Raw genomic sequence first — 55040 nt, 5'->3', positions numbered from 1 at the left:
GCTGCCCGGCGGCCGGAGCGGAAGTCATAGACAGGCCAATTGTTCTCCCGAGCATGGCGGCGCAGTCCGGCGTCGGGATTGATACACACCGGGTGACCCACCAAAGTGAGCAGCGGGATGTCGTTATGTGAATCGCTATACGCCCAGCAGCGGTTCAAATCCAGGCCTTCTTCGTCAGCCACGCGCTGCACGGCCACGGCTTTGGCTGGGCCGTGGAGGATTTCTCCTACGAGGCGGCCAGTGTAGGCGCCATCTTCAACCTCGCCCACCGTGCCCAATGCGCCGGTCAGTCCAAGCCGCGTGGAAATGACGGTGGCGACTTCGATGGGCGTAGCAGTGACCAGCCAGACCTTCCGGCCAACACGCAGATGCTGTTCCGCCAAGGCCTTGGTACCCGGCCAGATCCGGGACTCGATCATTTCGTCGTAGACCTCTTCGCCCAGCTCCTTGATGTCGGACACTTTGATGCCTGCCGCGAGGACCAGGGCGGAATCCCGGACGGAATGGACGTCCTCCATGTTTTCGCCGCGCAGGACAAACTTGAACTGTTTCCAGGCGAAGCCTGCGGCTTGGGACAGAGTGAACGCTTTGCGTTCGTACATCTTCCGGGCGACGTGGAAGAGGCTGGCACCCTTCATCAGGGTGTTGTCGACGTCGAAGAATGCGGCTTCGCCGTGTTGCTGCGTTGCAGCCGGCGCTGTGGCCACAACGGCGTTCTTCTCGACGGGCATGCCATGAGTCTAGTCAATCGCCCGGCCCCGTGCCGTTCGCGGGGATGCTACGGCGTTCCGCGTCGGGGGTTCTTTGAGCTGAGCGACGTCGGGTTGCGGGCTGCTTTCAGGCTGTGTCGACGCTTGCGCGACGACTGTGTCGACCCTGTGTCGACGCCACCGCAGGGGCGGGGCTACCGTTGAACCATGCCGAATCCCGACGTCGTACTCCTCACCAAAGCTGACTGCCACCTGTGCGCCGCGGCGCGTGACGCCGTCGAACGCGTGACCTCAAGCCTGGGCCTTGCGTGGACTGAGCAGTCGATCGATACAGACCCGGCACTGCGCGAACGCTACGCCGAGGAGATCCCCGTGGTATTCGTGGACGGAATCCAGCGGGATTTCTGGAAAATCGATGAGGTGAGGCTGGTGCGGGTCCTGAAGAAGGCCTTAGCCGCCTGAACATGCGTCCAGTGCTTTGTTGGCAATAGAGTGGGACAACAAAGCGACGCAATGGAGAAGAACGTGACTGCGCTGGAACCGTCCGCCGAAGCTGCACCAGGGGACGCTGTACCCGAGGACAAGGACGCTGCCGCGAAGCAGATCCCGCCCGCGGCCGTGGCCCGGATGACGCTTTACTTGCGCGCGCTGAATTCCCTGTTGGGCGAAGGCGTGGAACGGGTTTCTTCCGAGGCGTTGGCCGAGGCGTCGGGAGTCAGCTCCTCCACCTTGCGCAAGGACCTCTCCTACGTTGGCTCCTACGGAACGCGCGGTGTCGGATATGAAGTCCAGTATCTGAGCCGGCACATTGCTGCAGCGCTGGGCCTGACCCACGACTGGAAAGTGGCGATTGTGGGCGCAGGCAACCTGGGCAAAGCCTTGGCACGGTACGGCGGATTCGAGTCGCGGGGTTTCGACGTGGTGGCCATCCTCGACGCCGATCCCATGGTGATAGGTAACGAAGTCGGTTGGCTGCGGGTCAGCGACGCCGCGAACCTTGAAATGGTCCTGCACCGGACCGGCACCAATATGGTGGTGTTGGCCCTCCCGGCTGCGGTAGCCCAGGACGTCTGCGACCGCGTGATCAGCGCGGGGATCCGCAGCATCCTCAGCTTCGCGCCCGTACTCCTCCAGGTTCCGCCGCACGTGAATCTGCGCAAGGTGGATATGGCCACCGAGTTGCAGATCCTTGCGTATCACGCACAACGGGCACAGACCCCGGGCCAGGCCCTTTAGGCCAAGCCGGGCCTGCGCCCGTTAGTGTTTGCTGAGCCGTGCGCCTACAGGACGAAGAGCCTCAGGCCTAGCGGCCGTACGGCGCCTGGTTGTAGGGGTTCGCGAATGGCTGGGCCTTCCGGAAATACGGGGCCGAGCCCGGCAAGTACAGCAGCACGATCGCGGCGATGCCCAAGAGGATGGTGACGGTGCCCAAACCGATCTGGGTCAGGCCCAACAGGGAAATTGCGGCAAAGACGGTACCCAGGATGCGGGCCCAGTTCTTGCCTTTGCGGACATTGAATGCAACCAGAGCGTAGAGTCCCGCGAAGATCACCGAGAAAACAACCGTGATGGTGACCACGAGGCTGATGACACTGTTGGTGTCCATGCCTGAAGCGTTGGCTCCCTGTGCAGACAAGGCCTGATCGATCATGCTCTTGCCAGCGGGAGAATTCAGCGTCGCAATGGCAAACGGAATCCCGATCAAGGTCAGAACGCCAGCGGCGACGATGAGCCAGAAAGAGATGTTGACCAGTTGCGGGACACCTGACGTCGAAGCAGGCTGCTGGCTCGGCCACGTGACGGGTCCACTCTGTCCGTACTGCGGGACGGAGGGCTGACCATATTGCGGCTGCTGGGGGGCCTGCTGGCCGTACTGCGGGGCCTGCTGACCGTATTGCGGCTGCTGGGGGGCCTGCTGGCCATACTGCGGGACGGAGGGCTGACCATATTGCGGCTGCTGGGGGGCCTGCTGGCCATACTGCGGTGCTTGCTGGCCATACTGAGGCTGCTGGCCCTGTTGCGGTGCCTGCTGGCCCTGTTGCGGTGCCTGCTGGCCCTGTTGGGGTGCCTGCTGGCCGTATTTGGGTGGCTCAGGTGTGGGATCTTCGCCTGGAGTGGATGGCGGGTACGGAGGGGTGCTCATGGCATTCCTTTGCGTGTCGACTGCAGATACGGCTGCCGGGTGCAACGTGCCTCTGCCCCCAGCTTGGCTTAATTCCACCGTACCCCGGCAGAACAACGCTCGGGATGATTCAGGCGAAGAATTCTCCCTGAAGGAGCTTCGGCAATTCCTTGGATGGTTCCGGGGACAAAGGGAAGGCCGCGGGGTCCCCAGAAGGTCCTGCCGCGGCCTTCAGCTTGAAAGTCCGCTTGGAACGTTGGAGCTAGACGCTGCTCTTCGCTGACTTGAACCACGCCTGGGAATTGGGCAGCCACATCAAGACGGTTGCCACAAGGCTGATGACAAAGCTGAACCAGTTGTTGCTCTGTCCGCTGGCCATCGCTCCTCCCACGATCGAGAGAATCAGGGAAATACCCGCAATGACGGTCAGTGCGAGCCGGGCCCACTCCTTGCCTTCCTTCATCTTCATCGCGAAGACGATCTGGGCGGCCGCGACAACCAGCGCCACCAGTACCAAAAGGAGGACGACGACGGCGAGTCCCGGCGCGAGCGCGAAAAGCACCATGGACCCAAAGAGCCCGAGCAGGCCGCCCAGGAGGCCCAAGAGCCCGCCGATAAGCCAGATCCAGTACGAGACCTTCAGCTCGATGGGCATTCCGGTGACCTTGAACATGCCGGAAAAGCCACCCTTGGGCAGGACGTCGTTGAAGTTCTTGGGAGCGTCGGTGGGCATCTCGAAGTGGAATCCTTCGGCATGCCCGGGTTGGCCCGTTTGGGGGCCGCCGGGGGCTGGCTGCTGGTAACCGGGGGCTGGCTGTTGGTAGGACGGGGGTGCTGGGTATCCCTGCGGAGGCTGGTAACCCGCAGGAGGGACGGTTCCGGGCTGCTGAGGCTGGGCTCCGGGCTGCGGTGGCTGAGCACCGGGCTGCTGAGGCTGAGGAGCTTCGTTTGGGTTACTCATGGCATCACTGTAGACCTGAGGTTTAAGGATTCATAGGAAATTCTTGGCCAATTCGCCGCTAAGTATCGGCTTTTGGCCGAACAATGGGCGGGTGACACCGCAAGTAACGAAATGGCGCCTCCGGGGCTGCACGATGGATCGCGCGCAGCCCCGAGGGCGCCATTCAGACGAGGAGGCAGGCAGCCTAGGCGGCAGGTGCGATGAATGCCAGCTCGAGGTTGATGACAACCTTGTCGCTGACCAGCACGCCGCCGGCCTCGAGCACTGCGTTCCAGGTCAGGCCGAACTCCTTGCGGCTGATGGTGGTCTCACCGGAGACGCCTGCCCGGGTGTTGCCGAACGGGTCAACGGCCACGCCGTTGAACTCGGTCTCGATGGTCACCTCTTTGGTGACGCCCTTGATGCTCAGATCGCCCACGAGGTCGAAGCTGTCTCCGTTGGCCTTGACGTGGCGGGAGACGAAAGTGATTTCCGGGAACTTCTCCACGTCGAAGAAGTCCTCGCCTTTGACGTGGCCGTCGCGGTTTGCGTCGCCCGAGTCGAAGCTGGCGGTCTGGATGGTGGCGGCAACCTTGGAGTCAGACAGGCCGCTGCCGAGTTCCAGGGTGGCCTCGGCTTCCGTGAACTGGCCGCGGACCTTGCTGATGCCTGCGTGGCGGACGGTGAAGCCGATCTCGCTGTGGGAGTTGTCGAGGGTCCAAATGCCGGTGGTGACGTTGGCGGGAAGTGTCATGGCGTTCTCCTTGGGAAGGTTGGGTCGTAGCTTCGTCGGACGTTCGGCGACACTTAGTTGAAGTGTCAACCGAACCTTGTGTCAAGTATAAACATGCAAATGCATCTTTTATTCCACCTTCAGGGAACATTCTGGAGAAAGTTTCAGTTCTACGAAACGTAGAAGATTTCAGATCGCCCGCCTTCTTTGAGAAACTGGTAAACATGCCCCAAGCAACTGTCCATCTGCTCCGCCATGGCGAGGTCTACAATCCCGACCGTATTCTGTACGGCAGGTTGCCCGAATTCCACCTCTCCGAACGCGGCCGCGAGATGGCAAAGATGCTCGCGGACCACTTCGCTGCCCGCGTCGCGCAAGGGGCGAACATCGTCTACCTTGTCTCCTCGCCGTTGACCCGTGCGCAGGAAACCGCCCTTCCCACTTCCCAAGCGTTGGAACTTCAGATCCACACAGAACCACGGATCATTGAGGCCGAGAACCACTTCGAAGGGCTCAAGGCCAGCGTCTCCGAGTTCATCAAGCCCAAGCACTGGTTCGAGTACCGCAACCCGCTGCGTCCGTCCTGGGGCGAGTCCTACAAGGACCAGGTCACCCGGATGCGTGCCGCCGTCGAGGACGCCCGTCTGAAGGCGATCGGGCTCGGCGGCGACCGCGCGGAGGCCATCCTCGTCAGCCACCAACTTCCCATCTACGCCACGCGCCTCAGCGCGGAGGGGCGACGCTTGTGGCACGATCCCCGCAAACGCGAGTGCACGCTGACGTCACTCACGTCGCTGGTGTTCGACGACGACGGCAAGGTTGCGCGGGTGGAGTACAGCGAACCCGCCGCCGTGCTGCTGCCCGGAGCCGCGAGCACCTCCGGAGCATGAGAATGGACCGCAATACCCCCGGCCCCGAGACCACCAGGGCAACTCTGACCTCCCGCCGCACCATCCTCGCCGCGGGGGGAGTGGCGCTGACCGCACTGACCATGGGCCTGTCCGCCTGTGCCCAGGAAGACGCACTCGCGAAGCAGGCTAAAGCCGGCGACAACAAGAACTACGTCGCCGGAGACGGCTCGGTGACGGAATTCGCCAAAACGGACCGCAAGGCCGCCGTCGGAATCAAGGGCACTTTGTTTGACGGAACTGCCATAGCTCCGCAGGACTTGCTCGGCAAGGTGACTGTCCTCAACTTCTGGTTCGCAGCGTGCGCGCCGTGCCGCGTGGAGGCGCCGATCCTTGAAGAGCTGCACCAGGAGTTCAAGAGCAAGGGCGTCCAGTTCTACGGCGTGAATCTCCGGGACGAGAAGGCCACGGCCGATGCGTTCGACCAGACCTTCAAGCTCACCTACCCCAGCTTCAATGACAAGGACGGCGCCGTGCTGCTGTCCGTCTCCGGCATTGTGCCTCCGGGAGCAGTCCCCACCACCTTGGTCCTGGACAAAGAAGGCAAGGTTGCCTCCCGAGTCCTGGGTGAAATCGAGAAGAGCACCCTCAAAGCACTCATTACGTCCGCGGTTGCGGAGTAGGTGACACTGACAGCGTGAACAGCCCCTTCGCCGAGACCATCCTGAGTGGTTCCTTGCTGCTGGCCATTCCCGTGGCCTTGCTGGCCGGACTCGTGTCCTTCCTGTCGCCATGCGTCTTGCCCCTGGTCCCTGGCTACCTTGGCTACGTGACCGGGCTGACCGGCGTCGACCTCCAAAAGCAGAAGCGCGGGCGCATGCTCGCGGGAATCGGCCTGTTCGTCCTTGGCTTCTCCGTGATTTTTGTCCTGCTCGGCGGTGCCTTTGGCCAGTTGGGGACCCTCATCACCGGCCCGCAGAATGCGTGGATCACGCAATTGCTGGGCGCACTGGTGATCATCATGGGCGTCGTCTTCCTGGGCGGCTTTGGCTGGTTGCAGCGCGACGCCAAAATCCATGCCAAGCCTCCTGCCGGGCTGTGGGGTGCGCCGTTGTTGGGCATCACCTTCGGGCTGGGCTGGGCGCCGTGTATCGGCCCGACCTATTCCGCCGTCCAGCTGCTGAGCCTCTCCGGGGGATCGTCCGCGGCGAAGGGGGCACTCCTGGCGTTTGTCTATAGTCTTGGCCTGGGTATCCCCTTCCTGCTGATCGCCCTCGCAGTCCGCCGGGGCATCGGTGTGATGTCCTTCTTCCGCAAACACCGCCTGGCCATCCAGCGGATGGGCGGGGGCATTCTGATCCTCCTCGGCATCCTGATGGCCACGGGAGTATGGGGCGCCTGGGTTACCGGGCTGCAGTACTGGTTCCAAACCGATGTGAAGTTGCCGATCTGATGAGCGAGCCCGTGCAAGGTAAAAAGAAGTCCAACAAGTCCGCCAGCGAATCCGCGAAAGCTGGCAACGCGGGTGACAAGGCGATCGACAAGGCAGTTGACAGGGCTAAAGCCCAGGCAGCACTGCCGGTCCTGGGGATCGTCGGCATGCTGCGTTGGGCCTGGACCCAGCTGACCAGCATGCGTACCGCGCTGTTCCTGCTGTTGCTCTTGGCCGTCGCGGCGGTCCCGGGCTCGTTGTTCCCGCAGCGCCCGGCGAACCCTTCAATCGTGACGCAGTACATCAAGGACCACCCGGATTACGGCAAGATCCTTGACTCGGTGCAGCTCTACGACGTGTACTCCTCGGCCTGGTTCTCGGCCATCTACATTCTGCTGTTCATCTCGCTCATTGGTTGCGTCACGCCGCGGGCCATCGCCCACTACAAGGCGATGCGCTCGCAACCGCCGCGGACGCCCAAACGTCTGTCCCGACTGCCGGAGTACGGCACACTGGTGCTGCCCGCCGACGCCGGGATCCCGGCGTCGAAGGCTATTTCGGATGCCGCTGCGGTGCTGAAGAAGCGCGGCTACCGCGTGGAGGTGCGCGACGTCGACGGCGCCATGCCTTCCTTGGGTGCCGAGCGCGGCTTCCTCAAGGAAGTGGGGAACCTGGTGTTCCATGCCTCGTTGATCGGGGTACTGGTTTCCGTTGCCGTCGGCGGGCTGTTCGGCTACAGCGGGCAGCGCATCTTGGTGGAAGGCGATACCTTCGTGAACACCTTGGTGGGCTATGACCAATTCAGCCCGGGCACCAACTTCCAGAGCAGTTGGCTGCAGCCGTACTCCATCCAGCTGGACAAGTTCGACGCCAAGTTCGATCGGGAATCGCCAGCGCACTTCGGTCAGCCCATCGACTTCACGGCGGACGTTACCACCAAGGACACACCGGACGCGCCCGCCAAGAAGCAGGTTCTCAAGGTCAACGACCCCGTGATGCTTGGCGACACCAGCATCTACCTGACGGGCAACGGCTACGCTCCCGTGGTCACTGTGCGGGACCGTGCCGGCAACATCGCTATGCAGGGACCCGTGGTGGCCAAGCTGCAAGGTGACAACTACTACTCCTCAGTGGTCATCAAGGTTCCCGATGCCAAGCCCGATCAGCTCGGCTTCGCGGGCTTCTTCCTCCCCACCGCAATGGTCACGGACAAGGGTGTCGCCTTCAGTGGGGATCCCGAGCTCATCAACCCGCAATTGAACCTCAACTCGTACTATGGTGATCTCGGCCTGAACAAGGGGGCCCCGCAGAACGTCTTCGAACTTGACGTAGCGAAGCTGACTCCGCTCAATGGCCGGGGCATGGCTGACAAGGCCATCGCGCTCGCCCCGGGGGGCACCTACACCCTTCCGAACGGCAAGGGCAGCATCACTTTCGACGGCGTCAAGAAGTACGTTGGCGTTGACATTCACCACAATCCGGGCCAGGCCACCGCACTCATCTTTGCGCTTCTGGCGGTTGCCGGTTTGATTCTCTCGCTCTACCTGAACCGGCGCCGCGTCTGGGTCCGGACCGGAACCCACGACGACGGGCGCACAATGGTGGAGTACGGTCTCCTTGCCCGGGGCGAGGACCACAGGCTGGCCGGCGAAGCCGCCGCGATCCGTGAACTGCTGCACCGCGAATGGTTGCTCCCCGCGGAGCAACCTACCGACACCGTTTCTTCCTCAACCTCGAAGGACCAGTAATGTTCCCCATCAACGAAACCATGGGCCAATACAGCGAGCTTTTCATGCTGCTCGCAGCCGGCACCTACACGGTGGCGTTCGTCGCTTTCGCGTGGGACCTCGCCAAGAGCAGCAAGACGCTGCGGGCGGTGGACCTGAAAGCAGCTTCCGCGGTGGCCGCCGAGGCCAAGGTTCCGGTTGCTGCCGGCCGCGCTGGGGGGAACGACGTCGGGGGACCTGCCGGACGCATTGAGCGCCCGACGTCGGCGGTCACCTCCGTCAGCCAGACCGCCGGCGGCGACATGAAGTACGCCGCCGAGCGCCGCATTCCCGCTCGTGTTGCCGTCGCGGTCGCCATTATCGGTGTCGCAATCCACGGTGCCGGCGTGATCACCCGCGCGATCGGCGCAGGCCGCGTGCCGTGGGGCAACATGTACGAGTTCCTCACCACCGGCGCGTTCCTGGTTGTGGTCGTCTTCCTGTTGTCGCTCATCCGTCGCGACCTGCGCTTCCTGGGCACGTTTGTCCTTGGCCTGGCAGTGATCATGCTGGTGGCCGCCTCCGTGGCGTACTGGACCCCCGTGGGCCACTTGGTTCCGGCACTGCAGAGCTACTGGCTGGTCATCCACGTCTCCATCGCCGTGATGTCAGCGTCCCTGTTCACCTTGACCTTCGCCATGTCCGCGCTGCAATTGGTGCAATCGCACCGGCAGAAGGTCTTGATGGCCGGCGGCTTGGACAAGTTGGGCTTCATGCGCCTGGTTCCTAATGCCTTGAGCCTGGAGAACCTGTCCTACCGCATCAACACGGTGGCATTCGTGGGCTGGACCTTCACCCTCATGTTCGGCGCCATCTGGGCCGAGAAGGCTTGGGGTCGTTTCTGGGGCTGGGACACCAAGGAAGTCTGGACCTTTGTCATCTGGGTGGTCTACGCCGGCTACCTGCACGCCCGCGCCACCCGTGGCTGGACCGGGACCCGTGCTGCTTGGCTGTCGATCGTGGGCTACCTGTGCGTGATCTTCAACTTCACCATCGTGAACCAGTTCTTCAACGGGCTGCACTCTTACTCGGGTCTCGCGCAGTAAGGTTTTGGCCCGCGGGCTGGTTCCGCGCCCTTCCTACCCTTGATGAATTAACGACGACGGCGACACTCCGCACAAGCGGGCGTGTCGCCGTCGTTCGCGTTTCAAGAGAGGTCAGGAAGGAAGGGTGCCATGAGCGGTCAGGTGTTGACGTCGCCACTGTCTTCGGCGTTGGATCCGCCCTTGAGTTTGCGTTCCTTGGCTTCGAGTTCGGCCTTGAGCTTCTTGAGGCGTTCGGCTTCGGCTTGGTTGCGACGGCGGATCTCCAGGTTCCGGAGAAAGTCGGGGTCGTCGTCGGGAGCTGTGGGGTGGCTCGCGGGCTGCGGCGTGGGGCGGCTGTTGTAGGGCCGGCCCAGGATGAACCAGAGAATGGCTCCGAGGATCGGCAGCAATAGCACGACGATGATCCAGGCGGGTTTGGAAATTCCCCGGGTAGAGCGGCGGTCCGTGCGGATGACGTCCACCAGCCCATAGACGTACACGAGCAGGACGAGGACAACTGCAACAACGCGGAGCATACCGTCAAGTCTAGTCGCCGCCGGGTCCGGTGAAAGCTGTGCGATCAGGGTGCAATCAGGCTGTGAGGCTAAACTTGATTCGTGGCTTTCCTCAAATACTCCTTGATCCGCATGGCGCTCTTCGTTCCGCTGTTCGTCCTGTTCGTCTTCCTGCAGACGGGTTGGTTGCTGGCGGTGATTTTCGCAGGCCTCATCGCATTCGCGATTAGCTACCTGTTCTTCCAGAAGCAGCGCGACGCCGCCACTGCCGCCATGCGCGAACGTTTCACAGGCCGCGCCAAGCCCATCCGCTCCGCACTGGAGATCGAAGACGCCGAGGTCGAGGACCGTTTGGTGGATGAAAATCCCGCGGTAAAAGTCGAAAACGATCTGCGCCCCAAGGAATTCTAGAAGCTCAAAGCTGCAGGAGGCTCGGCCCAAACCGGCTTAAAAGTGAGCGAGGATCGGCGGGGGAGACGCTCGCTCACATATCCGGCCTTACGAGCCAACGCTCGCTCACAAAGATCGAGCCTTAGAAGCCGTGGCTCAGCACAAGGCCCAGCGAGAACAGCACGCTGTAGCCAAGGTTGATCATCCCGGTCTGCTTCAGCACCGGGATGAGGCTCTTGCGCTTCCGGCCGTTGACCATGAGCCAGGCCGGCATGAGGCATGCCGGGATCAGCAGCAGCACTATCAGCATCCACGGTTTGGTGGGCGCCAGCACCACAACCAACAGGATGGCGACGGCCAACATCAGGACGTAGCTCTCGCGGGCATGACGGTCGCCCAGCCGCACTGCAAGTGTCCGCTTGCCTGCCACCATGTCCGTCGGAATGTCCCGCACATTGTTGGCCATCAGCAGGGCGCAGGCGATCAATCCCGTGCCAATTGCTCCAATAACCGCCGGAAGGCTCACCTGCCCGGCCTGCGTATAGGTGGTGCCCAGCGTCGCCACCAACCCGAAGAAAACAAACACGAACAGGTCGCCCAGGCCCATGTAGCCATACGGGTTCTTGCCACCGGTATATCCCCAAGCAGCGAGAACGCAGCCAAGTCCCACCAAGATCAGCCACCAGCTCTGCGTGATGATCACCAGGACCAAGCCGAACACCATGGCCAGGCCGAAGGCGCCGAAAGCGGCCCATTTGACGTGGTCCGGGCGCGCCACGCCGGAACCGACCAACCGGAGGGGACCCACGCGGTCCTCGTCAGTGCCCCGGATGCCGTCCGAATAGTCGTTGGCATAGTTGACCCCGATCTGGAGCAGCAGGGCCACGAGGGCAGCGAGGACGGCATTCACGACTCGGAAAGACTGCAGCTCGTAGGCGGCCGCGGTGCCGATCAGCACCGGTGCGATCGCCGCCGGCAGGGTGCGCAGGCGGGCGCCTTGAATCCATTGTGAAGCTGTTGCCACGTTCAGTACCTCGTGTTGTTTCGCGTTGGGGGAAGGCAGATGACGGTCGGGGAGAACGTGTCTATTCTCCCTGATGCACCTCGGTGAGCAGCTCGATCATCGCCAAGCGGTCCGGTTTGCCGTTGGGGAGCATGATGAGCCCGTCGGTCGTAAGCACCGTTTTGGGAGCGAGGGCCCCGAGCTTTTCCTGGCAGCGTGCTTTGTAGTCCTCGATGCCTTCCGGGGAGCTGTCCTCGACAGCCACATAGGCTGCCACTGCCTGGCCCCATTCACGGGAAGGTACCCCGGCCACGAAGGCCGCCGTGACGCCGTCGAACTTTTCAAGCTCCGCCTGGATGAACGCGGCGGAGGCTTTGACGCCGCCGGTGATGATGACGTCGTCGGCGCGGCCCAGCACCGTGAGGGTGCCGTCGGCGGCGAGCTCGCCGAGATCGTTGGTGCGGTACCAGCGGGTGCCGTCTTCCTCGAAGAACGCCTGGGCACTCGCCTCGGCGGCGTCTAGGTAACCGGAAGCCACGGTGTCGCCGCCCAGCAGGACACGGCCGTCGTCGTCGAGCATCACCCTGACGCCCTCCAGCGGCCTTCCGTCGTACACGCAACCGCCGCACGTCTCAGCCGAGCCATAGGTGGTCACGACCTTCAGTCCGGCCTCCCTGGCGGCGACCAGCAACCCTGCAGGGGCTGGCGCTCCGCCCAGGAGGATGGCGTTGAAGCGGCGAAGGACCGCAAGGGTCTGCGGCGAGGGCGCGTCCAGGAGCCGTTGCAGCTGCGTCGGCACCAAGGAGGTGAAGCGGATCGTGTCCGTCAGCTCTTCGGCAGCGGCGGTGAAGGCCTCCGGAGTGAAGCCGTTGGACAGGTCGATGGCCCACGGACGCGTGCCCGCGAAAAGCGAGCGGACCAGCACCTGGACCCCGGCGACGTACTGCAGCGGCAGCGCCAGGAGCCACTGTCCCTCGCCCCGAAGCGCGATGGCCGTGGCCATGGAGGAAGCTGCAAGCTCATCGACCGTGAGTACCGTGGCCTTCGGCGTGCCGGTGGAACCCGACGTGCGGACCACTACGGCAGCGTCTTCGAAACCGGGCGTTTCAACGGGGACCGCCACCGGGGCGCCACCCTCCGAGACGGTGATTTCGACGGCGGGACCCTCGCCGTGGAGGGCAGCGGCCAGGGCCTTGAGGACGGGATCGATGTTCACGGGCGAGTCCTAGAAGTAGTAAGGGAAGTTGGACCAGTCCGGATCGCGCTTCTCGAGGAAAGCTTCCTTGCCCTCCACGGCTTCGTCCGTCATATAGGCCAGGCGCGTGGCCTCCCCGGCGAAGACCTGCTGGCCGGCCAGGCCGTCGTCGGCGAGGTTGAAGGCGAACTTGAGCATGCGGATGGCCTGCGGGGACTGGCGCGCGATGTCAGCCGCATACTCCAAGGCAACTTCTTCGAGGCGCTCATGGTCCACGGCTTCGTTGACGGCGCCCATGCGCACCATGTCCTCGGCGGAATACTCACGTGCCAGGAAAAAGATCTCGCGGGCGGCCTTCTGCCCGATCTGGCGGGCCAGCAGCGCAGAGCCGTATCCGGCGTCGAAACTTCCCACGGTGGCGTCAGTCTGCTTGAACTTGCCGTACTCGCGGGAGGCGATGGTGAGGTCCGAGACAACGTGCAGCGAGTGCCCGCCGCCAGCGGCCCAGCCGTTCACGACCGCGATGACCACCTTGGGCATGGTCCGCATGAGCCGCTGGACTTCCAGAATGTGCAAGCGGCCGGCGCGGGCGGGGTCGATGCTCTCCTGCGTCTCGCCGTCGGCGTACCGGTAGCCGTCGCGGCCGCGGATCCGCTGGTCGCCGCCGGAGCAGAAGGAATGGCCGCCATCCTTGGGGGAGGGGCCGTTGCCGGTGAGCAGGACCGTGGCAACGTCAGGAGTCATCCGGGCGTGGTCCATGGCGCGGTAAAGCTCGTCAACGGTGCCGGGACGGAAGGCGTTCCGAACCTCCGGACGGTTGAAAGCAATCCGGACGGTGGGAAGGTCCCTCGTCACCTTTCCGTCTGCGTCCCGCTCGACCTGCCGGTGGTAGGTCATGTCCTGGAAATCGTCGAAACCGGACACGGTGCGCCAGCGCGACGGGTCAAAGACGTCGGATACCTTGGCGGGGAAGTCGTTGCTCACCCTCCGAGTCTAGTAATCCGCTTAGCTGATGCAGAACTCGTTGCCTTCGGGGTCGGCCATGGTGTGCCATTCGTGCGGCCCTTGCTTGGCTGTCCAGAGGTACTTCGCGCCCCGTGCTTCCAAGGTGGCGCGGACCTCGTCCTTATCCTTTCCATTGAGGCGCACGTCCCAGTGGACGCGGTTCTTGACGGTCTTGTCCTCCGGAACGGTCTGGAAGAGGAAACGCCTGCGGGTGTCCTTGTCCTGGTCTTCCGCCGGGCCGATGGCCGCGCCGTCCTTCCACACGAGCTTGCCGTTGTGCGTGGTGGTCTCGGCCTCTGTGGCGAAGCCTTGATCCACCATGGACCGGATGAACGCCTCGTCCTGGGGTTCCACGACCCAGTCGAGCGTCTCGGCCCACCAGTCGGCGAGGATATGCGGATTCCTGCAATCGACTACTACCTGAAAGTTCAGTGCCATGGACTGAACCTACGACGACGGCGCGTGGCCGGGGAAGTGCCTAGCGGACAGTTTCAGTCCGGGTTACCCAACTAACTCGCATTTGTTGTCGCTTAGCCGCCTGAAAACGACATCTACTGCGAGCTAGTTGGGTGGGCTAGGCGGGTTGGGAGGGTTACCCGCCGAGGAGTTGCGGGGGGATCGCGTAGATGAGCAGGAGGGCCAACAGGTTCTTGGCGGCGTGGACGAAGTAGGAGAACATGACGTTCTTGCCCGTCCAGACATACACGGCCACCAACACGGCGCCCATTCCGAGGTACGGCGCCAGGGCGGGAAGTACCAACCCTTCACGCCCCACCACATGGATGGCGGCGAAACAGAGCCCGGACAAGACGCAACAGACCCAAATGTTGACATGGCGGGACAGCTTGCCGATCAGCAGGTGCCGGAACAGGTATTCCTCCACGAAGGGACCCAGTATCACCAGCAAGGGCACCACAACCCAAACCGGCAGTTGCTGGACCAGTGACTGGAGGCCCAGTTGGTTCTGCGATTCCTTGACGGAGCCAGTAGCTGTCACCAGGACGGTGGTGATCACCAACATGGCCACGATGGAAAGCGGAATCATGGCCAGCGTGAACCATGGGCGCGTTGCCAGAATCAGGAGGTCGCGGGCCATGACGCGCCACGCAGCCGCAGCCGCGAAGAGGCCGACCGAAGCGTAGAAAGCAAGGTTGACTGCATAGACGGCGGTGGCCGGGTCCGGGAACATCTGCTGTACGAAGGCTGTCGCCGGGGCTGCGGCGAGGCTCAGAACGGTCGCCAAGGACGCATAGAGTCCGGCGGCCGCAGCGTCCAAGCCCGTGAAACGGTACAGCCTGCCGGCCGGCGGAATGGTGCCCATGTGTCCAGCGTAGCGCCCACTTTGTTGCCCGCGTCACGCTCCGCCGGAATCACCGGGTAAGATGGTTTTGCCGGATTTACCTTCGACGCTTCTGCGTTTTCGCTACTGATTCGACTCGCCAACAGGCCGAAAGTTCGAATTGCTTGTACCGATACGTCTGGAGCCAGGCCCCCGGCATATCCTCAACCCACAAGGAACAGCTGTGCCTCAAAACACCACAACCGACCTTTTGCGCGAGCCGGGAACCCCGGTAGCGCCCAGCACCACTACAACTTCCGAAAACCTCAGCGCCGAGGGCTACAAGAAGACCCTGAGCCGCCGGCACGTCACCATGATCGCGATGGGCGGCGCGATCGGCGTCGGCCTGTTCATGGGCGCCGGCGGACGCCTGGCCTCCACCGGGCCGGCCCTGATTTTCTCCTACGCCATCGCCGGCGTCATCGCCTACCTGCTCATGCGGGCCCTCGGCGAATTGATCATGTACCGCCAGACCTCCGGCTCCTTCGTCAGCTACGCCGGTGAGATGTTCGGCAAGAAGGGCGCCTTCCTTTCCGGTTGGATGTACTTCATCAACTGGGCCATGACGGGCATCGCCGAACTCATTGCCATTGGCTTGTACTTCCAGTTCTTCTTCCCCAACGTCCCCGTTGAACTGTCCGCCATCGCCGCCCTGGTACTGCTGGTGGCCGTGAACCTGTTCAGCGTCAAGGCATTCGGCGAGTTCGAATTCTGGGCTTCCTGCCTCAAGGTCGCCGCGATCCTCATCTTCCTGGCCGTGGGCACCTTCATGGTGATCACCAACGCGCAGGTCGGCACCGGCCACGCTTCCGTGGGCAACCTTTTCGCTGCCGACGGCGGCATGTTCCCCAAGGGCGGCCTGGTGATGATCCTGGTCCTCAACGCCGTGATCTTCGCTTACAACGCCATCGAACTGGTTGGCATTACCGCCGGCGAGATGCAGAACCCGGAACGCGAAGTGCCCAAGGCGATCCGCGCCGTCGTGATCCGCATTGTGGTCTTCTACGTCGGTTCCGTCACGCTCCTGGCGATGCTCCTGCCCTCGGACCAGTACCACGCGGGCACCTCCCCGTTCGTCACGGTGTTCGGCCAGATGGGGCTGCCGTGGATGGGTGACGTCATGAACATGATCGTCATCACCGCCGCGCTGTCCTCGTGCAACTCGGGCCTGTACTCGATCGGCCGGATCTTCCGCACCATGGCCAACAACGGACATGCCCCCAAGTGGCTTACCAAGATGTCCACGCGCCACGTGCCGTACGCGGCCATCTTGGCGATCGGCGCCGTCTACCTGGTGGGCATCCTGCTCAACATCTGGTTGGGTGGTTCGCACGCCTTCGACCTCGCACTGAACACCGCATCGATCGGTGTCATCTTCACCTGGGGCTCGATCTTCGCCAGCCAGATTGCGCTGCGCAAGAAGAAGGGCAACGTCTCCAGCCTGCCGATGCCGGGTTCCCCCTGGACCAGCTGGGTGGGGCTCATTGCCCTCCTGGCCATCACCGTACTGATCGGCATGGACACCATGACCGACAAGGCCACGGGTGAGGTCTTCCTCCTGGGCCTCTGGACCTTGGCCACCATCCCGTTCTTCGCCTTGATCCTGTGGCTCGGCTGGCAGAAGGTCAAGAACAACGAACCGAAGAGCGAGCTGTTCAGCTAGCCCACCCCTTAGCAGCCCGACGACGGCGGGCGCCTCCCGCTCAGGGGGCGCCCGTCGTCGTACTTTTTTCAGCCCTTCAGGTGCGTCGCGAAGTAGTCCTCGATGCGTTGCCACGCCTCCGGTGCAGCAACAGGGTCGGGCTTGATACCCATCACCCGCATCAACGGCCTCAGCGCCCGAGGCCCAACTGGCGCGTCGTTCAAAAAGGCGTGGCCCGCAGTCGGGAATTCCTTGACGTCGTGCTCGATTCCGAGGTTCGTGAGCGCGGCTTCCAGCTTGGCGGCCGCTCCCTGCAAGGTCCGGTCCTGGCCTCCGTAATTGGCCACCACCGGGCAAGCGCCTTCCAGGGCCTGCTCCAGGTTCCGCGGCAATTGGCCATAGTTCACGGAGGCGGCGTCGAAGTCGTCATGGGCCGCGAGCAAGGCGAAGGCGCCACCCATGCAGAAGCCGATGACCCCCACCTTTCCTGTGCATCGGGCATCGCTGCGGAGCCAGGAACGCGCCGTCGATATGTCTGTGAACGCCCGGCCCGTACCGGAGCCCAGGGACCGCATGGTCGCCACGAGACAGCGCCTCGCGCCGCCGTCGCTGTAGAGGTCGACGGCGAGCGTCAAGTACCCCGCGGCAGCGAGCCTGTCCGCGTGGCGGCGCATCACGTCGTCGAGTCCGAAGGCCTCATGAACAAGCACGACGCCGGGAAAGGGCCCCTCGCCGTCGGGCTCCGCCAGGTACCCCTGCAGTGTGCGGGAGCCTCCCGCCGCCCCACTCTCCGTGCTCAAATCGATGTGCACCATGGTGCAATCCTGCCAGACCGCGCAAGTGCCTTGTCGGCTGTTTTTGTCTGCGGTCGCAGTTAGGCTCGATGCATGGACCACAGCACCACTCTCAGCCAGCACGTCAACGCCTCCCGGGAGAAAGTCTGGACCGTCATCTCTGACATTCCGGGCTCGGCAAGGACCCTTTCCGCCGTCAAATCCATCCAGATGCTCAGCGAGGGACCCTATGGTGAGGGCACGCGCTGGAAGGAAACCCGCGCCATGATGGGCAGGGAGGAAACCGTGGAAATGCAGGTTTCCCAGAGCGAACCGCCGGGCAGCACCACCGTCAAGGCGCGGCAAGGCGGCACGGACTACACCACGCGTTTCACCTTGGAGGAGCGCGACGGCGGGACCGAACTGACGGTGTTCTTCGGCGCCGAGGTCCTCAATCCGACATTCCTCAGCAAGCTGGGGATGACCGTGTTCGGAAAGCTCGGGATGGGGGTCATACGCAAGGCGCTCGCAAAGGATCTTGCCGAGATCGCCACGAAAGCGGAGTCGCTCTAGTGGCGGCGGTCGGAAAGGTCACGGCACCCCGGATTTCCCCGATCAGGCTCGACGAGCTCCGCGACGATCCCGCCCCGGATTTCCAGCGCGGCGAACGGTACGACGGCGTCCGTCTCACCCGTGCCGTGGCTGACAGGGCCGAGTTGAGCGGAGCGGACTTCATCGAATGCGAATTCAACGGAGTCTCCTTCAACGAGGCACAGCTGCGTGGTGCGACCTTTCGCGACTGCATCCTGAATGAGCCCTACGCACCAGTGTTCACCGCTGCGCGGACTTCGTGGCGTGAAGTCGAGATCAGCAACCCGCGCTGGGGCTCCGCGGAGATGTACGAGGGCGCTTGGCATTCAGTGAAGATCGACGGCGGCAAGCTGGACTTCCTCAATTTGCGTGGATCCAAACTGACGGATGTGGTGATCACGGGCTGCATCATCAACGAACTCGACCTCGGGGCCTGTACGGCGACGCGGATGGTGCTCARGGATTGCACCATTGGGACGTTGGATGTCGCCGGGGCCAAACTCAAGGACGTGGACCTGCGTGGCTCGGATTTCCGCATGATCAATGGACTTTCCGGATTGTCCGGCGTGGTCATCGATGACTACCAGCTCAGCCTGCTTGCACCCCTTTTGGCCGGGCACCTTGGTATCCGGGTGATTTGAGTGGAGAACGGTGCAGCGGCGGGGTCAACCGCGCAGTTGACCTGGCTGCACTTGACTAGGTGACAGTTGACCCCGGGGCGGCGCCGTGTAATCTTTATAGAACGAACGGTCGGTAAATTATTCGCCGACCCCGCTCCCTTCGCGAAGGATGTTCTCATGGTCGAGGCTTTTCTTGTTGGCGGTGCCCGCACCCCTGTAGGCCGGTATGGCGGCGCTCTTTCTGCGGTCCGGCCTGATGACTTGGCAGCCCTCGTGATCCGGGAAGCCGTAGCACGTGCCGGCGTCGACCCCGATGCCATTGACGAAGTCATCCTAGGCAACGCCAACGGCGCCGGCGAGGAAAACCGCAACGTTGCCCGCATGGCCACGCTCTTGGCGGGACTTCCCCTCCACATCCCCGGCATCACGGTCAACCGCCTTTGTGCCTCGGGCATGAGCGCTATCATCATGGCCAGCCATATGATCAAGGCTGGTGCGGCGGACATCGTGGTGGCGGGTGGCGTCGAATCCATGAGCCGGGCCCCTTGGGTGCAGGAGAAACCCTCCACGGCTTTCGCCAAACCGGGCCAAATCTTCGACACCTCCATCGGCTGGCGCTTCGCCAACCCCCTTTTCACCAAGGGCGAGCTCTCCCGCGGCGGAAAGATGACGTACTCCATGCCGGAAACCGCCGAGGAAGTGGCCCGGGTGGACGGCATCTCCCGCGAGGACGCCGACGCATTCGCTGTCCGCTCGCACGAACGTGCCCTCGCTGCCATTGCCGGCGGTCGCTTCAAGGAAGAGATCGTTCCGGTCACCGTGAAGACCCGCAAGGGCGAAACCTTGGTGGACACCGATGAAGGTCCCCGCGAAGGAACCACCATGGAGGTCCTTGCCGGTCTACGCCCGGTGGTTGCCGGCGGCTCCGTTGTTACAGCCGGTAACTCCTCCTCGCTCAACGATGGTGCGTCCGCCATTATTGTTGCTTCGGAGGCGGCCATCGCGAAGTTCGGCCTCACCCCGCGGGCCCGCATCATCGACGGCGGCTCGGCCGGTTGCGAACCGGAAATCATGGGCATAGGCCCGGTCCCCGCGACGCAGAAGATCCTGGGCCGTTCTGGGCTCACGGTCGGTGACCTTGGCGCCGTCGAACTCAATGAAGCATTCGCGACGCAATCGCTCGCGAGCATGCGGCGTCTGGGCTTGGATCCTGACATCGTRAACCTCGACGGCGGTGCGATCTCCCTGGGGCACCCGCTCGGTTCCAGCGGCTCGCGTATCGCGATCACCCTGCTGGGCCGCATGGAACGCGAGCTGGGCACCGCCGGCCGGAAGATCGGCCTCGCGACGATGTGCATCGGCGTCGGGCAGGGCGCCGCCATCCTTCTGGAAGGCATGTAATGGCATTGAACCCGCAGGAATTCGGAACGTTGCTCGTCGAAGAACGCGAGGACCGGGTCACGGTGCTCCTGAACCGGCCCGAGGTGCGCAACGCGATCGACCAGCAGATGGTGGACGAACTCCATCAGGTGTGTGAGTACCTTGAACGCGAGCCGAAAATCCTGATCATTGCCGGCGTCGAAGGCGTCTTTGCGTCAGGTGCTGATATCGGCCAGCTGAGGGAACGCCGCCGCGACGACGCGCTTCGCGGGATCAACTCCACCATCTTCGTGCGGATCGCGAAGCTGCCCATGCCGGTGATTGCGGCTCTGGACGGCTATTGCCTGGGTGGAGGGGCCGAGCTCGCCTACGCCGCGGACTTCCGGATTGGCACGCCCAGTGTGCGGATCGGCAACCCGGAAACCGGGCTGGGCATCATGGCGGCAGCCGGTGCCACATGGCGCCTCAAGGAGCTCGTGGGGGAGCCGATCGCCAAGGAAATCCTCTTGGCGGGCACAGTCCTCCGCGCCGAGGAAGCCCTGCGGATCAACCTCATCACCCAGATCCATGAAGCTCCCGTGCTGATGGAAGCTGCCCACAACCTTGCTGACAGAATCGGCCGCCAGGACCCCCTCGCCGTGAGGATCACCAAGTCGGTCTTCCACGCTCCGGCCGAAGCGCACCCCGTGATCGACACCCTGGCGCAGGGCATGCTCTTCGAATCGCAAGCCAAGTTCGACCGCATGCAGGCGTTCCTCGACAAGAAGAGCAGCGACAAAGACAAGCAGTCCAGCGACAACCCAGACAGGACCCGAAAATGACAGCAACGCCCGCTATCCCGCATGTTGTCGGTGTCCTCGGCGGAGGCCGCATGGGTGCCGGTATCGCCCACGCCTTCTTGACGAAGGGCGCCACGGTGATCGTCGTAGAGCGGGACCATGAATCCGCCGCTGGTGCGCAAGGTCGCGTTGCTGAGGCCGTGGCAAAGTCCGCTGCGCGTGGCACCTTGACGGAGACCGCCGACGAAGCGTTGTCCCGGTTCAGCACGTCCACCGACTACGACTCTTTCGTCCACTGCGGGCTCGTGGTGGAAGCAGTGCCCGAGGATTACGAGCTCAAGGTTGCAGCCCTCAAGGCTGTGGAGGAGCACCTCTCAGCGGACGCCTTCCTGGCCTCCAACACCTCGTCCCTTTCCGTGACGGGCCTCGCTTCGCAACTCCGCCGGCCCGCCAATTTCGTGGGCCTGCACTTCTTCAACCCCGTCCCGGCGTCCACACTCATCGAGGTGGTCCTGGCTAAGGAAACCTCGCCGGAGCTGGCCGCAGCGGCGAAAAGCTGGACAGAGGCACTCGGCAAGACCGCCGTCGTCGTCAACGACGCTCCCGGCTTTGCTTCCTCGCGGCTGGGCGTCGCGATCGCCCTGGAGGCGATGCGCATGGTGGAAGAAGGCGTGGCCTCCGCGGAGGACATCGACGCCGCCATGGTGCTGGGCTACAAGCACCCCACCGGACCACTCAAGACCACGGACATCGTGGGCCTGGACGTGCGCCTCGGCATCGCCGAATACCTGCATTCGACGCTGGGGGAGCGCTTCGCGCCGCCGCAGATCTTGCGCGACAAGGTCGCCCGCGGCGAACTGGGACGCAAGACCGGAAAGGGATTCTTCGACTGGACCGACTGAGCGCCTACCCAACTGACTCGCAGTTGTTGTCATTATCAGCCGTTTTAGCGACAACAAGTGCCAGTCATTTGGGTCGGTTAGGCTGGCGGGGTGACTCTCATAGGACCCGTGACGTTGGATGGCCGTTTTGTAACGCTGGAACCCCTCAGTCCCGAGCACCACGACGGCCTCGTGGACGCGGCCAAGGACGGCGAGTTGTGGAAGCTCTGGTATACCTCTGTCCCCACGCCCGAGGGCATGGCGGCCGAGATCGAGCGCAGGCTCGCGCTACAGGAACGCGGATCCATGGTGCCGTTCGCGACCCGGCTCAAGGCGAGCGAAAAAATAATCGGCATGACCACGTATATGAACATCGATTCTGCCACTCCGCGTGTCGAGATCGGCTCCACATGGAACGCTGCGTCGGCACACGGCAGCGGAAGCAATCCTGACTCCAAGCTGCTGCTTCTTCGCCATGCGTTCGAGACGCTCGGCTGCCCCGCCGTCGAATTTCGAACCCACTGGCTCAATCACCAATCCCGCGAGGCGATTGCCCGGCTTGGCGCCAAGCAGGACGGCGTGCTCCGCAACCATTCGCGAACGTCGGATGGTGTCCTCCGTGACACGGTGGTGTTTTCCATCCTCGAACACGAATGGCCGGCCATCCGCAACGGCCTCGAGTTCCGGCTGGCCTCCCGCCTCCCGAGCTGACCAGAACGGCAGCACGCCCCTGAGGCTTTCCTTCGACGCCGGCTGGCGCCAATCGTGCCCCAGGGTGCCCAACTGGCTGGCAATTGTTGTCGGTATGCGGCGTCTTAACGACAACAAATGCGAGCTACTTGGGGAACCACCCGCGGGCCAGGAGCGCGGAGCGGACCTTCGTGAGCGCGGACCACGAGCGGTTCTGCATATGGCGTTTGGAGATACGGACGATAAACCAGCCTGCGTTGCTGAAATCTTCCTCGCGCTCGATATCCCGCACGATCTGGGCAGGGTCCGAGTGGACCTCGCCGTCGTACTCAACTGCGACACGGTACTCGGGATACGAAAGATCCGGTTGGCGTACGACGCCGGAGCCCAGTTCCGTGGCGACGTTCAGTTGGGGTTCGGGCAGTCCGCCGCGCTCAAGTAGCAGCCGAAGTCGCGTTTCCGGGGCGGAATCGGAACCGACGCGGGCTTGCTCGAGCGCTAAACGGGCCTTTCGAATACCAGGAGTGCCCTTGTGGCGGTCAATCATTTCCCCTAAGTCTTCCAGCGTTGCGAACGGATCCTTCCTGTCCTCGAACCCGGGCCTTGGTATCCGCAGGAGGTGGTCCGCCACAACCGTTAGCTCGTCGATGCTCATTTTCCGCGATACGTCTAACCACGTCCGGACCCTGCTGGTAATCAACAGCCCGTCGAGACTCGTGATCTCGTCCTCGAAGAACTGCCCGACGTGGCCAGCAACACCTCGCCGGCGCGGAATTGCCATAGTGTCCGGACGTGAGATGTGGATGCACGGATCGTCGTACCCCGCAAGGAGACCTGGAAACCCCCACAATCGGAAAGCTGTGGCATGGGAAGCGGCCGAGAACTCCGTCACTACCGTGAAGGGCCTGATGTGCTGGGGCACATTTGGGTCGAGAGGGCTTTGGCGGACCGGGGTCTGGCCCGGAATTCTTATCCCTCGGCTCGGCGCGGACAGCGCACGGTGCCTCAGCCGCCCAAGCGTGACACCGGCGTTGACCGCTTCTTGGAAGGTGAATGGCGCATAATCCAGTGGCGTCGGCAGGGGCTGCGGGCGTCTCATTACCCCATCGTTGCAAATTCCGCCCCGTCATTTTGAGTTATCCACAGGCTTGCGTCCCGCAAACCCAACTGACTGGCAATAGATGTCGTGAAAACGGCTGAGAACAGCATCTAATGCGAGTCAGTTGGGGGTCGCGAAGCGGGAGGTGAGGGCCGCCCGGACCGAGCCCCAGGACTTCAAGACTTCCAGCACGGCCGGATCCCGTTCCGTCAGAACGGCCTGTGAGTAGGATTCCTCCAAGAGCGCGTCTAACGAGATCCGGGTGCCGGTGGAGGCGCTGAGCATGGCCGCTTCCACCATGGCCAAGCTCATGATGTTCTGGTGAACCTGCCCCATGGGGGAGCTTCCAGTGCGAAGGGCAGCGACGAAGTCACGCAGTGAACCGGCGATCTCCTGCCCGGGATCGCTGCATTTCCCCTCGGCCGGAAGTCGGGTGGAATCCACGAGCGGATCATTGTCCCCGTCCCACAAGACCGTGCCGTGTTCGCCGCTGATCCGCCATGCCGCGTTCCACGAGGTCTCCTGGCCAGGGCTGCACCAGCTGCCGGTGAACACGAAGCGCTCCCCACCGGTCATCTCGAAGATGGCAGTGGCTCCTGCATCTCCGCGATACCAACTCCAGGACGGGTTGTATTCCTCGCAGAATACCGAGACAGGATCTGCGTCGAGCAGGAACCGGGCCATGTCGAACTGGTGGATAGCCATGTCCAGTAGCAGCGGGTGGTCCATCGTGTCGCGGAAGCCGCCGAAATGCGGGGCCTTGAAGAACTCGGCGGACACGATGCCCACCGTGCCGAGCGAAGAGGCCAGCCGCTTGGCCTCGAACAGGTGGCGGTTGTAGCGGCGGGACTGGCTCACCATGAACAACTGGCCGCTCAGCTCCGACGCAGCCGCCAGGGACAGCCCTTGCGCCACAGTGGAAGCTACTGGCTTTTCACCTAGCACGGGGAGCCCGGCAGCCAGTGCTTCGGTAGTCACCGGGTGGTGGGCGGCAGGAACGGTGACGTTGATGACTGCTTGGGCGCCGACGTCGGAGGCCAATGCGGCCGTTCCGGCACCAACCGGTAGGTCAGGACGCCCAATGGCCGCCGCAGCGGCGCGGGCAGCCTCGAGGTCCAGGTCAACGATCCCCGCGAGCTCCACAAGTGGCGACTCCTGCACGGTCCGAAGCCACGCGCGGCCCATGCCCCCGGCGCCGACGACGACGACGCGAAGGGGACTGCCGTCGTCCGGAATGGTTGCGAAAGGGGTGATCATGCGTTGGCTCCCTGGTAGCTCTTGCCGTTGAAGAAATCGTTGGTCTCGTAGCGGAGCAGCTCCGGGTGGGCGCGTTCCGGCCGGTTCGTGACTGCCCATTCGACGGCGTTGGAGATGACCCGGCGGACATCCTTGTGGTGGTAGACCGGGTAATCCTGGTCGCCGGGGCTGAAGAAGAAGATTTTGCCGTGTCCGCGGCGGAAGGTGCATCCCGAGCGGAAGACTTCGCCGCCGCTGAAGGAACTGATGAAGACGAGTTCCTCGGGGGTGGGGATGTCGAAGAATTCGCCGTACATTTCCTGCTGTTCGATCACGATGGGGTGCGGCACGCCCTTGGCGATCGGGTGTGTGGGGTCGACCGTCCAGACCAGCTCGCGGTCCTGCTCGCTGCGCCAGCGAAGCGTGCACGAGGTGCCCATGAGCTTCGTGAAGATCTTGGACCAGTGCCCGGAATGCAGCACGATGAGACCCATGCCCGACAAGACGTGACGGTGCACGCGCTCCACGATCCCGTCGTCGACGTCGCCGTGGGACATGTGCCCCCACCAGGTGAGGACGTCCGTGTTGGCGAGGACTTGTTCGGTGAGGCCGTGCTCGGGCTCGTCGAGGGTGGCGGTGCGGACGCTGACGTTGGCTCCGAGATTCTCCTCGATGCCGGCCTTCACGGCCCCGTGCATGCCTTCGGGGTAGAGACGGGCGACTAGTTCGTCGCGCTTTTCGTGCCGGTTTTCGCTCCAGACAGTGACCCGGATCGGTTCAGACATAGTTTCTCCTTATTGATGAGTTTGGTGTCGCGGTCGGTGCCCGACGGCGGTGCGGTGCCCGACGGCGGTGCGGTGCCGCGGGCGGTTAGTGCCGCGGTCGGCGCGCTGGGTCCCGGTGGCGGGTCCCGCCGTCGTGGGCTGGCTACTGCACTACTTGACGGCGCCGCCCGTTGTCCCCGCGGCGATGTACTTCTGCGCCGCGACCAGCAGGATGATGGCCGGGATGGAGGCGAGCACGGCTGTGGCCATGACCGAGCTCCAGTCGTTGACGTAGGCCCCGATGTACTGGAAAATTCCCAGCGTCACGGGCCGCACGGCCTCGGTGGTGGTCAGGGTGAGGGCGAACAGGAAGTCGCTCCACGTGAACAAGAAGGTGAAGAGCCCCGCGGTAATGAGCGAGTTCCTGCTCAGGGGCACCACGATGGACCAAAAGGCCCTCAGATGCCCGGCGCCATCCACTCGCGCTGCCTCGATCACAGACGCTGGCATGCCGTTCATGAAGGCCCTGATGATGAGGATCGCGAACGGGATGCCATGGGCGGAATCTGCGAGGATCAGGCCCGGGACGGAATTGAGCAGGCCGAGATCGTTGTAGGCCGTGTACAGCGCGTTGGCCACCACGATTCCGGGGATCATTTGGCTGATCAAGATCGCGAAGAGGACCACACCGGCGCCTTTGACCTTGAAATAGGCCAAGGCGTAGGCCGCCGGCGCTGCGATGGCCAAGCTGAGGACCACGCTGCCCAACGAGATCACCAAGCTGGTGACCAGGTTCCCACCCTGTTCGCTGACAGCCGTGGCGTAGCCCGTGAAGTCCGGCTTCAGCGGCAGCCACGAGGTTTCCAGCGTGGTGCCGTTGGGCTGCAGCGAAGCGTTGATCATCCAGTACACGGGGAACAGCATGATGGCCAGGAAGAAGATGGCCAGGACCGTATAGCCCCACTTTTTGCGCTCGGGTCCGGGGCCTTTGCGTCTGGGCCCATTGAGGGCACGTCCGCTGCCGCTGGTAGCCGTCGCCGAACGGCGGATGGTGATTTTCGTCGTCGTCATGGTTTCCTCACTCATCGACGGACCGCCGGCTGGCCCGTAGGTACAGGACCGCGAAGACGAGGGAAATGACCACCAGGACGTTGCCCAGCGCCGCGCCCTCACCGAATTTGAACTCGTGGAAGGACAGATCATAGGACTGGGTGGCGATGGTCTGGGTCGAGTTCGCGGGGCCGCCGTTGGTCAGGCCCAGGATGATGTCCAACACCTTGAGGGTGTAGACGACGCCGAGCACCAGGACCACGCTCACCACCGGTCGAAGCATGGGCCAAGTGATGTGGTGGAACGCCTTCCAGCCCGTGGCCCCGTCTAAGGAACCGGCCTCGTAGAGCTCATCAGGGATTTCCTGGAGGCCGCCGTAAAGGATGGTCAAGTTGAACGGGATGCCGATCCAGATGTTCACCCCGACGACGGCGATCAGCGCCAGCGAGGTGCTGGTGAGCCACGGAATGCCCGTGTCCACGATGTGCAACTCGCCCAGGAACCGGTTCAAGGCTCCACTGTCCTTGTCCAGGATCCACCGCCATACCGCGCTGGACACGATGAGCGGCAGCAGCCAGGGGAGCAGGAGCAGCGACCGAAGGATTCCGCTGAGCGGGAACTTGCGCTGGAAGAAGATCGCCAGCGCCAGCCCGATCACGAACTGGCCAGCTATCGAGCCGAGGGTGAACAGCGCGGTGTTCACCAACGACGTTGAAAACAACGACGACGACAGCACCTTTGCGTAGTTCGCCAACCCCACCCAGGGGGCCTCACCCGTGAAGAAGGTGGCCGTGGTGTAGTCCTGGAAGCTCATCACGATGTTCTTGACCACTGGGTAGCCGAAGAACAGCGCCATGTAGATCACGGCGGGAACCAGGAACAGCCATTGGTAGATGCGCTCGCGGTGTTTGCGGCTGCGGCTGCGCGGCGATGGGCTTTCCTCCCCGGCCGGGGTGGTTTCCGACCCGGATTTTGCCCGTGCTTTGGCGCGTATGTTGGCGCGCGACTTGGCCTGCGCTAAATCAGTTGTGAGGGACATGTCCAACTGCTTACTGGCCTTGGGCTTGCTTCAGGGCGTCGGCAGGGGAGGCTTTGCCAGTCAGCGCAGTCTGGATGGCGGTGTAGATCTTGGTAGCCTGTGCCGGCCAACCTTCTCCGAGCTCGCCGGTTCGGGCCCGGGCGGTCTTGATGAGATCGGTGAACGTGGCGAGCTTGGGGTTGTCGGTGGCGAACTTCGCTGCCAACGAGGTCTTGGAGGGGATGGTGTTGCGGACTTTGGCCATGCCCAGTTGGTTCTCGTCGCTGTTCATGCAAGCCACTACTTCAGCGGCCTTGGCCTGTCGGGCTTTGCTCCCTGTCTGCGGAACTGTCCATACCTCGCCGCCAAGCGGGGCGACTGCCGCCTGGCTGGAGTCGCGGACCGGAATCTTCACGACGCCATACTGCAGCGTGGTCTTCTTGTCGAGGGCCGGAATCTGCCACGGTCCATTGACCATCATGGCTGCCTTGCCGGCCATGAACTGGTCCTTGACGTCTGCTTGGGTCCAGTTCAGGGCGGAGGAGGATACGGATCCGTCCTTGACCAGGTCGGTCCAGAGCTGAAGGGCCTGGGCGGTCTCGGGGGTATCGATGTTCTTCTCGTCGCCACCGTTGGACCACATGACCGGAAGGAACTGCCATGTGCCTTCATAGGTGGGGTTGGCGTTGAAGGCCAGGCCGTATTGTTCACCCGAGGTGAGCTTGGTGGCTGCGGCCTTCAGCTCGTCCCAGGTGGTGGGCGGTGTGACTCCGGCCTTGGCCAGGATGTCCTTGTTGTAGAAGAGTGCGATGGTGTTAACGGTGGGGGCCAGCCCGTACACCTTGTCCTTGTAGGTGCCGGCGCTCAGCACTCCCGGCGCGAAATCGGCGGTGCTGATGTTGAAATCGCTCAGGGGTGCCAGGGCTCCCGTGGCGGCGATCTGCTGCAGGTCCGGATTGTCGAGCATGAGCACGTCCGGGAGCGTCTTGGACGAGGACTGCTGGAGCACCTTGGAAATCAACGATTTGCCCGGCACGGTTTCGCGCTTGATGGTGACGCCTGCCTTGGTGCCGCACGCGGTCAGGGCGTCGCCGATGAAGGATTTGTCCGGCTCGTTGTTGTAGTAGTCCATCACGGAGATTTCCTTCACGGCTTCCGCGGAGGAGGTGGAGGCGGTGGTGCCGCAGCCGGAGATGGCAAGCGGGACGCCGACCAATGCTGCCACGGCCAGGGCGAGCGGGCGGCGTGTCCTGATAGCTGACTTCATTGTCTGTTCCTTTGTTGGTGGAAGAACGGAATATTGGGTTTGCGAATATTATCGATGCGTATCGACGATGGTGAAACGAAAGGTCTGTGAAACGAAAGGTCTGTGAAACGAACTGTGAAACGAAAGGAGTTCGGGTGATTGGCCGGTGGTTTGCTTACGCGCCGTGGGGTGGGCGGAGCGTGCTGGAACGGTGCGTGATGACCGTGGGCACCAACTCCAGGGATTCGTGTGGTCCCTGGGAGTCAGCTTCGAGGAGTTGGCACATGATTTTGACGGCGCGGCGGGATACTTCCCCTGGCCGCAGATCGATGGTGGAAAGCGGAATGGGCTGGAGCTCGGSAAGGGTGGGGGAGGCGCTTCCGATAACGGAAACATCCAGGCCGGGGGTCAAGCCGCGGCTGCTCAGGATGCGGCGCAGGACATCCTGGACCGTGCCGTCGGGGGCAATGAATGCGGGTACTCCGGTGGTCTGGGCCAGTCCCTTGTCCACGGAATCCGCGAGGATCTCTCGGTTTGTTCCGCCGGGGAGGTGCAGGACTTTGACCCCGAGTTCAGTGGCTGCGACATCCGTGCCATGCATGAAGCGGTCGACGTAGTTCACATGCCGGTCCACCACTTCTTGTTGCCAGTCGATCACAGTGACCACGGAATGCCCTGCCGCGGCGAGATCCCGGACGCACTGCTCGCCGGCCATTTCGAAGTCGGCGTCGATGCAGACCAACCCGGACGGATCGCGGGGGATGCCGATCAGGACCACCGGGACCTTGAGGCTGCGGGCTACCGGTAGGCGCTCGTCTTCGCCTTCGACCTGCATGAGGATCAGCCCGTCGCAGATCTGCTGGCCCACAACGCGCTGGAGCCCCGCGGCGCCTTCGTCCTCGGTGACCAACAGGATGTCATGGTCATATTGCCGGGCTGTGCTGGCGATGACGGAAACAAACTCCATGATCGATGCCATGTGGAGCTCGGGGATGAACGGGATGACCAGGCCGATGACCCGGGTTTTGCGGCTTGCCAAGGCTCTGGCCCCGGCGTTTGGCTGGTAGGTGAGTTGCTCGATGGCGGCCTCGACCTTTTTCCGGGTCTTCTCGGAAATCGGCCGCTTGCCGCTGAGCACATACGAAACAGTGCTTTGGGCTACGCCAGCCGCCTGGGCGACATCCTTGCTGGTGGGCACGTTCCAGGCCTCCTCGCCGGGTCCGGTGTTCTTGGTCGGATGTACGGTTCTGTCTCATCGATACGCATCGTCGATGCGTATCGAGAAAAAGTATGACATAGGTCACGTCAGGGGCGCAAGACCCGACCCTCACTCACATATGTCGGCTTTCTGACCGACGCTCACTCACATCATCTGCAGGAGCGTCGACCGGGGAGTGCCCAATATCTGCAGGAGCATTTGGGAGAAGCGGACTCTCCCGATCCTCGCTCGGATATGGCGGCTTTTCTCCCGACCCTCACTCGCATATGTCGGCTTTCTGACCGAGGCTCACTCACATATCCCGACCGCAAGTGTGGTTAGCTGTCCCGTATGGATGGGATCACAACCACTTCCACGCAGTCCGCTCATTGGGACGGCGCGGTGAACGCCTGGCGCCTCGCCGGGAGTGTGTACCGGATGGGCCGGCGGGAATGGCTCACCGAAGCTGGTTGGCAGCAAATGTACGACGCCGGCATCCGCACGGTGATCGACTTGCGGACCTCGCGTGAGCAGCAGCCACGGGAACTCGACCCCGAGGTATCCGGGGAAGCGACCTCGCGCTTCGACATCGTCCATTGCCCTACTGAAGATCCGTCAAACGAAGATTTCACCGCGATCTTCGGCCCCTACCTCAAAGACCCTGCGCACTACGCCGACTATCTGCGGCTCTTCTCGGACAACATCGCCGCGGTCTTCAAGGCCATCGCCGCAGCAAGGGGCGGGGTGGTGTTGCATTGCGCGGCAGGGCGGGACCGCAGCGGAGTCATCGCCGTGATGCTGCAGAACCTGGCCGGGGCCAGCGACGAGGAAATCGTCCGCGGTTACCAGCAGGGGATGCGCGGAATCAATGAACGCCACCGCTACCACCGGGCCCCTCATGCCCACGACGCATATCTGGAAAAGGATGCGCTTGAAGCGATGCTGGCGTCCCGCAGCGTGAGCCTTCTCGAGTTCGCTCATTCCCTGGAACCGCGGCTTTCCTGGCCGCGAACGGCGTCTCCGAGGCGGAAGTCGCCGCCATCTGTACCAAGCTCGGGAGTCGGGCGGACTAACGGACGTGGCCACGCGCCGTCGTGACCTTCTTTCATTTCGGAAAGCGCTTGCGACACGGCGAGTCGCAACTCCAGGGCGTCAAACCCGTCAAAGACGGTCAGGAAGGGCGCAGCCCGGGGAGACATCTAGTGTGCAGATCCGGGCTCTCATGTATTCTGGGAATATTACCGAACGGCCGGTCAGTAATTTGCGGCCGTTCAGTCCATTTCGTGCCCGTGCCTTGGAAGGACCCGTCGACGATGACCAGTACCGCAGTCGCTCCGGAAGCCACAGCTGTTGAAACCGTGCCCAGTTTCGTCCAGGGCGAGTGGTGGACCCCCAGCGCCAACGCCTCCGCGGGCGTGCCCGTCCGCGACGCCAGCACAGGCGAGATCCTCGCAACGGTCAACACCGACGGACTGGACCTTGCCGGCGTCGTGAACTACGGCCGCACGGTGGGCCAGCGCGAGCTCGGCAAGCTCACCTTCCACCAACGCGCCCTCAAGCTCAAAGAACTGGCCCAGTACCTCAACGGCCGCCGCGAGGAGTTCTACACTTCGTCGTTCAAAACCGGCGCTACCAAGATCGACTCGATGGTGGACATCGACGGCGGCATCGGCGTGCTCTTCACCTTCGGTTCCAAGGGCCGCCGCGAACTGCCGAACTCGCAGGTTGTAGTGGACGGGCCCATGGAAATCCTTTCCAGGGACGGTTCCTTCGCAGGCGAGCACATCTACACCCGCATTCCGGGCGTCGCCGCGCAGATCAACGCCTTCAACTTCCCCGTGTGGGGCATGCTCGAGAAATTCGCGCCCGCGTTCATCGCCGGCGTCCCCACCATCGTCAAGCCGGCCACCCCCACTGGTTACGTTGCCGCCGTCGTGGTTAAGGCAATTGTGGAGTCGGGCATCCTGCCGGAAGGCTCGCTGCAGCTCATCTCGGGATCCGCCCGCAACCTGCTGGACCACCTCGACTACCGCGACATTCTCGCCTTCACCGGATCCGCCTCCACCGCCAACTCGCTGAAGTCGCACATCAACGTGGTCCAGGGCGGCGTCCGCTTCACCTCGGAAACCGACTCACTCAACGCCGCCATCCTCGGGCCCGACGCCATGCCCGGCACGCCCGAGTTCGACGCTTTCATCAAATCGGTCGTCACCGAAATGACGGTCAAGGCCGGGCAAAAGTGCACCTCGATCCGCCGCACCATCGTGCCGCAAAGCTTGGTGTCCGACGTCGTCTCCGCCATCGGCGCGCGGGTGGACGAGCGCGTTGTGCTGGGCGACCCCCGCGCCGAGGGCGTCACCATGGGCGCCCTCGCGTCGCTTGAACAGTTGGCCGACGTCCGCGCGGCAGTGCAGTCCATGCTCGACGCCGGTGGCGAGCTCGCGTACGGGACGCTTGATTCGCCGTCGGTCACCTCGCTCGACGGCACGGTTGGCGTCGTGGAGGACGGCGCCTTCATGTCGCCCGTCGTCCTGAGCTGGGCCGACGTGGACTCGGAAGCCGTCCACTCACTCGAGGCCTTCGGCCCGGTATCGTCCGTAATCGGGTACTCGGATCTCGACGACGCCGTCCGCCTCGCCGCCCGCGGTGGCGGCTCCCTCGTGGCCTCCGTATGCACCAACGATCCTGCTGTTGCCCGGGAATTAGTGACCGGAATCGCCGCGCACCACGGCCGTGTCCTGATGCTCAACCGCGAGGATGCCCGGTCCTCAACCGGGCATGGTTCGCCTGTTCCGCACTTGGTCCACGGCGGACCGGGCCGCGCCGGTGGTGGCGAGGAACTCGGTGGAATCCGCTCGGTGATGCACCACATGCAGCGCACCGCCATCCAAGGTTCGCCGAACATGCTCACTGCCGTGACCGGCGTCTGGCACACTGGCGCGGACCGCGACTTCACGGTGGAGACGGAAGGAACGCACCCGTTCCGGAAGTCGCTTGCTGCTCTGCGGATCGGCGACGCCGTGCGGTCCGAACTGCGGCAGGTCACCCTGGACGACATCACCGCTTTCGCCAACTCCACCGGCGACACCTTCTACGCCCACACCAACCAGGAAGCGGCCGAAGCCAACCCGTTCTTCCCGGGAATCGTGGCGCACGGGTACTTGTTGCTGAGCTGGGCCGCCGGGCTGTTCGTCTCGCCCGAGCCCGGACCAGTCCTCGCGAACTACGGCCTGGAGAACCTGCGCTTCATCACTCCCGTGGCCGCAGGGGATTCGATCCGCGTCACGCTCACGGCCAAGAAGATCACGCCGCGCGAGACCGACGAATACGGCGAAGTAGCCTGGGACGCCGTGCTGACCAACCAGAACGACGAGATCGTAGCCACCTACGACGTCCTGACCCTCGTGGAGAAATAACCCTCGCCCTTCTCTCCCTTCCGACGCTCGCTCACTTATGTCGGTGTTTGGCCGGACGCTCGCTCAGATCTGACGCCCTTTCCATCGACGCTCGCTCACAAGGTCTTTCCCACGCCGCCCGGCGTAAGATTTTCTGCGTAGGAGGTGGCGAAGTGAACCTAGCACTCAGAACAGCCACAACCGTCTTGCCCGTCGACGACGTAGATCGAGCCCGCAGCTTTTATGCGGAGAAACTCGGCCTCCCGCATCGCGGCATGACATGGGATGGAAATGATTTGTTTGGCATCGACGGTGGCCCCATGCTGCAGTTGATGCCTATCAAGGACGGCATGCACTCATCGCACACTGCCCTTTCCTTTGAAGTCAGTGACATTGAGCGGACAGTCGAGGAAATGGAGGCGAGCGGCGTCGAATTCCGGGATTACGACCTCCCGGATCTCAAGACCGAACACCACATTTGTACGACTGACGCCGATAGGTGCGCCTGGTTCATGGACTCGGAAAACAACGTCCTCTGCGTCCACGAAAGCTTGGGCATCCAGGCCGAATATCAGCTCTGAATAGCTGAACCACCAACAAGCACAACGCAGAATGCTCCTTCACTTTAGTGAAGGAGCATTCTGCCATTCGGCCACATAAGTGAGCGAGCGTTTCTAAAAACACCCATATATGTGAGCGAGCGTCGGGGGGACGAAGGGGACGAAGGGGACGAAGGGGACGAAGGGGACGAAGGGGACGAAGGGGACAAGAGCGACAAAGGGGACAAGGGCGACAAAGGGGGAGCGGCCGGGAACGAGTAAAAACGGTCCTACGCCGGGGCGTGCAGTCCGTCGAAAGCCATGGTGATGACGTCGTCGGCGAGGCGCTGCGGGGAGAGCGAGCCGCCCGGTTTGTACCACTCCACGATCGAGTTGATAGTGCCGAACAGCAGCCGGGTTACGGTGCGGGGGTCGATGTCCTGGCGCAGCGTGCCTTCTTCGCGGGCGGCGGAAATCAGCGCAGCCACCTTGTGGTCGAAAGCACGACGCCGTTCCAGGGCATCGCGCTCGATGTCCGTATTGCCGCGCAGCCGTAGGAGCAGCGTGACGAACGGCAGCCGGTCCACCAGCACGGCGATGGTCTGCCGCAGCACGAATTCCAGGCGCGCGTCGGCTGCCCCGGTAACAGCCTGGGGCTGTTCCAGGATGGCCTCGAGCCCACCCAGCGCGTGCTCTAGGGCGAGCTTCAGGAGATCGCCCTTGGACGGTACGTGGTGGTAGATGGCCGACTTTGAGATCCCGAGGTTTTCGGCCAGGATGCCCATGGACGTGGCGTCGTAGCCATGGCGGTTGAAGACGTCGACGGCGATGAGCAGCACTGATTGCTGGTCGTATCCGGGGCGTCCCCGCTTGGTTGCTGTTTCGCTAGGCATGCTGGCCATTTTCTCATGAACGGTCGGTTGATTCGTGCACGCGCCGGGTCAGGTTACCTCTTGGGTCGCATGTCGTAGACGCGGCGCAGCTTGCCGTTGGAACGCTCGAGCGAACCCGGCTCGACGACGTCCACGACGCACGAAGAACCCACGTGGATCTTGATCTGCTCGCGCAAGGCGTGTGCCGCCGTCGTACCCGCCTCGAGGGAAACGTTCTCGCGGCGCTCAATCTTGACCGTCAGCGAGTCCATGCGCTTGCCCTCAGGGCGGGTGAGTTCGAGCTGGAAATGCGGGCTGAGCTCGGGGATGCGCAGGGCGATTTCCTCGATCTGCGAGGGGAAGAGGTTCACGCCGCGCAGGATGATCATGTCGTCGCTGCGGCCGGTAATGCGGCCCATGCGGCGGTGGGCGGGGCGGGCCGTGCCGGGCAGCAGGCGGGTGAGGTCCTTGGTGCGGTACCGGATGATCGGCAGCGCTTCCTTGGTCAGTGAGGTGAAGACGAGTTCGCCCGGCTCGCCGTCGGCCAGTACGGCGCTTACCCCGCGGGAGGGGTCGAACGGATCGATGATCTCCGGGCGGAAGTGGTCCTCCCAGATGTGGCAGCCGTCCTGGGTCTCCACGGCCTCGCCCGCAACGCCCGGGCCCATGACCTCGGAGAGCCCGTAGATGTCACACGCTTTGATGTTCATGGTGGTTTCGAGCTCGTGGCGCATTTCCTCGGTCCACGGTTCGGCTCCGAGTACCGCGTACTTGAGCGAGGTCGACGCCGGATCGACACCCATGTGCGCCATCGCGTCAGCGATGGTGAGCAGGTAAGTGGGAGTTGCCAGGATGGCGTCCGGCTGGAAGTCCTGGATCAGCTGGATCTGGCGTTCGGTCTGGCCGCCGGACATCGGGATGACAGTGCACCCCAATGCTTCGGCACCCGCGTGGGCGCCCAGGCCGCCGGTGAAAAGGCCGTAGCCGTAGGCGTTGTGGACCTTCATGCCCGGGCGGACTCCGGAGGCGCGCAGCGAACGCGCCACCAAGGTTGCCCAGTTGGCGAGGTCGTTTTTGGTGTACCCGACGACGGTCGGCCGTCCTGTGGTGCCGGAGCTGGCGTGAACGCGGGCTACTTCGTTCTGCGGCACGGCGAACATGCCGAAGGGGTATTCCTGGCGAAGGTCTTCCTTGGTGGTGTACGGGAACTTGCCAAGATCGGACAGCTCGCGGAGATCGGTGGGGTGGACGCCGGCGTCGTCGAACTTGCGCTTGTAGAGCGGCACCCGATCGTAGGCGTAGGCCACGGTGTGCTGGAGGCGGCTGAGCTGCAAGGCCTCGAGCTCGTCGCGGGAGATGGTTTCTTCGCGATCTAGCTGTGCGGTGTTAAGCGGTGCGTCGGGAGCGGCGACGGTGTTCTGTGTCATGGTCTTCCTACTTCTTGGAGATGGTGCGGCTGCGGCCACGGAACTCGGCGATGAGCTCGCCGTAGCTGCCGGGATCCTTGGGCGACGCGGTGGCAAGCTCGCTCGGGTCCGCAGCGAAGATCTGGATGTCGTACAGGCCGCTGCGGCCGTTGTTGGCACGGCGGTTTGCGACGGCGGTGATCACCTGGCCCTGGTAGGCCGGCTTGAGGAAGTTGATGTCGACGCCGGCAGCGACAGTGATGGTGTCAGCCTCCGACGGCGACGGGACGGCCGGGTTGCAAGCGAGGGCAAACGCCGAATCCGCGAAGGCGAAGATCATTCCGCCGTGGGCCATTCCGAAGCCGTTGAGCATTTCCTGGCGGAGCTTCATCCGGACGGTGGCGTGGCCGTCGTCGATCTTGAGCACCTCTAGGCCCATCCACTCGGAGGCGTAGTCGTTCTTGAGGATCTGGTGCTGCGCTGCGCCAGAAAGGGTGGTCTCAACCATGCGTCATTGCCTCCAGCTTTATTTACCGAATGTTCATTAGGTAATCCCAGTTTGCTTGAACTGTCAAGAGGCGCCCGCCCGACGGGACGGATTCGGGGCGTTCGCCGGGCTCCATCCGATGGACGCGCCGGAACGCACCGGACCCACGTAGTAGCCTCGAGGCATGCCGCTCATCGAACTTCCCATCCGGACTCCGAGGCTCGTGCTTCGCCGATTCGAGGCCACGGATCTGGAACGATTCCATGCCTACCAGTCCTTGCCGGAGACCGCGCGATTCCTGCTCCGGCAGGAATTGACCCTGACGCAGTCCATGGAAGCACTGGGCCGCTACGCCAACTTCACTTTCGAGCAGGAAGGCGATTGGGTGTGCCTGGCCATAGAGCGCCCGGACTCGCCGGGGCTGCTCGGCGAAGTGGTGCTCAAATGGCTGCCGGGCACGGGGCAGGCCGAGATTGGCTGGATATTGGCTCCGGAAAGCCGGGGACATGGCTACGCGGCCGAGGCGGCCGAGGCCGTGCTCCGCCTTGGGTTTGAGACGCTCATGTTCCACAGGATCGACGCCAAGCTCGATGCCCTGAACACCTCGTCGTCGGGCTTGTGCGAGCGGCTCGGCATGCGTCGCGAGGCAGTCCTTGTGGACAACTGGCACTACAAGGGCCAATGGTCCACCGAAGTCATCTACGCCATGCTCGATTCCGAATGGCGGGCACGGAAATAGCGCCCGGCAGCCCATGGATTCAAGAGCCAAGTGTGACTTACGTTGAAACGAGTGGAGATACCAGAGCTGGCTGGTGTTAAGGTGGGCAAAGCATGGGAGATCGGGGGGTCGTGAAATGAGCGCACCTGGCGTAGCTGTAGTAATCGAGGATGACGATGACATCCGCGAGGTGGTCCACGCCGTCCTCGAAGCCTCAGGCCTGGAAGTTTACGCGGCAGGGAATGGTCTTGATGGCGTGGATGCGGTCCGCCGTCACAACCCGGACGTGATTACCTTGGACCTGGGCCTGCCGGACATCGATGGCATAGAGGTCACCCGCCGTGTACGGGAGTTCAGCGACGCCTACATCATCATGCTCACGGCCCGTGCTCGCGAGGTGGACACACTGCAAGGTTTGGCCGTCGGCGCGGACGATTTTGTCACCAAGCCCTTCCGCCCCCGCGAACTTCTGGCCCGGGTTGAAACGCTCCTCCGCAGGCCCCGCGGCAGCAAGCTGTCGGGCGGCACCTCCGGAGGGATCACGGCGGCGGAGCTGCCGCCAGCGAAGGGGACACCGGCGGCTACAGCGCCGAATTCGTCAGCAACGGCGGTGCTCCGCGAATCGCACGAAACAACCAGCCCACGAGAGCCGGACCGTACCGGGCTGGAACACAACGGCCTCTACTTGGACGTGGCCACCCGGACAACACGGGTCGATGCCGAAGAAGTGCAATTGACCCGTACCGAGTTCGACCTTCTCCAGGCACTCATGGAGGCCGGACGGGTGGTCCGAAGTACCTCGGGGCTGGCCCGCTGGCTACATGCCCGGGAGTACGAAACCGGAGCCTACGTCAGCGAGTCCGAAGAGCGGGCCATCCAGGTTCACATCGCCAATCTGCGCCGGAAGCTGGGTGATTCCGCACAGTCGCCGCGTTGGGTGGAGACCGTGCGTGGCGTTGGATACCGCCTCGCCGCAAAGACTACGGAAAACTGATCCGATCTTAAGGAAACCTTTAACGAGGCTCCTTACGCTGGAAAGGTCCCCTTCGGATTTCCAACGGCTCTAAGGAGCAGTGCATGAAAAAATTCGCCGCAACACTTCTCATGACGGGCCTGCTGGCCGTTGGCGGATTTGTCACTCCTGCCAACGCCGCCCCGAAGACCACGCACGACACCACAATCACCACGGTTATCACCGTTCCCGTCGTGACTGACCCGGTGAACTACACGCAAGTCGGTTGGTGGCCTAACTAGGGCTGATCGCGCGGCTCACGCCTGCCCGTCCTGACCCTGTTTGGCGCGTTCGAGCCCCGAAAAGACGCGACTCGCCGTGTCGTAAGCGCTTTCCCACTTCAAAGAAGGTCGGGACGGCGCGCGGGTGGCCCCTGCCAGGCTGCCAAGCCGTCCTAGCTTCCGGTATCCAGCGGGAGCCGGACCGAGACAGTGGTTCCCACGCCGAGGCCGGACTCGATGTCGAGCTTGCCGGAGTGGCGCTCCACAATGTCGTGGGCTATCGCCAGGCCCAGCCCGCTGCCGGGGATGGCCGCGGTGGAGGCATTGGAAGCGCGGAAGAATCGCGTAAACACTTGGTCGATTTCAGTTTCGGGGATCCCGACGCCGGTATCTTCCACGCGCACCACCACGCTGGGAACCGTTCCTGGATCGGAGGTGATCCCGCTGCTGACGGCGACGTGGCCGCCGTCAGGGGTGAACTTGATGGCGTTGCTGATGATGTTGGCGAATACCTGCTCCAGCTTGGCTTCATCGGCCTGGATAGTCACGGTTCCTGGCGCGTGCGTCACGGTGAGGGATAGCGAACGGGAGTCCGCAAGGGGCTGCAACGTTGAGACGACGAGCCTGAGCAAGGTGCCCACGTTGACCCGGCTCAGTTGGAGATCGCCTGAAGTGCCTTGGTGTGAGACGGTGAGCATGTCCTCGATCAGGCGTCGGAGGCGCTCGGCATTTCGTGAAATGACGTCCACCATCCGCGCCACCCCCGGAGGAATCGTCCCGCCGGCGCCGCTGCGGATCATGTCCAGATAAGCCGTGATGGACGTCAACGGGGTTCGGAGTTCGTGGTTCACCGTGGTGAGGAAGTCAGTCTTGGCCTGGTCGAGTTCCTGGAGTTTGTACATCACTTGCTGTTGAGCGCCAATCAAGTGGCTCTGCATGAGGCCGTATGACAAGTTTCCCGAAACGTGCTGAATTAGGCCGATTTCAGCTCGTGTCCATTCCTGCGCCGTGTCCGGTCGCGCGATCCAGATGACCCCCAAGACAAGATCTCCCTCGCCTACGGGCACCACAACAGAGGCCGACGGCGCACCCACACCACCGTTCCGGTCCTCGCCACCGGGGTGCCCCGGGAGAGCCCGGTCCTCGCCACCGGGGTGCCCCGGCTGAGTTCCCTTCGGCAGCGGCTTCACGTCTGCTTCGGCCCATAAGCGTTCCGCCAGTTCGAATGCGGCGATTTCGTCTGCTAGTTCGGGAGGCAGGATTCCTGGTGCCAGCCCGGGGGCGTTCCATTCGGCGCTGACCTGCGGCACGCGTACGTCCGGGAAGGTAGTGAACCAGACGTGTTCCGCACCGAGGGCCTCGCCGATTCCATCCACCAGGTGCCGGGCAATCCGTCCGGGATCGATGGTTGAGCGGATCGCCGCGGACACCTTTCGCAGGCTCTCCCGCAATAATTCGGCTTCCGAGCGGCGGCGCATCCGTTCAGCGGCGCGGGCGATGAGGACCAAGGCCCTGTACGCGCGAATGTCCGGAGCTTGGCCCTTGTAGATAAAATCCGCAATTCGCCAGGCCTCCAGGGCTGCGACATCCAGCTTGTCCTCGGGATCCAGCATGAGCAGAACAGGGGCGCCGTTCCGGGGAAGGAACTCGCGGAGCGCGTTGTCCAAGACCACCACGTCGCTCGGACCGGTTTCCAGCGCGGCCGCGAGCGAACCGGCGTCGGACGCTGTACGGACCAAGAATCCCGCAGAGGTGAGGGCCGCAACCGTCTCTTCGAGACGTACGGGGTCAGGGTCGGCCACCAAGGCACGGTTAGGTGCCGATGCATCGTTCGTCACGGGACTCTCCACTGCGCTCCTACTGTACGATTAGGCCCCCACCGGAAGATTAGCTCGCTAGGGAGAACCTTACTTGAGCCCCGCGCCAGGCAGCAGGTCAACTGCTCCCAGCGAATCAGCCACGAAGGCATAGTCCCACGCGCGCYCACGCCATTGAACGTACCGTCCCGAGGCTCCGCCGTGTCCACCCTCCATCTCGATCTTCATGACGATTGGCGCCGTGCCGGTGGTCTCGGAACGCAGGACCTGGACCCACTTCGCGGGCTCTACGTAGAACACTCGGGTGTCGTTGAAGGACGTCACTGCCGCGATCTTCGGATAGGAGACGGCACGGATGTTCTCGTACGGCGTGTAGGACTTCATGTACTGATACACCTCGGGATCGGTGATGGGGTTGCCCCATTCCTCCCACTCGAGCGCGGAAAGCGGTAGTTCCGGGTCCAGGATGGTGTTCAACGCATCCACGAATGGCACGGCTGCCACGATCGCCGCGTACTTCTCCGGCGCAAGGTTGGCCACGGCGCCCATCAACAGGCCGCCTGCAGAGCCACCCATGGCCGCGATCCGGTTCGGTGCCACCCAGCCGGAGGATGCTAGCCAGTCAGTCGCTGCGATGAAGTCCGTGAAGGTGTTCTTTTTATTGAGTTTCTTGCCGTCGTCGTACCAGTGCCGGCCGAGTTCGCCGCCGCCGCGGATGTGGGCGATCACCATGACGATTCCGCGGTCCAGGAGGGACAAACGCGCCACGCCGAAGCCCGGATCCATGCTGACCTCGTAGGAGCCATAGCCGTAGACCAGGCCTGCGCCGGTTGAATCCTGGGAAACGGAGGCGTGCCGGAGAACGGAAAGCGGCACGCGGGTGCCGTCCGCCGCCGTCGCCCATTCCCGCGTGGCCACGTAGTCTGACGCGGAGTACCCGCCCAGCACGGGGCTTTCCTTCCGCAGCAGTAGTTCGCCTTGCGGCAGGGCATCGGTGGGCAGGACGAAGTCGTACACCCGCGATGGCGTGAAGAAGGACGTGTAGCCGATGCGGATTACCGGGGCTTCGTAGTCCGAACCCGCCACCCCGGCCGTGTAAAGCTCCTCGTCGAAGGCGGGTTCCACGGCGTCGCCCTGCGCCGCGGTTCCCAATCCGGCGAGGGGCAGCACCTGCACGCGTTCGATCGTGTCCTGCCGTACCGCCACCACCAGATGCGTCGAGGTGACGCCGGCACCGTTGACGCGAACGGCGTCGGAATGCTCGACGACGGTGCGCCAGTGCTGTTCGGCCAGTGGCTTGGCGAACTCGGCCGCGTCCGCGATGGAAACCATTGAGTTGATGGCGTCCTTGTTGTGGGTCAGGAGGATGGTCTCAGCACCATCCAGCAGGAACGGCTCGGCCTCGTAGAGGATGTGCTCGTCGCGGGAAATCACGGTGGACAGCCCGGCGTCGTAGTTGTCAAAGCGCAGTAGGCGCGTTTCGCTGAATTCCGAGCAGCCGATGCTCAGCACGAGGTAGCGACGGTCGGCGGAGAGCTCGAAACCGAGCCACATGGCGACGTCGTCCTCTTGGTAGATGATCTCGTCCTCGCTGACGGGCGTCCCCAAGACGTGCGACTTCACCTGGTACGGCCGCCACGCGTCGTCCACCACCGTGTAGAAGATCCGGGTGCCGTCGGGGGAGAAGGCCACCCCGTAGAAGATGTTCTCGATGACGTCGGGCAACAGTTCGCCCGTTCGCAGGTCCTTGATGCGGAGCGTGAATCTTTCCTCGCCGGAGTTGTCCACGGCGTAGGCATAAAGGTTGCCGTCCACCGTCACGGCAGTGCCGCCAACGGAGAAGAACGGTTTGCCTTCCGCTTCGGCATTGCCGTCCAGCAGGACTTCTTCGCCTTGGAGTTCGACGCCGGGTTCCACCGCCGGAGGGGTCCAATCGGCTATCGCATCGCCGGAGTGTGCTGCCCGGAAACGGCACTGGATGCCGTACTCCTTGTCCTCMRCSGAGCGGSTGWAGTACCACCAGYCGTCCTTGCGGCTGGGGACCGAGAGGTCCGTCTCCTGGGTGCGGCCCTTGATTTCCTGGAAGATGGCCTCACGCAGCGGTTCCTGATGCGCGGTGACGGCCTCCTGGTAGGCATTTTCCGCCTTCAAGTGCTCCACGACCTCGGAGGATTCCTTGTCCCGCAGCCATTCGTAGTTGTCCACGAAAACATCGCCGTGGTGCTCGCGCGTGGTGGGCACCTTCTTGGCGACGGGAGGAACTGGAGGCGTGGCAGGCAGGCTCATGGGGCAACTCTATAGAGGGCCACCGACACACGACCATCGATTTCGCTCAGAGCGGCGGTCTCGTCAGCACACCACCGTTCCTTGGAAGGGTTGTCCTGTCCACACATTGCCGGGGGACGCCGTGTACAACCCGTGGATCTGGTACGTCCAGGTGCCCTGTGTTGCATTGGCCTTCGTGAACGTTCCGGCGATCGTCTTCATGTTGCCACCGCCAGGGTTCGTCACCGTGAAATCGTAAAACGTAGCCCGCGGGACGGTTCCGTAGTTGGTCACGACGATGCTGAGGCTGCGTGTCACGCAGGTGGCCGTCACACTCGCGCCGGTCGGTGCAGGGAGCGACATGGTCCCTACGCTGGTTGAACCGGAGTCCATTCCCGTGAACGAAGCTTGTGCGATGCCGGGAGCAAGGATCAGAACCGCAGCCGCCGCCAGGACCGCAGCGACGCGCCCAAGCACAGGCGTCTGCGCTCGGTCGGCGGTGCTGTGGCTTCTACGCAAGGTCAGCGGCTTTCTGTCAGGCCCTGTGGTCCGATCCCCTTCTTACGCCTTTTCGCGGTAAGGGCAGCGGACCCAGTTCAGTTCGTTGAGGACATTCTCATGCAGCACGCCGGGCAGTTTGACCGCCCAGTGCTTTTTGACCGCCCAGTGCTTTTTCCAGCTGTGGCTGGTGCTGCCGTACCTTTTCGCTGGCTTCAACTGCGGCGGTTTGATCGGTCATGACCAGGGCACGTTCCAGGTGGACGCAGTGTTGTTCCATCCGGAGCGCCCCGACCATCGAGGAACTGGTTTTCAAGCTCAGGACAGCATCCATGGCCAAGTCGCTGTTCCCGGCGCTGAGCGCGTGGCTGATCCGGTCTACGCGCTGGGGAAGCAGCCTGGTGTAAGTGGCCGCGAACTTCTTGGCGGCTTCCTTGCTGTTCATCTCCCGCGCGAGGCGCTTGAGGGGACGGCGGTCCAAGGCCGGAAGAGACCGTTCTGCGTCGCTGGCGTCCACGTCGTGGCCTTCCGGCTTTTTCCGCCAAATCGAGACGAGAAGCATGATCACCAGGGCGGCCGGAGCGCCGTACATCAGGATTTTCAAGACCAGGGGATCCCGAATGGCCCGGATTGCGTTGCCGAGGTAAGGGACGGTGAACACCTGGCGGTCCACGTGGCCTCCAGCCAAGTTTGCAGTCCATGGGTCGGCCCCATTGTTGGCGTCGCCCTTGGTACGAACGGTCGCGGTGCCTTCGCTGTTGACGGCGAAGTCAATGATCCGGTGTGTCTCCACCCGCTGGTCGTCTACCGGAATGTGGTACGTGATGATGTCCCCGACCCTCAGGTCTTGGACCGGGACGGGAACGGTGACCACCACGTCTCCCGGATTGATGAGCGGGGACATGGAGCCGGTCAGCATCGTGCTGGTCTGGTAGCCAAGGACACGGGGACCGACGGCGAGGAACAGGAACGTTGCTATGGCCGCAATCATCACCGTGGTGGCGATGAGCCGCACGAAGGACTGGGCTACTTTCGACCCCATGCCCCGGTTCTTCCCCGTGCCCGATTCTTCCGTGCCCGGCGTCGCCGTTTTGGTGGCTGTCGCCGTCGTGGTGGTTGTCGCCGTCGTCGTGGTTGTCCGGGAGACCCGCCGCGTGCGGCGGACCAGTGATGCGGTCATGGTGGGTCTCCGTTCTTGTGTGAGGCCCTCCGCCGTCGTTTTTCAGGGGGGCTCGACGGCGGAGGGCTGGCCAGGGGGGCGAGCTACTTGTTGGTCGCGGTGCGCTGGGTACCCGTGAAGTTGAAGGCGATGGTGCTGCTCTGGCCCTGGAGAGTGTTGTCGGCCGTTGCCGGCAGGGTCAGCGTGACCCGCAGGTTATCGGTCTGGCCCGCTGCAACCGAGGTGAGGTTGCCCAGGGAGAGGTTTGATCCGATGACGGGGTGAGTAGCCAGGACTGAGGTGGTGGTGCCGGAGCAGGTGTAGGTGTAAGCAGGGGAGGTGCCAGCCTCGGTCCAAGGGACGGAGCAGTTGTCCACCACCAGCTGGAGGCCCATGGTGGTGTCCGTGTCCAGCTTGGAGGTCGGCAGGGCCGAGGTGGTCAGCGTTACCGCCGACAGGGCCTGGTTTCCAGCGGCGTTGCTCAGGGTGACTGCGCGCTGCACGGTGTCTCCGGGGACCATGCCCGAAGCGGCGACGCTGAGTCGGTTCGCGGTGCCGGATGCGCCCAGGGCGATGTTCACGGTGCCGGAGGCGACGGCGGCGCTGGCGGAGGTGCTGGAGGTGAAAGCGCCGTAGGTTCCCAGTCCTGCCACGCCGGCAGCGGTGCCGACCAGGGCCAGGGAAGCAACGACTTTACCGGTTGTGGTTTTCAGGTTGAGACCCATGATGATTTCCATTTCCTTGAAGCCCGTTGGACCGGGATTTCACGGACTTTGTTGCCCGATGACCTCTACTTTCCGGCAGGACTTTTAGGAAGCTGCAAGGATCCCTCAAGCTTTTGTTCAAGATTGTTTAAATATTCGATCAAGTAGTTTTCGAGTGGTTGGACCCGAGCCCTTGCGCGCTCCGAGTAGTGGAAGCGAGTAGCCCGAACCGGCTCAGTAACCATGGGCGGCTGCATACTCCGGCAGCGTGCCGTCACGCAGCGCGGCGGCCACTTCTTCGATGCCGGCGTAGTCCGGCAGCACAATGGATTGCCCGTCGGAGGAAGTGCCGGTCCCTGCCGTGGGCAGGGTGAAGAAGACGGAGGCGCCAGGATCCACCGTGCGGAGTCCATATGCCAGGATGGCCACTGATGCAGGGTCATATCCTTGATCCACAGTGAGGTAGTTGGCCGCGAAGTTCACCAAGCCGAGGACTGCGGCGGGAGTCTGGATTCCTCCCCTGAGTTTGGTCAGCAGGGCCCGGAGGAACGTTTGCTGGTTGCGGACCCGTTGGTAGTCACCGTCAACGAAGGAGTAGCGCTCGCGGACGAACTCCAGGGCCGCCTGTCCGTCCAAATGGTTCACTCCGGCGGGGAAGACGTGATGGGTCTCAAAGCTGGCGGTGAACGGCAGCGTGACATTGACGTCGATCCCGCCAAGGCCATCCGTGAGGGTCTTGAAGCCTTGGAAGTCCAGCATGACGGTGTGGTCTATGTGCGTGCCCAAGAGTGATTCGACGGTCCGGACCACCAGGGGGACGCCTCCCACCTCAAGGCTGGCGTTGATTTTGGACGCACCATAGCCCGGGATGTTCACCCAGTTATCGCGCATGATCGAAATGCCGTAGATCGTGTGCCGGTCTGCCGGTACGTGGACCAGCATCAGGCAATCCGAGCGTTGGTCTGATGACTGGCCGGTTGTGATGGTCTGATTGTTCTGTTCCCTGGCATTCGCACGGCTGTCGCTGCCAATCACCAGGATGTTCATGGGCGTTGCGGAAAGCGCCGGGATGGTTGGCGGGGCCGGTGCCGCAGGAGCTGGTGCGCGGGACTTGGTCGCTGAAGGGGTGGAGGTAGCGGTTGCGCGCGCGGAGCTGCTCGAGGGAGTGGTTGAGGGCGAAGGTCCGGACGGCGTTCTGCCGGACCCGGCGACGATCGCGGCCAGGACAACGACAAGCGCCAGCAGAACTGCCAGCCCCGCTGCAAGCCACAGTCGCCGTCGTCTGTCCATGACCGGAACGTATCACTCAGCTGAGTTAAAAACGCGCGCAAGAAAGCCGCAATTTGGCCACAAAGGGTGCCTAGGCACAGTTCGTGCATCTCGACAAAATAACGTTCTGGGAGCACGATGGGACTTAAATCTCTCCGCCTTCACGTGGGCCGGCTTCGCCGTGTCCTATCCGTTCCGTCATGGGGGCTCTTTTGCTCCGGAACTGGACGTTATCCCTCCGAGCAAGGGAGGATCCCGCTTGGCCCAATGTCGCGACGCCGCCACCGTATGTGGGGGACGGGCAGTAGTTGCGAGCTGAAGTTCATAGGGAAGTTCAAGGAAACCGAGTCATCGTCAAACGACGCCATGGTCTCCGGCGCCTCAAAATTTCCAGGCTGGAAACAGCCGGTCAGCGCAGAATCTCCTAAGGAATGAGTCTTATGACTGCTCATCCAAAACCACGTCTACTACGGTGCCTACGGGCACTCATTGTGTTACTTCTCGCCTTCGCGTTGCCTGTTACCCTCAGTGGCACGGCCGTCGCGGATAGGAGCAAATCGCCGAGGACGTGGACCGTCCAAGTCGGTTCTGAATCCTCCGACCAGGCCATCCAAGGAATGTCCTTCCTGCCGAAGAACATCTTCATCAATGCCGGTGACAAGGTCACCTGGGAGGCCAACGCGGCCGAAATCCACACGGTCACGTTCCTGGCCAAGGGGCAAACGCTCGAGTCCACGCAACCCTTTGATCCGTCCAACCCTCTGTACTTGTTGGCCCAAGGCGGCAAGTCTTATGACGGGCACTCCTATTACAACTCCGGCGTGATGTCGAACGTCTCGGACAGTGGGTTCCCGGCAGTGGATTCGTACACTTTGAAGTTCCCGGATACAGGCGACTTCACGTATTACTGCCTGGTGCACGGCGCCGTCATGAAGGGCACAGTCCACGTGCGGGACAAAGGCACGGACTACCCGTATACCCAGGAGCAGTACAACAACCGGGCTGACCGGACGGCGCGAGCCATCCTCCGCGACGGCTATGAGCAATGGAGTGCTGCCCGTGACCAGGCCGATAACCATACAGTCATCGCCGGGACCGACGACGGCGTAGCCATGGTCATGCGGTTCATTGAGCAAAAGGTGGTTATCCATGTGGGTGAGAGCGTGAGCTTCGTGAACAACGGCATGGGCGCTCCGCACACGGTGACCTTCGGCGCCGAACCGGCCAACGTCTTCCCGCCGGTCGGTGATCCAACGAACTTCACAGGTGGGCAGCTCCATTCCGGCTTTATGGTGCCGGGAACCACGTTTACCGTGACATTCAACAAGGCCGGCGTCTATGACTACATCTGCGCCCTGCACGACTTCATGGGAATGAAGGGCAAGGTGGTGGTGGAGGACTAGTCATTCGCCAGTATTGCTGACTTGCTCATCCAGGGTGGGAGCCGACGGCCCCCACCCTTTGTTTCCTGTGGACGCTCGCTCATCTTTGGTCCGAGGCCATGACAAGCCGTGGAGCATCAATGGCGGTGGCGGATGATCTCCAAGGCTTCGCGTACCGCATAGTAGACAATGACCAGGCCGGCCAAGGGATCGGCCCACCACCGTCCGGCAAGACTGTCGAGCAAAATCCCGGTCAGGACTGCGGCAGCCAACAGCCCGTCGATGAACGTCACCCTGCCTTCGGCAATGAGTACGGGATTGCCTAATGCCTTGCCTGTCGCCCCCTTGCCGGCGGCGAGCGCGAACATGACCACGGCTGTGACGGCCGTCCAGATGATCCCGGCGGGGCTTGGCTCGGCATGGTGACCGGCGGCCAGCGCGAGTCCAGACTGAATGGCGAGGTAAAGCGCCAGAGCAAGGAAAGCGCCTGCGATCAGCCTCAACGCGAACCGCTGGCGGCGTTCGCCCGCACCGGACAATTCCCAGATCACCACGGTGCTGGCTCCGATTTCGATCAGGCTATCCAAGCCGAAGCCGCCTAGCGCTACCGAGCCTGCCGTGATGGAGGCGACGGCGAGAACGGCCACCCCGACGACGTTCCAGCCTAGAGTGATCCCCTCAAGGATGAACCCACGCCGTCGAAGTCGCGCCACGGCCTCGGAGTTGGCGGTTTCAGGAAGCATCGGTGTCTTCTTTCCTGGGGTTACCGGAAGTTTGGGCTGGCAGGCCGGCGAGGCGTTCGAGGACCGCTAGCCCAGCAGGGGTACCCGGCCAGTGACGCCGGAGGGAGTCCGGGCCGGCGGAGCGGATCGCGGAGCGAAGAACCAAGGCCATGATGATCACATCGTCGGCATAGCCGATGAGCGGCAGGAAGTCCGGCACAAGGTCGATCGGCGAAACCAGATATGCCAGCAGCAGGAACAGCTTGATGCGCGCCCCGCGGGACACGGTGGGGTCGGCGGCCAGGCGCCTGAGGACGCGCAGTACATCCGGCAGCATCCGCAGCGCTTCCCGCATGCCCACCGTCTCGGGATGGGTTCTTGCGTAGGCCCACAAGCCCAGCAAAAGCACAACGTAGACCGCAATCAGCCCGGCAAGTATTCCGAGGGCAACTTCCCACCATTCCACGGCTCAACTATTCCATGAACGGACTAGGGAGCTCGTGCTTCCCTGACGCCACACTCAGGTGCCACCCAAGACGCCCGCTCACCTTTGGGGTCATTTCCGCAAACGCTCGCTCACCTGAGGTGAGCGAGCGTTCCGGCCATTGGCAGCGTAGGTGAGCGAGCGTTTGGGTTTGCGGCCATATACGTGAGTGAGCGTTCCCGATTTTGCCTACATACGTGAGCGGGCGTCCCTTCGATTTGCGCCCCGAGCGCCCGTTAGTGCCCGACGGCGGCAATCGGGTCGCGCTGCCCCGCCGCCTTTGATCTCGCACGCCAGCCGTGAGTGCCACCTCTTGTGTGCCCGCCCCGCCAGCTTGCCTCAAGCCTGAACGCTTGACGCATCTCACGCCTTCCGCATATTCTGAACGAACGGTCGGTAAATATTTAGGAGCAACCATGGCATCGCAGAATCTGCAGTCTGTGCCCGCTGAGCTGTCCCCCGAAGAGCTTGAGCGGGAACAAGCCGGTCAGGCGTACTTTGACCGCATCATTTCCGAGGACTCGCGCATCGAACCTCGGGACTGGATGCCGGAGGCCTACCGCAAGACCCTGCTCCGTCAGATCTCGCAGCACGCGCACTCGGAGATCATCGGCATGCAGCCGGAAGCCAACTGGATCACCAGGGCTCCGAGCCTCAAGCGCAAGGCCATCCTCATGGCGAAAGTGCAGGACGAAGCCGGCCACGGCCTGTACCTCTACTCGGCCGCGGAAACCCTCGGCCAAAGCAGGGACAAGATGACCAGCGACTTGATCGCCGGCAAAGCCCGGTACTCGTCCATCTTCAACTACCCCGCGATTTCCTGGGCGGACATGGGTGCGATCGGCTGGCTGGTCGACGGTGCCGCGATCTGCAACCAGGTTCCCCTGTGCCGTGCTTCCTACGGCCCCTACGGACGCGCAATGGTGCGCATCTGCAAGGAAGAGTCGTTCCACCAGCGCCAGGGTTTCGAGATCCTCCTTGAACTGTCGAACGGCACGCCTGCCCAGAAGCAGATGGCCCAGGACGCAGTCAACCGCTGGTACGCGCCGGCGCTGATGATGTTCGGCCCGCCGGACGACGATTCACCCAACTCCAAGCAGTCCATGGCCTGGAATATCAAGAGGTTCAGCAACGATGAGCTCCGCAGCCGCTTCGTCGGCATGATGGTGGAGCAGGTCAAGGTCCTGGGCCTCACGCTCCCGGACAGGGACATCCGTTTCAATGACGAAACCAAGAAATGGGAGCACGGCCCCTTGGACTGGAACGAGTTCAAGGACGTTCTCGCCGGCAAGGGTCCCTGCAACGCGCAGCGGCTTGAGCGCCGCCGTGAAGCGCACGACGACGGCGCCTGGGTCCGCGAAGCGGCCGCCGAGTACGCCCGCAAGCAAGCAGAGAAGGAATACGCAGCATGATCCCCAACGACTCAGCAGCCAACGAACCCCACGAAACCCCCTGGGCCCTGTGGGAAGTCTTCGTCCGCTCCAGCCGCGGTCTGTCCCATGTCCATGCTGGCTCCTTGCACRCTCCGGATGCGGCGATGGCTCTGCGTAACGCCCGCGACCTGTACACGCGTCGCAACGAAGGCGTGTCCATCTGGGTGGTTCCTGCCGAGGCCATTTCTTCGAGCGACCCGGATTCCAAGGGCTCCTTCTTCGAGTCCCCGCAGGGCAAGGATTACCGCCACGCGACGTATTACACCAAGAGCGAAGGCGTGAAGCACCTGTGACCGCCCCCGAAAACACCGAAAATAACACGGACTTCGCCATCGAGGGCCACGGCGACATCTCCGTCGGCGTCAGGGGTGCGGGTGCCTCTGGAGACGGTTCCGCAAGCGCTACGCGCATCACCCCCGGGAACGCCCTGCGGCCGGAAGATATCGCCCTCGAAATCCGACAAGGACAGGTCAAGCCAACAGGCGACGTCGCGGAATACGCTCTGCGCATCGGCGACGACGGACTGATCCTTGCACAACGCCTGGGTCACTGGATCTCCCGAGCCCCCGAGCTCGAGGAAGACGTGGCCCTGGGCAACATCGCCCTGGACCAGTTGGGCCACGCCCGTTCCTTCCTCACGTATGCAGGCGCGGCGTGGGATAAGTCTGAGGACGATCTGGCGTACTTCCGCCGGGAGCACGAATTCCGTTCCGCCCACCTTTTCGAGCAGCCGAATGGGGACTTCGCCGTCACCATCGCCCGGCAGTTCATTGTGAGCTTCTACCAGTTCGAGCTCTACAAGCGGCTGACTGGGTCCACGGATGCCACCATCGCGGCCATCGCTGCGAAGGCCCTCAAAGAGGTGGACTACCACCGCGACCACAGTGCCCAGTGGGTGCTGCGGCTTGCCGGCGGCACGGAAGAGTCCCGCCGTCGTATTGTCCAGGCTTTCAAGCTCGTCTGGCCCTACGTGGAGGAACTCTTCGAAGACGACGAGCTCACTGCCCGCCTCGCCGAAAGCGGCGCGGGCGTGCAGCCGTCCAGCCTCCGCGCGGACTTCGACCGRCTCACGGGCGAGATCCTGAGCGAAGCCGGTCTTGACGGCGAACTCAGCCTCGAACGTATCCCGCAATCCTTGGGTGGCGGCCGCCAGGGCAAGCATTCCGAGCACTTGGGCTACCTCCTCGCTGAGATGCAGGTGCTTGCCCGTGAACATCCCGGTGCAAGCTGGTGACGGTGGTGGACATGTTCCTTCAAGAGACGGCTACCCAGACCAAGCAAACCGCCGAGCAGAAGGCCTGGGGGATCGCAGCCACGGTCTGCGATCCGGAGATTCCCGTCCTCACCATTGAGGACTTGGGGATCCTGCGTAATGTTCAACTGTTCGACGACGGCGGGCTGGTCCCCGCTGTCCAGGTCACCATTACGCCGACGTACTCGGGTTGCCCCGCGATGGACGCGATCCGCGACGACCTCAAGACCGCGTTCAAGGAAGCCGGCTACCCGAGCGTCCACGTGGAATTGGTCCTGGCTCCGGCGTGGACCACGGACTGGATGACCGATTCGGGCAAGGCCAAGCTGCAGGAGTACGGCATTGCGCCGCCGTCCGGCCGCGCCGCAGCCGGCGGCCACTCGGGGCCAGTGAGGCTCAACCTCGCCGTGAAATGCCCCCAGTGTTCTTCGCTCAATACCAAGGAACTCACCCGCTTTGGTTCCACGTCCTGCAAGGCGCTCTTTGTCTGCCAGGACTGCAAGGAACCGTTCGACTACTTCAAAGTCTTGTAAGGAATCTGACATGCCCGTTGTCCGCCAAACCGCCGCTGAACAGGCGCAGGCCACCGGCCGCCGTCGTGCGTCCTTTCATTCCCTCAGCGTTTCGGAAGTCCGCCGCCTGACTGACGACGCCATCGAAGTCACGTTCGGTGTCCCGGCGGAGCTCGCCGGCCAGTATGACTACCTTCCCGGCCAGTACGTTGCGCTCCGCACTACGCTTCCGGATGAAAGCGGGGAACCGAAGGAGGTTCGCCGCAGCTATTCCATCTGCGCTGAGCCGCGCAGCTTCGCGGACGGCAGCAGCGAGATCCGTGTGGCCATCAAGAAGGACTTGGGCGGCATCTTCTCCACGTGGGCAAATGCGGAACTCAAGGCCGGCGACACCTTGGACGTCATGAGCCCCATGGGCGCGTTCATTTCCAAGCACGGCAAGGACGGCCTGACTATCCAGCAGAATGTCATGAACTCCATGAACAATCCGCAGGAAATGGCCAGCGAGCTCCCGGAAGCTGGATCTTTCGTGGCCATTGCCGCCGGTTCGGGTATCACCCCGGTGATCGCGATCGCGCGCACCCTGCTGGCCGCGAGCCCGGACACACGCTTCGACCTGATCTACGCCAACAAGGCCGCCATGGACGTCATGTTCCTCGAGGAATTGGCGGACCTGAAGGACAAGTACCCGTCGCGCCTGGCGCTGCACCATGTTTTGTCGCGTGAGCAGCGGATTGCGCCGCTCATGACCGGACGTATCGACGCCGAGAAGCTCCAGCAGCTGCTGGGCACCGCCATCCACGCGCAGGATGTGGATGAATGGTTCCTGTGCGGGCCGTTCGAGCTGGTCCAGCTATGCCGGGATACCCTCGCCGCCCGCGGTGTTGAGCCCGATCACGTGCGCTTTGAGCTGTTCACCACCGGCCGTCCGGACCGCCCCGAGGGCAATGCTGGCCGCCCGGTTGTGGAGGACGAGTCGCAGGACACGTTCAAGATCACCTTCAAGCTGGACGGTTTGACCGGCGATGTCGCCAGCCCCACCCACGCCCGGGAGTCCATCCTCAACGCGGCGTTGCGCGTCCGCCCGGACGTTCCGTTCGCGTGCGCCGGTGGCGTGTGCGGCACGTGCCGCGCCAAACTGGTTTCGGGGACGGTCAGCATGGACGAGAACTACGCCTTGGAGCAGGATGAGTTGGACAAGGGTTACGTTCTGACGTGCCAGTCCCACCCCACCAGTGAATCCGTCACGGTCGATTTCGACGTCTAAGGAATAAACGAATGATCGAGCTCTCCATCGCCAACGGCATCGCCGAAATTGTCCTCAATGCCCCGGAAAAGCTGAATTCGCTGAACGAGGCGGCGCTCGCTGAACTGGATAGAGCGTACGACGACGCCGCTGCCGCCGCCTCCCGCGGCATGGTGCGGGCTCTGCTCCTCCGCGGAGAGGGCCGCGCCTTTTGCGCGGGACGCGACATTGCCGGCGTGACGCCGGAGAGCGACGACGCGAAGGCGTACTTGAACGGGCTCGTGGAGCCGCTGCTCAAGAAGATGGCAGCCTTCCCCGCCCCGACATTCGCGGCCGCGCACGGCGCTTGCCTCGGCGTCGGGCTCGGCCTGTTGCTGGCCACGGACGTGGTGTACGTGGCGGAGAACGCCAAGTTCGGTTCGCCGTTCGCCAAGCTGGGGGCCACCCTGGACTCGGGCGGACACTGGTACTTCACGGAACGCCTGGGCATGCACCGGACCTTGGACCTCATCTACACCGCGGACCTGATCAGCGGCGCCGAGGCTGTTGCGCAGGGAATGTTCAGCAGGGTCATGCCTGATGATGCCTTGCTTGAGGCCACCCGGATCATCGTGGAGCGGGTGGCGGCGGGTGCCACCGGTGCGTTCAACGCCAGCAAGGAGCTCGTGGCGCATATCCGTGATCAGCGCCTTGGCTTATGGTCCGCCATGGCTGAGGAGAATAGGGAACAGGCTCGGCTCTGCAAGACCGAGGACTACGCTGAAGGTTTCCGGGCGTTCCAAGAGAAGCGGGCACCGGTCTTCAGGGGGTAGGGGACACTCACCCCTGTAGGTTTTCCAGGAGCACGTCCGCGACGATCTCCGTACACGAGCCTTGCGACGTTCTCCTCGCCATCGGCGGCGACCCCGACGACGTCGCATCCATAAGACCATCCGGCGACACAGGTGGGCGGAGCGCTCGAGCGGATCGCGGCTTTCACTTCCTCGACATCGTCGAGGAATCCCGCATCGGGGAACTGGTGTGAGGGGAGGTCCGGCACCAAGACTTCCACGCCCCTGTCGTTAAGCCGGCGCTGGACCCATTGCCAGTCGCCTGGACGGCCCCACATCCCGTGAACGAGGACGACGCTGCGCGGGGTGGAGGGCTGGGACGCATCCATCTTCAGAACATAGCGCGGGCCGATTCCGCGGGCAAGGGGCCGCGTGACCAAGGCAGGTTCGAGCGTGAATGGCCACTTTCGGGTGTCCTTGTTGGCTGTCCGGGTGTCCCAGCTGAACATGCGTGCCGTCCTTCTTGATATCGCCGTCGATGCCGCGGCTGCGGCCGGGGTCGCCGTGGCCGGTGCCGTCATCTACGTGACGAAAGGCCCTTACTGGCTTGATCCTGAAGGGTTAGCGGGCTTCCGGGCGCCCTGCTCAGGACGCCATGGCCGGTGCTAAGTAATGTACGGGCCGAACTCTGCCTAGTTCCGGGTCCGTACTCGCTTCAGGCGGTGCGAGTTTCCGGGCCCGCTGATTTTCGGCGCGGGCGTCGATCCTCAAAAGGTGCGCGAAACCCACCGCCGACCTGTTTTGCTCTAAAGTTATGCCTAACCGGTAGCAGTAAGCATGCTTAGTTTCTGCCATCCGTGAGGAGCGAAAGAAAAAACGAGCTCAGT

58 protein-coding genes (1 of these 58 cut by a window edge) are annotated in these 55040 nt (G+C 63.2%); 28 read left to right on the top strand and 30 right to left on the bottom strand.

Annotation, left to right across the window (positions count from 1 at the left end):
• Positions 1 to 731, bottom strand: the 5' portion of a protein-coding gene (locus tag AC1DLO_RS05535; RefSeq protein ID WP_184738707.1) for an HAD family hydrolase. It extends 88 nt beyond the left edge of the window; only the first 731 of its 819 coding nucleotides appear in the window; the start codon lies at positions 729 to 731; the stop codon falls past the left edge of the window.
• Between the two features lie 186 nt (positions 732 to 917).
• Here AC1DLO_RS05535 and AC1DLO_RS05530 point away from each other — a divergent pair, with 186 nt between their 5' ends.
• Entirely contained in the window at positions 918 to 1172 is a 255-nt protein-coding gene (locus AC1DLO_RS05530; RefSeq protein WP_184738706.1) for a glutaredoxin family protein, read from the top strand.
• A gap of 51 nt (positions 1173 to 1223) precedes the next feature.
• Positions 1224 to 1946, top strand: coding sequence for a redox-sensing transcriptional repressor Rex (locus tag AC1DLO_RS05525; protein WP_184738704.1), 723 nt, complete (start codon positions 1224 to 1226; stop codon positions 1944 to 1946).
• A 67-nt stretch (positions 1947 to 2013) separates the two neighbouring features.
• On the opposite strand, the gene AC1DLO_RS05520 is transcribed toward AC1DLO_RS05525, so the two are convergent.
• The 3 genes from AC1DLO_RS05520 to AC1DLO_RS05510 all read right to left on the bottom strand — a co-directional run bounded on the left by AC1DLO_RS05520 (position 2014) and on the right by AC1DLO_RS05510 (position 4526).
• Positions 2014 to 2853: a hypothetical protein gene (locus AC1DLO_RS05520; protein ID WP_476889552.1), complete on the bottom strand. Its 840-nt coding sequence runs from the start codon at positions 2851 to 2853 to the stop codon at positions 2014 to 2016.
• Between the two features lie 241 nt (positions 2854 to 3094).
• Positions 3095 to 3793, bottom strand: a complete 699-nt coding sequence (locus tag AC1DLO_RS05515; protein ID WP_476889551.1) for a hypothetical protein — start codon at positions 3791 to 3793, stop codon at positions 3095 to 3097.
• Between the two features lie 184 nt (positions 3794 to 3977).
• A complete protein-coding gene (locus AC1DLO_RS05510; RefSeq protein WP_184738699.1) occupies positions 3978 to 4526 on the bottom strand; it encodes a YceI family protein in 549 nt (182 codons plus the stop codon).
• Between the two features lie 203 nt (positions 4527 to 4729).
• Here AC1DLO_RS05510 and AC1DLO_RS05505 point away from each other — a divergent pair, with 203 nt between their 5' ends.
• The 5 genes from AC1DLO_RS05505 (at position 4730) to ccsB (ending at position 9597) form a co-directional block, all read left to right on the top strand.
• The gene (locus AC1DLO_RS05505) at positions 4730 to 5395 is read left to right on the top strand and encodes a histidine phosphatase family protein (RefSeq protein WP_184738697.1); all 666 of its coding nucleotides are present in this window, start codon (positions 4730 to 4732) and stop codon (positions 5393 to 5395) included.
• A gap of 2 nt (positions 5396 to 5397) precedes the next feature.
• Positions 5398 to 6036, top strand: a complete 639-nt coding sequence (locus AC1DLO_RS05500; protein ID WP_260404891.1) for a TlpA family protein disulfide reductase — start codon at positions 5398 to 5400, stop codon at positions 6034 to 6036.
• A gap of 14 nt (positions 6037 to 6050) precedes the next feature.
• Complete coding sequence (locus tag AC1DLO_RS05495) at positions 6051 to 6806, top strand: cytochrome c biogenesis CcdA family protein (RefSeq protein WP_184738693.1); 756 nt, start codon at positions 6051 to 6053, stop codon at positions 6804 to 6806.
• A gap of 146 nt (positions 6807 to 6952) precedes the next feature.
• On the top strand, positions 6953 to 8533 hold the full coding sequence (gene resB, locus AC1DLO_RS05490; protein ID WP_476889619.1) for a cytochrome c biogenesis protein ResB: 1581 nt from the start codon (positions 6953 to 6955) through the stop codon (positions 8531 to 8533).
• The gene (ccsB, locus tag AC1DLO_RS05485) at positions 8533 to 9597 is read left to right on the top strand and encodes a c-type cytochrome biogenesis protein CcsB (protein ID WP_476889550.1); all 1065 of its coding nucleotides are present in this window, start codon (positions 8533 to 8535) and stop codon (positions 9595 to 9597) included. Before resB ends, ccsB begins: the two co-directional genes overlap by 1 nt.
• Positions 9598 to 9734: 137 nt before the next feature.
• On the opposite strand, the gene AC1DLO_RS05480 is transcribed toward ccsB, so the two are convergent.
• Positions 9735 to 10112, bottom strand: a complete 378-nt coding sequence (locus AC1DLO_RS05480; protein ID WP_476889549.1) for a PLD nuclease N-terminal domain-containing protein — start codon at positions 10110 to 10112, stop codon at positions 9735 to 9737.
• An 81-nt stretch (positions 10113 to 10193) separates the two neighbouring features.
• On the opposite strand from AC1DLO_RS05480, the gene AC1DLO_RS05475 reads away from it, so the two are divergent.
• A complete protein-coding gene (locus tag AC1DLO_RS05475) occupies positions 10194 to 10502 on the top strand; it encodes a DUF4229 domain-containing protein (protein WP_476889548.1) in 309 nt (102 codons plus the stop codon).
• 121 nt (positions 10503 to 10623) lie between these two features.
• On the opposite strand, the gene AC1DLO_RS05470 is transcribed toward AC1DLO_RS05475, so the two are convergent.
• The 5 genes from AC1DLO_RS05470 to AC1DLO_RS05450 form a co-directional block, all read right to left on the bottom strand.
• Positions 10624 to 11505 carry a 1,4-dihydroxy-2-naphthoate polyprenyltransferase gene (locus AC1DLO_RS05470; RefSeq protein WP_476889547.1) on the bottom strand — a complete coding sequence of 294 codons (882 nt, stop codon included), beginning with the start codon at positions 11503 to 11505 and terminating at the stop codon, positions 10624 to 10626.
• Between the two features lie 61 nt (positions 11506 to 11566).
• Complete coding sequence (locus AC1DLO_RS05465) at positions 11567 to 12700, bottom strand: AMP-binding protein (RefSeq protein ID WP_476889546.1); 1134 nt, start codon at positions 12698 to 12700, stop codon at positions 11567 to 11569.
• 9 nt (positions 12701 to 12709) lie between these two features.
• The gene (locus AC1DLO_RS05460) at positions 12710 to 13663 is read right to left on the bottom strand and encodes a 1,4-dihydroxy-2-naphthoyl-CoA synthase (protein WP_184738679.1); all 954 of its coding nucleotides are present in this window, start codon (positions 13661 to 13663) and stop codon (positions 12710 to 12712) included.
• Positions 13664 to 13684: 21 nt separating this feature from the next.
• On the bottom strand, positions 13685 to 14122 hold the full coding sequence (locus AC1DLO_RS05455) for a VOC family protein (RefSeq protein WP_476889545.1): 438 nt from the start codon (positions 14120 to 14122) through the stop codon (positions 13685 to 13687).
• Positions 14123 to 14276: 154 nt separating this feature from the next.
• Positions 14277 to 15005, bottom strand: coding sequence for a lysostaphin resistance A-like protein (locus tag AC1DLO_RS05450; RefSeq protein ID WP_476889544.1), 729 nt, complete (start codon positions 15003 to 15005; stop codon positions 14277 to 14279).
• Positions 15006 to 15207: 202 nt separating this feature from the next.
• On the opposite strand from AC1DLO_RS05450, the gene AC1DLO_RS05445 reads away from it, so the two are divergent.
• The gene (locus AC1DLO_RS05445) at positions 15208 to 16686 is read left to right on the top strand and encodes an amino acid permease (RefSeq protein WP_184738673.1); all 1479 of its coding nucleotides are present in this window, start codon (positions 15208 to 15210) and stop codon (positions 16684 to 16686) included.
• A gap of 68 nt (positions 16687 to 16754) precedes the next feature.
• Here the strand turns inward: AC1DLO_RS05445 and AC1DLO_RS05440 are convergent, their stop codons facing one another.
• Positions 16755 to 17480, bottom strand: coding sequence for a dienelactone hydrolase family protein (locus AC1DLO_RS05440; protein ID WP_476889543.1), 726 nt, complete (start codon positions 17478 to 17480; stop codon positions 16755 to 16757).
• A gap of 72 nt (positions 17481 to 17552) precedes the next feature.
• On the opposite strand from AC1DLO_RS05440, the gene AC1DLO_RS05435 reads away from it, so the two are divergent.
• The 6 genes from AC1DLO_RS05435 to AC1DLO_RS05410 all read left to right on the top strand — a co-directional run bounded on the left by AC1DLO_RS05435 (position 17553) and on the right by AC1DLO_RS05410 (position 22400).
• Complete coding sequence (locus AC1DLO_RS05435; protein ID WP_476889542.1) at positions 17553 to 18011, top strand: SRPBCC family protein; 459 nt, start codon at positions 17553 to 17555, stop codon at positions 18009 to 18011.
• Positions 18011 to 18670 carry a pentapeptide repeat-containing protein gene (locus AC1DLO_RS05430; RefSeq protein ID WP_476914424.1) on the top strand — a complete coding sequence of 220 codons (660 nt, stop codon included), beginning with the start codon at positions 18011 to 18013 and terminating at the stop codon, positions 18668 to 18670. Before AC1DLO_RS05435 ends, AC1DLO_RS05430 begins: the two co-directional genes overlap by 1 nt.
• Before the next feature lie 156 nt (positions 18671 to 18826).
• Positions 18827 to 20050: a thiolase family protein gene (locus AC1DLO_RS05425; RefSeq protein WP_476889540.1), complete on the top strand. Its 1224-nt coding sequence runs from the start codon at positions 18827 to 18829 to the stop codon at positions 20048 to 20050.
• The gene (locus AC1DLO_RS05420; protein ID WP_476889539.1) at positions 20050 to 20850 is read left to right on the top strand and encodes an enoyl-CoA hydratase/isomerase family protein; all 801 of its coding nucleotides are present in this window, start codon (positions 20050 to 20052) and stop codon (positions 20848 to 20850) included. Before AC1DLO_RS05425 ends, AC1DLO_RS05420 begins: the two co-directional genes overlap by 1 nt.
• Positions 20847 to 21710 carry a 3-hydroxyacyl-CoA dehydrogenase family protein gene (locus tag AC1DLO_RS05415; RefSeq protein WP_476889538.1) on the top strand — a complete coding sequence of 288 codons (864 nt, stop codon included), beginning with the start codon at positions 20847 to 20849 and terminating at the stop codon, positions 21708 to 21710. Before AC1DLO_RS05420 ends, AC1DLO_RS05415 begins: the two co-directional genes overlap by 4 nt.
• A 90-nt stretch (positions 21711 to 21800) precedes the next feature.
• A complete protein-coding gene (locus AC1DLO_RS05410; protein WP_476889537.1) occupies positions 21801 to 22400 on the top strand; it encodes a GNAT family N-acetyltransferase in 600 nt (199 codons plus the stop codon).
• Between the two features lie 124 nt (positions 22401 to 22524).
• Here the strand turns inward: AC1DLO_RS05410 and AC1DLO_RS05405 are convergent, their stop codons facing one another.
• The 7 genes from AC1DLO_RS05405 to AC1DLO_RS05375 form a co-directional block, all read right to left on the bottom strand.
• Positions 22525 to 23478, bottom strand: a complete 954-nt coding sequence (locus tag AC1DLO_RS05405; protein WP_476889536.1) for a hypothetical protein — start codon at positions 23476 to 23478, stop codon at positions 22525 to 22527.
• Positions 23479 to 23598: 120 nt separating this feature from the next.
• On the bottom strand, positions 23599 to 24735 hold the full coding sequence (locus tag AC1DLO_RS05400) for a Gfo/Idh/MocA family protein (protein WP_476889535.1): 1137 nt from the start codon (positions 24733 to 24735) through the stop codon (positions 23599 to 23601).
• Entirely contained in the window at positions 24732 to 25499 is a 768-nt protein-coding gene (locus AC1DLO_RS05395) for a ThuA domain-containing protein (RefSeq protein WP_476889534.1), read from the bottom strand. Before AC1DLO_RS05395 ends, AC1DLO_RS05400 begins: the two co-directional genes overlap by 4 nt.
• A 150-nt stretch (positions 25500 to 25649) precedes the next feature.
• A complete protein-coding gene (locus AC1DLO_RS05390) occupies positions 25650 to 26402 on the bottom strand; it encodes a carbohydrate ABC transporter permease (RefSeq protein ID WP_395893813.1) in 753 nt (250 codons plus the stop codon).
• Between the two features lie 154 nt (positions 26403 to 26556).
• The gene (locus AC1DLO_RS05385) at positions 26557 to 27567 is read right to left on the bottom strand and encodes a carbohydrate ABC transporter permease (RefSeq protein ID WP_476889533.1); all 1011 of its coding nucleotides are present in this window, start codon (positions 27565 to 27567) and stop codon (positions 26557 to 26559) included.
• Between the two features lie 10 nt (positions 27568 to 27577).
• Positions 27578 to 28813, bottom strand: coding sequence for a sugar ABC transporter substrate-binding protein (locus AC1DLO_RS05380; protein WP_476889532.1), 1236 nt, complete (start codon positions 28811 to 28813; stop codon positions 27578 to 27580).
• A 154-nt stretch (positions 28814 to 28967) separates the two neighbouring features.
• Complete coding sequence (locus tag AC1DLO_RS05375; protein ID WP_476914423.1) at positions 28968 to 29990, bottom strand: LacI family DNA-binding transcriptional regulator; 1023 nt, start codon at positions 29988 to 29990, stop codon at positions 28968 to 28970.
• 351 nt (positions 29991 to 30341) lie between these two features.
• Here AC1DLO_RS05375 and AC1DLO_RS05370 point away from each other — a divergent pair, with 351 nt between their 5' ends.
• The 3 genes from AC1DLO_RS05370 to AC1DLO_RS05360 all read left to right on the top strand — a co-directional run bounded on the left by AC1DLO_RS05370 (position 30342) and on the right by AC1DLO_RS05360 (position 33966).
• Positions 30342 to 31088: a tyrosine-protein phosphatase gene (locus AC1DLO_RS05370; protein WP_476889530.1), complete on the top strand. Its 747-nt coding sequence runs from the start codon at positions 30342 to 30344 to the stop codon at positions 31086 to 31088.
• 215 nt (positions 31089 to 31303) lie between these two features.
• The gene (gene paaZ / locus AC1DLO_RS05365; RefSeq protein WP_476889529.1) at positions 31304 to 33406 is read left to right on the top strand and encodes a phenylacetic acid degradation bifunctional protein PaaZ; all 2103 of its coding nucleotides are present in this window, start codon (positions 31304 to 31306) and stop codon (positions 33404 to 33406) included.
• A gap of 152 nt (positions 33407 to 33558) precedes the next feature.
• Positions 33559 to 33966 (top strand): VOC family protein, encoded by a 408-nt coding sequence (locus AC1DLO_RS05360; protein ID WP_184738634.1) that lies wholly within the window; start codon positions 33559 to 33561, stop codon positions 33964 to 33966.
• Positions 33967 to 34214: 248 nt separating this feature from the next.
• On the opposite strand, the gene AC1DLO_RS05355 is transcribed toward AC1DLO_RS05360, so the two are convergent.
• From AC1DLO_RS05355 to AC1DLO_RS05345, 3 genes are read right to left on the bottom strand one after another with little or no spacing between them, the layout of a single operon-like run.
• Positions 34215 to 34817, bottom strand: a complete 603-nt coding sequence (locus AC1DLO_RS05355; RefSeq protein ID WP_476889528.1) for a TetR/AcrR family transcriptional regulator — start codon at positions 34815 to 34817, stop codon at positions 34215 to 34217.
• Positions 34818 to 34870: 53 nt separating this feature from the next.
• The gene (gene paaK / locus AC1DLO_RS05350) at positions 34871 to 36223 is read right to left on the bottom strand and encodes a phenylacetate--CoA ligase PaaK (protein WP_476889527.1); all 1353 of its coding nucleotides are present in this window, start codon (positions 36221 to 36223) and stop codon (positions 34871 to 34873) included.
• A gap of 7 nt (positions 36224 to 36230) precedes the next feature.
• Positions 36231 to 36710, bottom strand: coding sequence for a hotdog fold thioesterase (locus tag AC1DLO_RS05345; protein ID WP_476889526.1), 480 nt, complete (start codon positions 36708 to 36710; stop codon positions 36231 to 36233).
• 163 nt (positions 36711 to 36873) lie between these two features.
• On the opposite strand from AC1DLO_RS05345, the gene AC1DLO_RS05340 reads away from it, so the two are divergent.
• The 3 genes from AC1DLO_RS05340 to AC1DLO_RS05330 all read left to right on the top strand — a co-directional run bounded on the left by AC1DLO_RS05340 (position 36874) and on the right by AC1DLO_RS05330 (position 38661).
• Positions 36874 to 37428 (top strand): GNAT family N-acetyltransferase, encoded by a 555-nt coding sequence (locus AC1DLO_RS05340; protein WP_184738625.1) that lies wholly within the window; start codon positions 36874 to 36876, stop codon positions 37426 to 37428.
• Positions 37429 to 37543: 115 nt separating this feature from the next.
• On the top strand, positions 37544 to 38401 hold the full coding sequence (locus tag AC1DLO_RS05335; RefSeq protein ID WP_476889525.1) for a response regulator transcription factor: 858 nt from the start codon (positions 37544 to 37546) through the stop codon (positions 38399 to 38401).
• Between the two features lie 83 nt (positions 38402 to 38484).
• Positions 38485 to 38661, top strand: coding sequence for a hypothetical protein (locus AC1DLO_RS05330; protein WP_184738895.1), 177 nt, complete (start codon positions 38485 to 38487; stop codon positions 38659 to 38661).
• A gap of 152 nt (positions 38662 to 38813) precedes the next feature.
• Here AC1DLO_RS05330 and AC1DLO_RS05325 read toward each other — a convergent pair whose 3' ends face one another.
• The 6 genes from AC1DLO_RS05325 to AC1DLO_RS05300 all read right to left on the bottom strand — a co-directional run bounded on the left by AC1DLO_RS05325 (position 38814) and on the right by AC1DLO_RS05300 (position 46373).
• Entirely contained in the window at positions 38814 to 40478 is a 1665-nt protein-coding gene (locus AC1DLO_RS05325; protein ID WP_476889524.1) for an ATP-binding protein, read from the bottom strand.
• Between the two features lie 69 nt (positions 40479 to 40547).
• On the bottom strand, positions 40548 to 42743 hold the full coding sequence (locus tag AC1DLO_RS05320) for a S9 family peptidase (RefSeq protein ID WP_476914422.1): 2196 nt from the start codon (positions 42741 to 42743) through the stop codon (positions 40548 to 40550).
• A gap of 63 nt (positions 42744 to 42806) precedes the next feature.
• A complete protein-coding gene (locus AC1DLO_RS05315) occupies positions 42807 to 43241 on the bottom strand; it encodes a hypothetical protein (RefSeq protein WP_476889522.1) in 435 nt (144 codons plus the stop codon).
• Positions 43242 to 43338: 97 nt separating this feature from the next.
• Positions 43339 to 44400, bottom strand: coding sequence for a signal peptidase I (locus AC1DLO_RS05310; protein WP_476889521.1), 1062 nt, complete (start codon positions 44398 to 44400; stop codon positions 43339 to 43341).
• 83 nt (positions 44401 to 44483) lie between these two features.
• The gene (locus AC1DLO_RS05305; RefSeq protein ID WP_476889520.1) at positions 44484 to 45104 is read right to left on the bottom strand and encodes a TasA family protein; all 621 of its coding nucleotides are present in this window, start codon (positions 45102 to 45104) and stop codon (positions 44484 to 44486) included.
• A 213-nt stretch (positions 45105 to 45317) separates the two neighbouring features.
• Positions 45318 to 46373, bottom strand: a complete 1056-nt coding sequence (locus AC1DLO_RS05300; RefSeq protein ID WP_476914421.1) for an LCP family protein — start codon at positions 46371 to 46373, stop codon at positions 45318 to 45320.
• A 419-nt stretch (positions 46374 to 46792) separates the two neighbouring features.
• Here AC1DLO_RS05300 and AC1DLO_RS05295 point away from each other — a divergent pair, with 419 nt between their 5' ends.
• A complete protein-coding gene (locus AC1DLO_RS05295) occupies positions 46793 to 47755 on the top strand; it encodes a plastocyanin/azurin family copper-binding protein (RefSeq protein WP_476914420.1) in 963 nt (320 codons plus the stop codon).
• 116 nt (positions 47756 to 47871) lie between these two features.
• Here the strand turns inward: AC1DLO_RS05295 and AC1DLO_RS05290 are convergent, their stop codons facing one another.
• Positions 47872 to 48477 carry a cation efflux transmembrane domain-containing protein gene (locus AC1DLO_RS05290; protein WP_476889517.1) on the bottom strand — a complete coding sequence of 202 codons (606 nt, stop codon included), beginning with the start codon at positions 48475 to 48477 and terminating at the stop codon, positions 47872 to 47874.
• Positions 48467 to 48922, bottom strand: a complete 456-nt coding sequence (locus AC1DLO_RS05285) for a YkvA family protein (RefSeq protein ID WP_476889516.1) — start codon at positions 48920 to 48922, stop codon at positions 48467 to 48469. Before AC1DLO_RS05285 ends, AC1DLO_RS05290 begins: the two co-directional genes overlap by 11 nt.
• A gap of 434 nt (positions 48923 to 49356) precedes the next feature.
• Between AC1DLO_RS05285 and paaA the strand changes: the two genes are divergently transcribed.
• From paaA to AC1DLO_RS05255, 6 genes are read left to right on the top strand one after another with little or no spacing between them, the layout of a single operon-like run.
• Complete coding sequence (gene paaA, locus AC1DLO_RS05280) at positions 49357 to 50352, top strand: 1,2-phenylacetyl-CoA epoxidase subunit PaaA (RefSeq protein WP_476889515.1); 996 nt, start codon at positions 49357 to 49359, stop codon at positions 50350 to 50352.
• Positions 50349 to 50666 carry a 1,2-phenylacetyl-CoA epoxidase subunit PaaB gene (gene paaB / locus AC1DLO_RS05275; protein WP_476914419.1) on the top strand — a complete coding sequence of 106 codons (318 nt, stop codon included), beginning with the start codon at positions 50349 to 50351 and terminating at the stop codon, positions 50664 to 50666. Before paaA ends, paaB begins: the two co-directional genes overlap by 4 nt.
• A complete protein-coding gene (gene paaC, locus AC1DLO_RS05270) occupies positions 50663 to 51607 on the top strand; it encodes a 1,2-phenylacetyl-CoA epoxidase subunit PaaC (RefSeq protein ID WP_476889513.1) in 945 nt (314 codons plus the stop codon). Before paaB ends, paaC begins: the two co-directional genes overlap by 4 nt.
• An 11-nt stretch (positions 51608 to 51618) precedes the next feature.
• Positions 51619 to 52158, top strand: a complete 540-nt coding sequence (paaD, locus tag AC1DLO_RS05265; protein ID WP_476889512.1) for a 1,2-phenylacetyl-CoA epoxidase subunit PaaD — start codon at positions 51619 to 51621, stop codon at positions 52156 to 52158.
• A gap of 10 nt (positions 52159 to 52168) precedes the next feature.
• Positions 52169 to 53404, top strand: coding sequence for a 1,2-phenylacetyl-CoA epoxidase subunit PaaE (gene paaE / locus AC1DLO_RS05260; protein ID WP_476889511.1), 1236 nt, complete (start codon positions 52169 to 52171; stop codon positions 53402 to 53404).
• A gap of 11 nt (positions 53405 to 53415) precedes the next feature.
• Complete coding sequence (locus tag AC1DLO_RS05255) at positions 53416 to 54195, top strand: enoyl-CoA hydratase/isomerase family protein (RefSeq protein WP_476889510.1); 780 nt, start codon at positions 53416 to 53418, stop codon at positions 54193 to 54195.
• Here the strand turns inward: AC1DLO_RS05255 and AC1DLO_RS05250 are convergent.
• Positions 54138 to 54734, bottom strand: coding sequence for an alpha/beta hydrolase (locus AC1DLO_RS05250; protein ID WP_476914418.1), 597 nt, complete (start codon positions 54732 to 54734; stop codon positions 54138 to 54140). The two genes, AC1DLO_RS05255 and AC1DLO_RS05250, sit on opposite strands and share 58 nt — an antisense overlap.
• Positions 54735 to 55040 lie beyond the last annotated feature (306 nt).

It is taken from the genome of Arthrobacter sp. 01T419, assembly GCF_056398865.1.
Note: the sequence above shows the minus strand (reverse complement) of the source record. Positions and strands in the feature narration are given on the sequence as shown.

What these genes read in the sequence shown, in the direction of transcription:
- paaD (WP_476889512.1), top strand. Translation starts at nt 51,619, where the DNA reads ATGTTCCTTCAAGAGACGGCTACCCAGACCAAGCAAACCGCCGAGCAG.
- AC1DLO_RS05520 (WP_476889552.1), bottom strand. Translation starts at nt 2,853, where the DNA reads ATGAGCACCCCTCCGTACCCGCCATCCACTCCAGGCGAAGATCCCACA.
- AC1DLO_RS05515 (WP_476889551.1), bottom strand. Translation starts at nt 3,793, where the DNA reads ATGAGTAACCCAAACGAAGCTCCTCAGCCTCAGCAGCCCGGTGCTCAG.
- AC1DLO_RS05250 (WP_476914418.1), bottom strand. Translation starts at nt 54,734, where the DNA reads ATGACGGCACCGGCCACGGCGACCCCGGCCGCAGCCGCGGCATCGACG.
- AC1DLO_RS05385 (WP_476889533.1), bottom strand. Translation starts at nt 27,567, where the DNA reads ATGTCCCTCACAACTGATTTAGCGCAGGCCAAGTCGCGCGCCAACATA.
- AC1DLO_RS05290 (WP_476889517.1), bottom strand. Translation starts at nt 48,477, where the DNA reads ATGCTTCCTGAAACCGCCAACTCCGAGGCCGTGGCGCGACTTCGACGG.
- AC1DLO_RS05355 (WP_476889528.1), bottom strand. Translation starts at nt 34,817, where the DNA reads ATGCCTAGCGAAACAGCAACCAAGCGGGGACGCCCCGGATACGACCAG.
- AC1DLO_RS05420 (WP_476889539.1), top strand. Translation starts at nt 20,050, where the DNA reads ATGGCATTGAACCCGCAGGAATTCGGAACGTTGCTCGTCGAAGAACGC.
- AC1DLO_RS05510 (WP_184738699.1), bottom strand. Translation starts at nt 4,526, where the DNA reads ATGACACTTCCCGCCAACGTCACCACCGGCATTTGGACCCTCGACAAC.
- AC1DLO_RS05380 (WP_476889532.1), bottom strand. Translation starts at nt 28,813, where the DNA reads ATGAAGTCAGCTATCAGGACACGCCGCCCGCTCGCCCTGGCCGTGGCA.
- AC1DLO_RS05370 (WP_476889530.1), top strand. Translation starts at nt 30,342, where the DNA reads ATGGATGGGATCACAACCACTTCCACGCAGTCCGCTCATTGGGACGGC.
- AC1DLO_RS05415 (WP_476889538.1), top strand. Translation starts at nt 20,847, where the DNA reads ATGACAGCAACGCCCGCTATCCCGCATGTTGTCGGTGTCCTCGGCGGA.
- AC1DLO_RS05395 (WP_476889534.1), bottom strand. Translation starts at nt 25,499, where the DNA reads ATGTCTGAACCGATCCGGGTCACTGTCTGGAGCGAAAACCGGCACGAA.
- paaK (WP_476889527.1), bottom strand. Translation starts at nt 36,223, where the DNA reads ATGACACAGAACACCGTCGCCGCTCCCGACGCACCGCTTAACACCGCA.
- AC1DLO_RS05330 (WP_184738895.1), top strand. Translation starts at nt 38,485, where the DNA reads ATGAAAAAATTCGCCGCAACACTTCTCATGACGGGCCTGCTGGCCGTT.
- AC1DLO_RS05505 (WP_184738697.1), top strand. Translation starts at nt 4,730, where the DNA reads ATGCCCCAAGCAACTGTCCATCTGCTCCGCCATGGCGAGGTCTACAAT.
- AC1DLO_RS05480 (WP_476889549.1), bottom strand. Translation starts at nt 10,112, where the DNA reads ATGCTCCGCGTTGTTGCAGTTGTCCTCGTCCTGCTCGTGTACGTCTAT.
- paaZ (WP_476889529.1), top strand. Translation starts at nt 31,304, where the DNA reads ATGACCAGTACCGCAGTCGCTCCGGAAGCCACAGCTGTTGAAACCGTG.
- AC1DLO_RS05345 (WP_476889526.1), bottom strand. Translation starts at nt 36,710, where the DNA reads ATGGTTGAGACCACCCTTTCTGGCGCAGCGCAGCACCAGATCCTCAAG.
- paaE (WP_476889511.1), top strand. Translation starts at nt 52,169, where the DNA reads ATGCCCGTTGTCCGCCAAACCGCCGCTGAACAGGCGCAGGCCACCGGC.
- AC1DLO_RS05455 (WP_476889545.1), bottom strand. Translation starts at nt 14,122, where the DNA reads ATGGCACTGAACTTTCAGGTAGTAGTCGATTGCAGGAATCCGCATATC.
- AC1DLO_RS05500 (WP_260404891.1), top strand. Translation starts at nt 5,398, where the DNA reads ATGGACCGCAATACCCCCGGCCCCGAGACCACCAGGGCAACTCTGACC.
- AC1DLO_RS05450 (WP_476889544.1), bottom strand. Translation starts at nt 15,005, where the DNA reads ATGGGCACCATTCCGCCGGCCGGCAGGCTGTACCGTTTCACGGGCTTG.
- AC1DLO_RS05295 (WP_476914420.1), top strand. Translation starts at nt 46,793, where the DNA reads ATGACTGCTCATCCAAAACCACGTCTACTACGGTGCCTACGGGCACTC.
- AC1DLO_RS05255 (WP_476889510.1), top strand. Translation starts at nt 53,416, where the DNA reads ATGATCGAGCTCTCCATCGCCAACGGCATCGCCGAAATTGTCCTCAAT.
- AC1DLO_RS05340 (WP_184738625.1), top strand. Translation starts at nt 36,874, where the DNA reads ATGCCGCTCATCGAACTTCCCATCCGGACTCCGAGGCTCGTGCTTCGC.
- AC1DLO_RS05405 (WP_476889536.1), bottom strand. Translation starts at nt 23,478, where the DNA reads ATGAGACGCCCGCAGCCCCTGCCGACGCCACTGGATTATGCGCCATTC.
- resB (WP_476889619.1), top strand. Translation starts at nt 6,953, where the DNA reads ATGCTGCGTTGGGCCTGGACCCAGCTGACCAGCATGCGTACCGCGCTG.
- AC1DLO_RS05525 (WP_184738704.1), top strand. Translation starts at nt 1,224, where the DNA reads ATGGAGAAGAACGTGACTGCGCTGGAACCGTCCGCCGAAGCTGCACCA.
- AC1DLO_RS05530 (WP_184738706.1), top strand. Translation starts at nt 918, where the DNA reads ATGCCGAATCCCGACGTCGTACTCCTCACCAAAGCTGACTGCCACCTG.
- AC1DLO_RS05440 (WP_476889543.1), bottom strand. Translation starts at nt 17,480, where the DNA reads ATGGTGCACATCGATTTGAGCACGGAGAGTGGGGCGGCGGGAGGCTCC.
- AC1DLO_RS05305 (WP_476889520.1), bottom strand. Translation starts at nt 45,104, where the DNA reads ATGGGTCTCAACCTGAAAACCACAACCGGTAAAGTCGTTGCTTCCCTG.
- AC1DLO_RS05435 (WP_476889542.1), top strand. Translation starts at nt 17,553, where the DNA reads ATGGACCACAGCACCACTCTCAGCCAGCACGTCAACGCCTCCCGGGAG.
- paaA (WP_476889515.1), top strand. Translation starts at nt 49,357, where the DNA reads ATGGCATCGCAGAATCTGCAGTCTGTGCCCGCTGAGCTGTCCCCCGAA.
- AC1DLO_RS05300 (WP_476914421.1), bottom strand. Translation starts at nt 46,373, where the DNA reads ATGGACAGACGACGGCGACTGTGGCTTGCAGCGGGGCTGGCAGTTCTG.
- ccsB (WP_476889550.1), top strand. Translation starts at nt 8,533, where the DNA reads ATGTTCCCCATCAACGAAACCATGGGCCAATACAGCGAGCTTTTCATG.
- AC1DLO_RS05400 (WP_476889535.1), bottom strand. Translation starts at nt 24,735, where the DNA reads ATGATCACCCCTTTCGCAACCATTCCGGACGACGGCAGTCCCCTTCGC.
- AC1DLO_RS05335 (WP_476889525.1), top strand. Translation starts at nt 37,544, where the DNA reads ATGAGCGCACCTGGCGTAGCTGTAGTAATCGAGGATGACGATGACATC.
- AC1DLO_RS05390 (WP_395893813.1), bottom strand. Translation starts at nt 26,402, where the DNA reads ATGCTGTTCCCCGTGTACTGGATGATCAACGCTTCGCTGCAGCCCAAC.
- AC1DLO_RS05310 (WP_476889521.1), bottom strand. Translation starts at nt 44,400, where the DNA reads ATGACCGCATCACTGGTCCGCCGCACGCGGCGGGTCTCCCGGACAACC.